We start from the raw sequence: 57,671 nt of genomic DNA, 5'->3' as shown, positions 1-57,671 counted from the left end.
GCCATAACGCCGGCCGCGGGCCGGTCTTCTGGCGCCTCCCGTGGGCCTTCGCCTGTCCCACCCACCACACACTGCTGCTGGACTTCTGTCCCGACTGCCACCAGCCCCCGCACCCTTGGAAAGCAAGGCGGCTCGGTCCCCGCGGAACGGGCACCTGCACGCGGGCTCACAGCAGTCTCGGCCTCCGGGCAGCCTGCGGAGCCGACCTCACACAGGCCCGGGCCACCCCTCTGCCCGCCCCAGGACTCGTGCTGGCCGCCCAGCGGCACATCATCACCCTGCTGAACGGCGAACCGGCCGCAAGGCCGGCCGCGCTGGCCGAGGTCAAGCAGCTCTACGCCCTGGCCTGGCGCATTCTGCGTGGTCTGCACACCATCGCGGACCGGGCACCGGAGGTCGTACACACCGTGGTGACCGAGTGCGGCGGAGGTCTACCACAGCTGACCAGCGAGGACGTCGGGCACGACGCCCACAATGCCGCCGTCGGCACCGCTCTGGCCCGCATCGCCCTTCACCCCGGCCATGCCGACCACGAGGCACTCTTCGAGTGGATCCTCGAAGCCGACCGTTCGCTGCTGAAGACCTCGAAGAACAACATCGGCGCGATGGCCGACCGATGGACCTGGAGCGGTCCCGAGCTGGTCGGCCGCGTGCTGGCCAAGCTCGACCCCCAGGCCACCTTGCACGCCCGACTTCGTTACGCCAGCGCCAGCCCCCGACCACGCTGGCCGGACCTCCCCGCCGACGCCATCACCCGCCGGGCGACAATGATCCCTGCCATGCTCTGGCCCGGATGGACGATGCGCCTGCTCCCGCGCCCCACGAACAACAAAGACCCCCGCGCTGGCACGTTCCGCCGCGGCTGCAGCAGCTTCCTCCTGCTTCCCGGCGGGCCGCCCCAGCTGAACTTCGAACGTGTCGGCCCGCTCCTGGGCAACCAGGAGATCAACACCGATCGCGACAGCATCGAACGACGCCTCTATCTCGATCATGATCTGACCCCACTGGCATCCACGCTGGCCCAGCTCGCCCGCGCCTTGGACGAGCATGGCTCTCCCATCGACTACGCCAGACGGCGAGCCACCTTCACCCGCACCACGGTCACCCTCGATCTCGACGCCTATGCACGGTTATGCGTCCAGCAGGGCTGGAACCCCGGCCAGCAGCATCGCGTGCTCCTGATGCGTGCGTATCTGCTGATGCTGCTGACCGGCGAGGTTCATCCCCCGCCCGAAGGAGCGTCCTACCGATTCGCATGGCACTGCTCGGAGTTCCGGTTCCATGCGCCCCGCGCCCTCCGCTCGTTCCTCCGCCAGCAAGCCGAAGACAACCTCGCCCACCGCAAGATCACCGAACCCGTTACGTGGGAACCACCCGAGACATGGGTGACCGGCGTCCGATGGCCCGGCCTCTCCCCCACGGACATCGTCACGGACGAGTTCCGTGATCTGCTGGCAACGGCCGGCACCGTCCATGAGGCTGCTGACGCTCTCGGCCTGGCCGCAGAACACGTCCGCCTCTACTGCGATCTCACGAAGACCGGCGCAGCCACCCCCAGCGACGTGATCGGCAAGCACCTCAGCACACGAACCGCGCGAAAGGCCAAGATCCGCGAAGGCGTTCTTGCCCCGGAGTACCTCCGTGATCTCTACGTGAACCAGAAGCTGGAGCTCACGCACATCGCTAACCTGGCGTCCTGCGGACCCGACACGGTCCGCCGACTCCTGCGGCAGGAAGGAATCCCACTCCGCCCCCGGCCACGACGAATCCCGGACCGCCCCGACATCACCCGTGAATGGCTCCACCACGAGTACATCGAACGCCAACGCGACATCGCCAACCTCGCCCGCGAACGCGGCGTCACCCACTACCACCTCACCAAGATGGCCAGAACCTGGGGCATCCCGATCCGTCCCTCCGGAGGCGGCTGCTACAGCGCTGTCGGGCATCTGGACCTTCGCCGTCCCCTGTCGGAGCACATGCGTAAAGTGGTTACGACCCCGCAAGCCATCGACCGGCTACGGGCCATCAGTTCGGTCCCCGGCCACCCCAGCTTCGCCGCCGCAGCCCGGAGGAACTCCACGGGAAGCGACAGCGCCCTCCGCCAGCGAGTGATCTTGATCGAAAAGACAGTCGGGTTCCAGATCATCGACCGTTCCGCCAAGCCCCTCGCACCCACCGAACGTGGACGCGAGTTCCTACGCGAAGCCCGCGAGATCCTCGACACCGCGGACGGGAGGCTGTGAGTGCGATGAAGGCGACCTCCCGCGGAGCAACGGGATGCACGGGTGGGATACGAATCCGATCAGCTGATCTCTCGACCCTGCGGCCACCTCTTTGGCTTGAGACAAGGGCCACCAGATGCGACGCAGTCGTTTCTACCTGGTCCACGACTCTCCATATCTGATGGATATATTCGATAGCCTTCCCGTTTCAACCAGAAGGGAAATGGTGTGAGCAAGTTTCACGTCAGCCAGATTGAGACTCACGTTCGCGCTCTTTATGAGCCGGAAAACTGGAACGCCGACCTGGGTGACGTAAATAACCTGTCACGCCTTTTGGCGCTCCATTCTGTCCATCTCGTCCTGGGTTCCTCGGAAGGGTCCCAGCCGTTGATTGAGATCACGGACGGTGCTAAAGACCGGGGAATTGATGCCATCGGAGTTGACTCGACGGCAAAGCTGGTTGTCTTTGTTCAATCGAAGTGGCGCCAGGATGGGTCGGGCTCCATGGCGCTGGGTGACGTTCTGAAGTTCTTGCAGGGCGTCAAGTCTCTGCTCGGAATGCGTGCTGACGATGATCTCGCCCACGCTTCCGAAGGCACGAAGACGGCAGTTCGTGATCTACTGAAGACGCCAGGGGCTCGTATCCGATTGGTCACGGTTACGACAGCCGGCGATGCGCTTGCATCGGAAGTCCAGGATCCAATTATTGAGTTGCTGAATCAACTCAATGACTTGGAAGGGATTGAGCCTCTCGCCACCCACGTCCACTTCGCTCAGGCCGACCTCTTTAATTCGATCTCGGAGCAGGCACGACCCGCTGTTGACATCGAGTTGCAGATGCTTGACTGGGGACGGGCATCTGAGCCCCAAAGGATGTACTACGGACGGGTCAGTGCGGCCGAGATTGCGGGTTGGTTCAGGGACTACGGTGTCGATCTATTCGCCGAGAACATTCGTGTCGTGATTCCCAGGTCAGATATTAATGACGGGATCTTGCAAACGATCCGCGACGACCCGGAACGGTTTGCCTACTACAACAACGGCATCACTGTGCTCGCAGAAGCGATTGAGATTGGTCCCGGCGGAGCCCTGAATCGAGACGTCGGATTCTTCAAACTTTCCGGCGCGAGCATCGTCAATGGGGCGCAGACCGTTTCAACCTTGGGCGCAGTACTCAGGACGGAGCACGAGAAGAATCTAGGAAGTGCTTTCGTTCTCGTGCGATGCATCGAGGTACCTAAAGCTGAGGATGAACTGGGGCGCCGCATCACAAGGTTTGCCAATACCCAGAATGAAGTTTCCAGTCAGGACTTTGCATTTTTGGACCAGGAGCAGCACCGCCTCGTGCGTGAACTCCAAGTGCTCGGATATGAGTACCTTCTGCGTTCAGCGGAACAAGCAAAGTCGAAGGATTCTGAAAAGGTAATCGAGGTGAGGCAGGCCGCGGTGGCCCTTGCGTGTGCATCAAGGAACGTAAACCACTCAGTGATCGCCAAGCGGGAAGTGTCCCGACTGTTTTCCGAGGCGTCCGTTTACCGCTCCCTCTTCAATCCGAATACGGACCCCCTGAGGCTTACGCGAGCCGTGAGGATCACCGTCTCTGTCGACAATTTGCTCGACAAGATCGAGCGAGAGCGCGACGGCGCGGAGGCTGGTATCGCGGTGCATGGCAGAAGAGTCATCGCGCATCTGGTGATGAGGAAGCTGGGGGATAATTTCCTGAGAGCCCCTGAGAGTGATTTGACTCCTGTTCTGGACGGATTGGAGTCGGAGGTCAATGGGTATGTTGCTGCCATGGTCCTGGCATTTCCGGCCAACGCATACCCGGGTAACGTGTTCAAAAATCAGGCGAGGGTTGCGGCCCTGATTCGAGACGCCGGACTGACGTGACGCAGAACGGCTTCGTAGGTCATCTGTGGCAGCGCAGTCTTACGGTCGGTTGCCGATGCCTTGTGGTCTCTTCGGGAGGTCACGGCCAGTGGGCGAGGTTCTGAAGCCCTATCGGGACCTTCGTGGCAGACTCCAGGGATGCTGATATCTCGCGGGCGCCTTCGTGCGGAGGAGATCGACGACCGGGAACTGGCCGCCTCTCTCGCCAACGAGGCCCTCCTGGAGATTCGCCTCCTGGTCACACGTACCAAGACACGGCCAGAGGAGTTCCCGCCTGACGAGGCCATCGACCGCATCAACGACCTGGTCGGCTTCAGCCGCGAAATGCTGGCGGTCTCTAGGCCGCACCGTTGGCGGCCTTCGCGAGGCACTCCCAGCAGGCGAGAACAAGCGTTGTCAGAGCGTCCGATGAGCTACCGATGGAACACCAGCGGCCCGGAGCGACGCGCCTGGATCCTTCGACACGTCGACCGGGCCGGGCTCCGCTGGACGCCGCCCCCTCCACTGCCGACGCCACGCAAGGGGGTGCCGGCCTTGAGCCTGCGGCAGCGGCTCGGCCTTCTGGCGAGCTGGCCAGTGAAGACCCCACCTAACCGTCAGCCGCTCCCTCATCACGCCCGCGTCCTCAAAGCCCTGGACAGCGAAGCGCTGATCTCTCTCTACGAGACGCGAGGTCAGGAACGGCACGGTGCCTGGCTCCGGATGCACCTGGACTCCGACGCCACCCATTTCCTCTTTCCGGATCCCGCTGACTACTCCTGGCCGGACCCGGATGCAGGACGCGATTGGTGGGAATGTCGGGTGCTCCTTCGGATGGCCGACGGGGAACAGGTGAACGGCCTGCTGGCCGTGGCTCCCGAGACCTTCGCCGCTCTACCTTCCACCGTGCCGCGCCTTCGCCAACACCAACTCGCTTACACTGCCCGCGCCACCGAGCGAGACAGCTACCTCTGGGGCCGGGACCACAAGTCGGACTGCAGCCCGGAGACCTGCGGATACGTAGCGATCGAGGACACTCCTGCCTCATAGACCCGATTGCCCACGCCTACACAGGGTGACCACGTTGCCGGGTTCAGCGCCCCCCGATTGCTCATGGAACACCGACACGAGTAGTGCGCATTAAGGTGCGGATTCGCGAGTTTCCGCAGGACCCAGTGCTCATCGAATCACGGACCCTACACGGTCCGCACCACGAACCACGCTTATGAAAGCGACGGTCACCAGGATGCGGTCGTCGCACGCACGCCCGGCGAGGGCAAGCGCGTCCACGTCGCGATGACGCAGCCGCCGCGCTCGGGGCGACGCCGAACCCCCGTTGGCCACCGAGTGGGAGGCGGGCGCGAGGGCCGTGCGTTGAGGGCGCTCACCGAGCGCGAGCTGCGCCCGGCCCGCCCCCGTATGCAGCCCGTCTTCCAGGATCCGTACGGCTCGCTCAGCCCTCGCCGCCGCATCCGCGACACGGTGGCGGAACCGCTCAAGGTCCACGGCCGCTGGACGGCCGACGGCTCCACGAGAGTCGCCGAACACCTCGACCGGGTCGGCCTGGACCCCTGAGGGCGCGATCCAGGGCCGACACCGGTTCGCCGAACGGCCGGCGTGCTGAAGCTGTTCAGCGATCTTCAGGACGACCTCGGCCTCGGGCGGATCACTTCCGAGCGGCGGCCTCAAGAACCTGACGCAGTCCCTCGGTGAGTTGCTCCGCGCCGGGCGCGGTCTTCGGGTCGAAGGTCCACTGCGCGATGAGGCCCGTCATGAGGGTCACGTAGAACATGCCGAGTGTGTCGGCGGTCTCGTCCGGGACATCCTCCTCGCGCCCGCCCATGAGCAGCGCAATCAGACCGCGCCCGGCCTCCCGCTGAGCCACCGCCAGGTGGTCACGGACCTCGGGCAGTTGGTCGCCCATGACGACGATCTCCATACTGAGCCGCCACGGCGAACCTGGTTCACGCACGGTGGCGACGACGTTCGCCCACACCTCCTGGAACCGCTCGAACGAGCCCGGCTCGGTGGTGAGCCCGGCGCTCCCGTCACCCTCGAAGGCGTCCCCCACCCCCTCGACCAGCGACACGTACGCCTGCGCCAGCAGCGCGTCCTTCGAGCCGTAGTGGTAGCCGATCGACGCCAGGTTGGTCCCCGACTCCTTGACGATGTCGCGCGCCGTCGTGCGCACGAACCCCTTCGCCAGCAGGCAGCGCTTGGCGCCTTCGAGCAGATCCTCGCGGTGTCCCATGGCGCCCAGACTACCCCGGATCCATACGGCCGTCCTATTCAGCTGTCCTATACAAGCGTTTAAGACGGGTGCACATTCCCCGGCATGACAACGAACCCGATGGGCACCGCCCGTGCCGGCCGCCGTTGGGGGAGTCGAAGAACCCCGAGCCCGGCCGCTTCGACCTGTTGAGCGTCCCGCTGTCGATGGCGGCCGTGCTCCCTGTGATCTACGGCCTCAAGGAGATCCCCTCCGAGGGCTGGAACGTCCGCTACGTCGTCTCGATCACCGTCGGCCTGCTCTTCGCGGCCCTCTTCGTCCACCGCCGGCGCACGGCCGCCTCCCCGATGATCTCCCCGGCCCTGTTCCGCGGCCGTGGCTTCGCCCCCTCGGTCGGCCTGAACCTCGTCTCGGCGTTCGGCATCACGGGCTCGGCGTACTTCACCACGCAGTACCTGCAGTCGGTGCTCGACAAGAGCGCGCTGGAGGCGGCCCTGTGGGCGCTCTGCCGTCCGTGCCGATCGGGGCGGCGGCACCGGTCGCGACGCAGCTGATGCAGAAGGGCGTCGCCCGCGGCTCTGTCGTCACCGGGGGCTTCGTCGTCGCCGCCTCGGGCTTCGGGCTGCTGTCCTTCGCCGGTACGGACTCACTGTGGCTGGTGCTGGCCACGTGCGCGGTGCTCGCCGTCGGCGGGGTCGTGGTGATGTCCCAGATCATGGACCTCGCCATGGGCACCGCCCCGGTGGAACGGGCGGGCTCCGCGTCCTCCCTGATGGAGACCGGCGCCGAGTTCGGCGGCGACCTGGGCATGGCGGTGCTCGGCTCGATCGGTACGGCGGTCTACCGCCACGAGATCCCCGCCTCGGCCCCGGACGCGGCCCACGAGACGCTGGGCGGAGCACTTGCGGTCGCCGACCAGGTGCCGGGCCTTGCCACGGCCGCGGGGGAGGCGTTCACCAGCGGGATGCAGGGGGCGGCGATCGCGGGAGCGGTGGTGCTGGTGGGGGCCGCGGTGCTGGCGGCGGTGACGCTGAGGCGGGTGGAGGTCCGGGAGCGGACATGCGAAACGCCGGACGAGCCGAGCAAGCTCAGCGCGTCCGGCGTCTGACGCAATGGCCTCAGGCCAGGTTCACCGCGCGAGCGGACGTCGCGCCGATCTCCTCGGCCACCTCGGTCAGCACCCCGGCGGGCACCGTGTCGTCCACCGTCAGCACGGCCAGCGCCTCGCCGCCGGCGACCGCGCGGGACACCTGCATACCGGCGATGTTGATGCCCGCCTCGCCGAAGACCCGGCCCACGGTGCCGACGACACCCGGACGGTCCTCGTAGCGCAGGACGACCATGTGGTCGGCGAGGGCGAGGTCGACGTCGTAGTCGCCGACCGCGACGATCTTCTGGAGGTGCTTGGGGCCGGCCAGCGTGCCGGAGACCGCGACCTCCTCGCCGCTGCCGAGCGTGCCGCGCACGGTGACGACATTGCGGTGGTCGGCCGACTCCGAGCTGGTGGTCAGCCGCACCTCGACACCGCGCTCCTGGGCGAACAGCGGGGCGTTGACGTAGGACACCGTCTCGTCGACGACGTCCTCGAAGACACCCTTGAGCGCGGAGAGTTCGAGCACCTTGACGTCGTGCTGGGTGATCTCGCCGTACACCTCGACGTCGAGACGGACCGCGACCTCACCGGCGAGCGCGGTGAAGATCCGGCCGAGGCGCTCGGCGAGCGGCAGGCCCGGCTTGACGTCCTCGGCGATGACGCCGCCCTGGACGTTCACCGCGTCCGGGACCAGCTCACCGGCGAGCGCGAGGCGCACCGAGCGGGCGACGGCGATACCGGCCTTCTCCTGCGCCTCGTCGGTGGAGGCACCGAGGTGCGGGGTGGCGACGACCTGGTCGAACTCGAAGAGCGGGGAGTCCGTGCAGGGCTCCTTCGCGTACACGTCGAGGCCGGCGCCGGCGACCCGGCCCTCCTTCAGCGCGGAGTACAGCGCCTCCTCGTCAACGATCCCGCCCCGCGCGGCGTTGACGATACGGACGCTCGGCTTGACCTTGCGCAGCGCCTCGTCGCCGATGAGACCGAGGGTCTCGGGGGTCTTCGGCAGGTGCACGGTGATGAAGTCGGAGACCTCAAGGAGCTCGTCCAGGGAGAGCACCTTGACGCCCATCTGCGCGGCCCGGGCAGGCTGGACGTAGGGGTCGTAGGCGACGACCTTCATACCGAAGGCGGACATGCGCTGCGCGACGAGCGCGCCGATGCGCCCGAGGCCCACGACACCGAGGGTCTTCTCGGCCAGCTCGACGCCCGTGTACTTGCTCCGCTTCCACTCGCCGTTCTTCAGCGCGGCGTTGGCCTGCGGGATGTTGCGGGCGGTGGCGAGGAGCAGACCGCAGGCCAGTTCGGCGGCGGTCACGATGTTGGAGGTCGGGGCGTTGACGACCATCACGCCGGCCTTGGTGGCGGCGGAGACGTCGACGTTGTCCAGGCCGACGCCGGCTCGTGCGACGACCTTCAGCTTGTTCGCGGCGGCGATCGCCTCGGCGTCGACCTTGGTGGCCGAGCGGATCAGGATCGCGTCCACGTCGGCGATGGCCGGGAGCAGCTCCGCCCGGTCGGCGCCGTTGCAGTGGCGGATCTCGAAGTCCGGGCCAAGCGCGTCCACGGTCGCGGGCGACAGCTCTTCAGCGATGAGTACGACGGGTTTCGAGCTCACGTGAGTCCTCACAAGTCCAATGCGGACGGCCGTCCCGACGGCCGCAGGCGGTGGAGGGTTGCTAGCCGCGTGGAAGACGCACGACGCTGTGGGCCTGACGCGTATGTTGTGCAGCAGTGTAGTGCTGCGGCTGACGGCGTCTTACGCCTCTGCGGAAGGATCACCCGTCCGTGAATGGACGGGGTGGACAACGGGGCCGGAGCACCACGCTCCGGCCCCGCGCCTGAGGCTTACGCCTCCTCGTTCACCCAGCTCATGAGCTTGCGCAGCTCCTTGCCGGTGGTCTCCAGCAGGTGCTCGGAGTCCTGCTGCTTGTACTCGTTGTACTTCTTCAGACCACCGTGGTACTCGTCCATCCAGGCCTGCGCGAAGGTGCCGTCCTGGATCTCCGCGAGGACCTTCTTCATCTCGGCCTTGGTGGCGTCGGTGATGATCCGCGGGCCGGTGACGTAGTCGCCCCACTCGGCGGTCTCGGAGATCGACCAGCGCATCTTCTCCAGGCCGCCCTCGTACATGAGGTCCACGATCAGCTTCAGCTCGTGCAGGCACTCGAAGTACGCGATCTCCGGCTGGTAGCCGGCCTCGGTCAGCGTCTCGAAACCGGCCTTGACCAGGGCGGCGGCGCCACCGCAGAGGACGGCCTGCTCACCGAACAGGTCGGTCTCGGTCTCCTCGGTGAAGGTCGTCTTGATGACGCCGGCGCGGGTGCCGCCGATGCCCTTGGCGTACGACAGGGCGAGCGCGAAGGCGTTGCCGGAGGCGTCCTGCTCGACGGCCGCGATGCAGGGAACGCCGCGGCCCTCCTCGTACTGGCGGCGCACGAGGTGGCCCGGGCCCTTCGGGGCGACCATGCAGACGTCCACGCCGGCCGGGGGCTTGATGAAGCCGAAGCGGATGTTGAAGCCGTGGCCGAAGAACAGGGCGTCGCCGTCGTTCAGGTTCGGGGCGATGTGCTCCTCGTAGACCTGGGCCTGGATCGGGTCCGGGACCAGGATCATGATGACGTCGGCCTCGGCGGCGGCCTCGGACGGCGTCACCACGCGCAGGCCCTGCTCCTCGGCCTTGGCCTTGGACTTGGAGCCCTCGTGCAGACCGACACGCACGTCGACACCCGAGTCACGGAGCGACAGCGCGTGGGCGTGGCCCTGACTGCCGTAACCGATGACCGCGACCTTGCGGCCCTGGATGATGGACAGGTCGGCGTCGGCGTCGTAGAACAGCTCGGCCACTTTGGGTTCTCTCCTTGTGTGCAGGTGTTGCGTCCCACCGTATGACGGCGGGCGGAAGGGAAGTTCGGGGGTCTCGGTATACGGGCGGCCGGTGTTCCCCGGCCGCCCGGATCCGTCGTTATGCCGACCGGTCGAGGGCGCGCAGCGACCGGTCCGTGATCGAACGTGCTCCGCGTCCGATCGCGATCGTGCCGGACTGGACGAGCTCCTTGATGCCGAACGGCTCCAGCATCTTCAGCATCGCCTCCAGCTTGTCGCTGGAGCCGGTGGCCTCGATCGTGACGGCCTCCGGGGAGACGTCGACGGTCTTGGCGCGGAACAGCTGGACGATCTCGACGATCTGGGAGCGCGTCTCGTTGTCGGCGCGCACCTTCACCAGAACGAGTTCGCGCTGAACGGCCGAACCGGGCTCCAGCTCGACGATCTTCAGCACGTTGACGAGCTTGTTGAGCTGCTTGGTCACCTGCTCCAGCGGCAGATCGGCCACGCTCACCACGATGGTGATACGGGAGATGTCGGGGTGCTCGGTGACGCCGACCGCGAGCGAGTCGATGTTGAAGCCGCGGCGGGAGAACAGGGCGGCGATCCGGGCCAGGATGCCGGGCGTGTTCTCCACCAGGACCGAGAGCGTGTGCTTGGACATTTTTCTCTACGTCTCTCTCGCTCAGTCGTCTTCGTTGTCGCCGAAGTCGGGGCGGACGTCCCGGGCGGCCATGATCTCGTCGTTGGAGGTGCCGGCGGCGACCATCGGCCACACCATCGCGTCCTCGTGGACGATGAAGTCGATGACGACCGGGCGGTCGTTGATCGAGTTCGCCTCCTCGATCACCTTGTCGAGGTCGGCCGGGTCCTCGCAGCGGATCGCGTAACAGCCCATGGCCTCCGACAGCTTGACGAAGTCGGGGACGCGGGTGCCGGCGCTGGGCTGCTTGCCGTCCGCCTCCGGGCCGCTGTGCAGCACGGTGTTGGAGTAGCGCTGGTTGTAGAAGAGGGTCTGCCACTGGCGGACCATCCCGAGGGCACCGTTGTTGATGATGGCGACCTTGATCGGGATGTTGTTCAGGGCGCAGGTGGTGAGCTCCTGATTGGTCATCTGGAAGCAGCCGTCGCCGTCGATCGCCCAGACGGTCTGGTCCGGGGCTCCGGCCTTGGCGCCCATCGCGGCCGGGACCGCGTAGCCCATCGTCCCGGCGCCGCCGGAGTTGAGCCAGGTGGCGGGCTTGTCGTACTCGATGAAGTGCGCGGCCCACATCTGGTGCTGGCCGACGCCCGCCGCGAAGATCGTGCCCTCGGGGGCGAGTTGGCCGATGCGCTGGATGACCTGCTGCGGGGACAGGGAGCCGTCCTCGGGCTGGTCGTAGCCGAGCGGGTAGCTGTCGCGCCAGCGGCTGAGGTCCTTCCACCAGGCCTCGTAGTCCCCCCGGTGGCCCTCGCTGTGCTCCTTCTGCACCGCCTGGATCAGATCGGCGATGACCTCACGGGCGTCGCCGACGATCGGCACGTCCGCGGCCCGGTTCTTGCCGATCTCGGCCGGGTCGATGTCGGCGTGCACGATCTTGGCGAACGGCGCGAAGCTGTCCAGCTTGCCGGTGACGCGGTCGTCGAAGCGGGCGCCGAGGGCGACGATCAGGTCGGCCTTCTGCAGTCCGGTCACGGCGGCCACCGAGCCGTGCATACCGGGCATGCCCAGGTGCAGCGGGTGGCTGTCGGGGAACGCCCCGAGCGCCATCAGGGTGGTGGTGACGGGCGCGCCGGTCAGCTCCGCGAGCACCTTCAGCTCGGCGGTGGCGCCGGCCTTGAGGACGCCGCCGCCGACGTAGAGGATCGGCCGCTTGGCGGCGGTGATCAGCTTGGCGGCCTCGCGGATCTGCTTGGCGTGCGGCTTGGTCACCGGGCGGTAGCCGGGCAGGTCCATGGTGGGCGGCCAGGAGAAGGTGGTCCGCGCCTGGAGCGCGTCCTTGGCGATGTCGACCAGGACCGGGCCCGGGCGACCGGTGGCGGCGATGTGGAACGCCTGCGCGATCACGCGCGGGATGTCCTCGGCCTTGGTCACCAGGAAGTTGTGCTTGGTGATCGGCATGGTGATGCCGACGATGTCCGCCTCCTGGAAGGCGTCGGTGCCGATCGCCTTGGAGGCGACCTGCCCGGTGATCGCGACCATCGGCACGGAGTCCATGTGCGCGTCGGCGATCGGGGTCACCAGGTTGGTGGCGCCGGGGCCCGAGGTCGCCATGCAGACACCGACCTTGCCGGTGGCCTGCGCGTAGCCGGTGGCGGCGTGGCCCGCGCCCTGCTCGTGCCGGACCAGGACGTGACGCACCTTCGTGGAGTCCATCAGCGGGTCGTACGCCGGGAGGATCGCACCGCCGGGAATGCCGAATACCGTGTCGGCGCCGACCTCCTCAAGAGAGCGGATGAGGGACTGCGCTCCCGTGACGTGCTCGGGCGCGGACTGCTGTCCTCCGGAACGGGGCCGCGGCTGCGGATGATGGGCCCCGGTGGCCTGCTCGGTCATCGGCATTCTCTTCTCGATGCTGAGGGTTTTTGCGAAGTTTGTGCGGTGTACGACTGCTGCTCGGCAGGTGCCTGTGCAACAAAAAACCCCTCGTGCCGTAAGGCAAGCGAGGGGAGCGCGCCGGGAGTGGGTCGCTGAGCGGTCAAGGGCTCAGCGTCAGCCGACGCGCTTTCCAAGTACGAGAATTCGGGTGCGCATGGCACTGACCCTCCCCCCGGCACGCACCGCATGTCAAGGTGGTGGGACGGGCGTCTCATTATGTGAGCGAAGGGCACTGCCGCCTCCGAGAACAGCGGGCACACCTCCGGTGTACACCCCCGAACCACCCCTTTCCATGGTCGTTCACCTCCGGGGCGCCACTGTCGGTGTCGAGGCCGCGACCGTGCTCAGCCCTTCGGGCCTGCGCGCGCTCGCACCCTCGACTCCGACGCGCCCCTGCGGCTCTCTCACGCCCGCGAACGCGGGCTCCACCGGTCCGTGCGGCACCGGATAGTGGCCGGATCCGAGCGCTCTGCGCAGCCGGAACTCGTCCAGCGGACCGGAGAACGCCATGCCCTGGCCATGGGTGCAGCCCATCGCGCGCAGCGCCACGACCTGCTCGGGCAGATCGACGCCGTCGGCCACGGACTGGAGCCCGAGGTCGGTGGCGATCCTCAGCAGCCCGCCGGTGATCTTGTGCAGCCGCGCGGACTCCACGACCCCCTCGACCAGACCGCGGTCCAGCTTGAGGATGTCCACGGGAAGTCTGCGCAGTGCGGTGATCGCCGCGCAACCGCTGCCGAAGCCGTCCAGCGCGATCCGGACACCCAGCCTGCGCAGCGCGCCGAGGCGACGCTCCAGCTCGTCCAACGAGACCCGTACGTCGGTGTCGGACAGCTCTATCACCAGCGCGCCCGAGGGCAGGCCGTGCCGGGTGAGCAGGGCCTCGATCGAGTCGAGCGGCATCGAGCGGTCCAGCAGCCGGCGCGCGCTCATCCGGACGCTGACCGGCACCGAGAGCCCGGTGGCGGTGCGCTCGGCGGCCTGCTCCACGGCCTCCTGAAGCATCCAGCGGCCCAGCTCGGCGGTCTTGTCGCTGTCCTCGGAGACCCGCAGGAACTCGGCGGGGGTGAACAGCACCCCTTGCGAGGACCGCCAGCGCGCCTGGGCGGCGACCGAGGTGATCCGGCCGTCCTCCAGACACACCACCGGCTGGTGCAGCAGCGCGAACTCGCCGTCGTGCAGCGCGGCCCGCAGTCGCGTGGCCAGCTCGGCCTTGCGTACGACGTCCTGCTGCATCTGCGGCTTGTACAGCTCCACCCGGCCCTTGCCGGACGCCTTGGCCCGGTACATCGCGAGGTCGGCGTTGCGCAGCAGCTCGCCCGCGCCGAGGCCCGGCTCGGCGAACGCGACGCCGATGGAGGCGGCGACCCGGACATCGTTGCCGTCGATGACGTACGGCTGCGACAACGTGACCCTGAGGCGGTCGGCGAGCTCCAGGATGTGCCGTTCGCGGGCGGACCGGTCGCGGGTGCCGTCTCCGACGATCAGTGCGGCGAACTCGTCGCCGCCGAGCCGGGACGCGGTGTCCCCGTGCCGGACCGCCTCCTGGAGTCTGCGGGCGGCCTGGACGAGCAGTTCGTCCCCGGCCTGGTGCCCGATCGTGTCGTTGACGGCCTTGAAGCCGTCCAGGTCGATGAAGAGGACGGCCGTGCCGCGCAGGGCGGCGCCGCGGTCGGAGGCGCGGCGGCCGGACAGGGCCTGCTGCACGCGCTTGGTGAACAGGGCGCGGTTGGGCAGGTCGGTGAGCGGGTCGTGTTCGGCGTTGTGCTGGAGCTGCGCCTGCAGGCGCACTCTTTCGGTCACGTCCCGGCTGTTGAAGATGAGGCCTCCGTGGTGGCGGTTGACGGTGGACTCGACGTTCAGCCAGCCGCCGTCACCGGAGCGGAAACGGCACTCGATGCGCGTCGTGGGTTCCTCAAGTGGGCTGGCGGCGAGGAATCGGCGCACCTCGTGCACCACGCAGCCCAGGTCCTCCGGGTGGATGAGACTGGCCAGTTCGGTCCCTACCAGCTCCTCCGCGGAGCGGCCGTAGACCCCGGCCGCGGCCGGGGAGACGTAGCGGAGGATGCCGCTCGGCGCGGCGATCATGATGACGTCGCTGGAGCCCTGCACCAGGGAGCGGAAGTGGTTCTCCTTCTGCGCCAGTTCCTGGGTGAGGGTGATGTTGTCGAGCAGCATGATGCCCTGGCGCACCACGAGGGCGAGTACCACGGTGCCGCCGGTGATGAGCACGACGCGGTCGACGCTGCGGCCGTTGAGGACGTTGTAGAGGATCCCCAGCGTGCAGACCGCGGCCGCGAGATAGGGAGTGAGGGCGGCCAGGGAGCCGGCGATCGGCCGGGCCGCCGGGAACCGGCTGTGATCACCCCCCTGCGCGGGCAGGTGGTGGCTGCCGCCGCGCTGTCCCGGCAGGTGCTCGTGCACCACGCGCGTGTACCCCTCGCTTTCCTGCCGCTCGGCGTCGCCGCCGCGCGGGGCGGCCCAGGGGGCGTAGGCGAGCAGCAGCGAGCCGGCGAACCAGCCCGCGTCGAGGAGTTGGCCGGAACGGTAGTTGTTGTGCATCAGCGGCGAGGTGAACAGGGCGTCGCACATCACGGTCAGGGCGAGTGCCCCGATCGCGGTGTTGACCGCGGTGCGGTTCACCGACGAGCGCCGGAAGTGCAGCGCGAGCACCATGCTGATCAGAGCGATGTCCAGCAGCGGGTAGGCCAGCGACAGCGCGGTGTGCGCCACGCTGGTCGCCTCGGACGCCGCCGCGGTCTGGGCGAGGGCGAGGCTCCATGCCAGGGTGAGCAGGGAGCCGCCGATCAGCCAGGCGTCCAGACCCAGGCAGACCCAGCCGGCCTTGGTCACCGGGCGCTTGGCGAGCACCAGCAGCCCCACGATGGCGGGCGGGGCGAAGCAGAGGAAGAACCCGTCCGCGTAGCTGGGGCTGGGCACGGGACGCCCGAGTACGACCTCGTACCACCCCCAGACGAGATTGCCGAGGGCGGCCATCACCGAGGAGAGGGCGAACAGCAGCCAGGCCGGCCGAAAGCGGATGCGGCGCCTTCGGGCGTAGAGGAAGCACGACACGGCGGCGGCGCCCGCGGCGGCGCTCAGTCCGAAGTCGCCCATGATCAGTGCGAGTTCGTCCGAACCCCAGCCGAGCGCGGAACCGACGGCGTATCCCGCGCAGACCAGGGCCAGGACGAGTTGGGGGACCATGCCGGACCCGCCGCCGGAGGACGGCGGCCGGGGCAGCGCCCCCGACGAGGGATGGGCCCGCAACGCTGCGTTGAGGGTGGTCGTGGGAGGCGGCGGCGAGCTCACCGGTCCCTCCCGGTCCGCGCCGCTCCCGGGTCCCGCGGGTCCCGGTGCGCTGGGTGCGCATGCCTCCTGCGGCTGCTGTGCCTGCGCTGGTGGCTGTGGTGTCCGCCGTGGTTGCCGTGGTGGCCGCGTCTGCGCGCGGTCGTGCGCCAGGGTCGCCGCCGGCGGCTCCGCCGCGTCGGATCGTTGGTCCATAGGCCGTGCATCGCCCGTCGCCCCCCTCACAGTCTGAAATGTCCATCCCCGGCGCCGAACGGTGCGCGGCGCAGCCCCTGTCGGGACGATACACCAGTCTCGTCACTCAGGGACATAGGTTCTCTACGCTCCGTGACGACAGCGGGGATGCGGGCACGGACCGCGTCCGGAAGATTGCGGAGGGTACCCGAACCGGATTACGTGGCTGTTGCGTTGGTCGACGGGCCACTGGAGGCGCCCGTCGTAAGGATCACGTTGCGCAGCGGCTCCCGGTTCACGAAACGGCTCAACTGGTCCACCAGCAGCCGTTTGGCGCGGGGCAGGAAGGCGGAGGTCGGGCCTCCCACATGCGGGCTGATGAGCACGCCGGGCGCCTGCCACAAGGGGTGGCCCGGGGGCAGCGGTTCGGGGTCGGTGACGTCGAGGGCTGCGGTGATGCGTCCGGCCTCCAGTTCGGCGAGCAGGGCCTTGGTGTCGACGACGCCACCGCGGGCGACGTTCACCAGCAGCGCGCCGTCCTTCATCCGGGCCAGGAAGCCGGCGTCGACCAGGTGGCGGGTGGTTTCGGTGAGCGGTGTGGACAGGATGACGACGTCCGCCTCGGGGAGCAGCCCGGGAAGTTGGGTGAGTGGATGCACCGGCCCGCGCGCCGTGGTGCGCTCGGAGCGCGCGACGCGCGCCACCCGCGCGAGCTCAAAGGGCGCGAGCCGGTCCTCGATGGCGGCGCCGATCGAGCCGTATCCCACGATGAGGACGCTCTTGTCGGCGAGCGCGGGCCGGAACCCGCCGAGCCACTCCCCCTTGTCCTGGGCGCGCACGAAGTCGGGGATGCCGCGCAGCGAGGCCAGGATCAGCGTGAGCGTGAGCTCGGCGGTGCTCGCCTCGTGCACCCCGCGCGCGTTGCAGAGCTGGACGCCGGGGCGCAGATGCTTCAGGCCGGGCTCGACGTGATCGGTGCCGGCGGACAGCGTCTGGACGGTCTGGACGGAGCTCATCAGGGGCAGCGGGCGCTGACCGACCGCCGGCGGCTTCATGTAGGGGACGACGTAGAAGGCGCACGCGGCGGGGTCGGCGGGATAGTCCTCGGCGCCGTCCCAGAAGCGGTAGTCCGGCCCCTCGGGGAGCCCCTCGATCTCTTCCGGCGGGATGGGAAGCCACACGTCAGGAGTCATGCTCAGGAGGCTATGTCAGGGCTCCGCGACGGCAGAGGTTAGGTTGGGGTGCCGGAAGAGGGAGGGTCACGAGCAGGTGGAGCGCAGGACGATCGGCGCGGCGGCGCTCGCGGTGGGGGCTGTCGGACTCGGGTGCATGCCGATGAGCTGGGCCTACAGCGGATCGCGGCAGCGCGGTGACGAGTCGCTGAGGGCCGTGCACCGGGCGCTCGATCTGGGCTCGACGCTGCTGGACACGGCCGACATGTACGGCCCGTTCACCAACGAGCTGTTGCTGGGGCGGGTGTTGAAGGAGCGTCGGCAGGACGCCTTCGTGTCGACCAAGGTCGGGCTGCTGGTCGGCGAGCAGCACATCGTGGCCAACGGCCGCCCCGGGTATGTGAAGCGGGCCTGCGACGCGTCGCTGCGGCGGCTGCAGACGGACGTGATCGACCTGTACCAGCTGCATCGCGCGGACCCCGAGGTTCCGGTGGAGGAGACCTGGGGGGCGATGGCGGAGCTCGTCCAGGCGGGCAAGGTACGGGCGTTGGGCATGTGCGCGGTGGGGGCGCGCGGTGGCCGTCGGTCCGGGACCCGCCTCCATGACACGACCCTGCGGCAGTTGCGGCGGATGCAGCAGGTCTTCCCGGTGAGCGCGGTGCAGGCGGAGCTGTCGCTCTGGTCGCCGGAGGCGCTGGAGTCGCTGCTGCCGTGGTGCGAGGCGCGCGGCATCGGCTTTCTGGCGGCGATGCCGCTCGGCAACGGCTTCCTCACCGGCACGCTGACCCCCGGCGAGGGCTTCGAACCGGACGACGTCCGCGCCCGCCACCCCCGCTTCACGGCGGAGATGATGGCGGCCAACCAGCCCATCGTGGCCGGCCTGCGCCGCATCGCCCGCCGTCACGGCGAGGACGTCACCCCGGCGCAGGTGTCACTGGCGTGGGTGCTGGCGCAGGGGCGGCATGTGGTGCCGGTGCCCGGGGCGAAGCGGGCGCGCTGGGTCACCGAGAACGCGGGGGCGGCGGGGCTGCGGCTGACGGCGGAGGATCTGGCGGAGGTGGGGGATCTGCCGGGGGCGCGGGGGTCCTGGGACTGAGGGGTCTGGGGACCGAGGGGTCTGGGGACCGAGGGGTCTGGGGACCGAGGGAGCCCCTCACTATGGCCCGGCGGGGTTCGGGTTCGGATGATCGGGAACCTGTGAGGCGCGAGCGGTGTAAGACAAGTAGAACCCGCGCTGGAAACCGCCGCGTCGAAGGGACCTTGATCGTGCAACGTCGAGCTGTGACGGCCGTGCTGGCCGCGGCCGCACTCCTACTGACGGCCGGCTGTTCCTCCGACGAGGGAGGAGGAGACGCTTCGGGCGGCGAGAGCACCACACCGGGGCGTACGGCGACGGGAGCGGCCCCTTCGCCGGGCACGTCCGAAGAGGCCGCGCCCGCGAAGGGCTCGGTGAAAGTGCTGCGCACGGTCGCCGAGGATCTGAAGACCCCTTGGGGCCTGGCCCCCCTCCCCGACGGCGACCTGCTCGTCTCCTCCCGCGACGAGGGCACGATCACCCGGGTCGACCCGGAGACCGGCAAGAAGACCGAGCTGGGCGAGGTGCCCGGGGTGTCACCGGCCGGAGAGGGCGGGCTGATGGGCCTCGCGCTCTCCCCGGACTACGCCTCGGACCACATGATCTACGCGTACTTCACCTCGGCCTCGGACAACCGCATCGTCCGTATGCTCCACGACGAGGGCAAGCCGTCCGGTGAGCAACTGGGCGCCCCCGACACGATCCTCAGGGGCATCCCCAAGGGCTTCGTCCACAACGGCGGCCGGATCGCCTTCGGCCCCGACAAGATGCTGTACGCGGGCACGGGCGAGAGTGGCGAGGAGAGCCTCTCCCAGGACAAGAAGTCCCTGGGCGGAAAGATCCTGCGCCTCACCCCGGAGGGCGAGCCGGCCCCGGGCAACCCCTTCCCCGACTCCCCCGTGTACTCGTACGGCCACCGCAATGTGCAGGGCCTGGCCTGGGACACCAAGCAGCGGCTGTTCGCCGCGGAGTTCGGCCAGGACACCTGGGACGAGCTGAACGCGATCAAGCCGGGCGACAACTACGGCTGGCCGGAGGCCGAGGGCAAGTCGGACGACCCGGCGTTCCACAATCCGATAGCCCAGTGGACGACGGACGAGGCCTCGCCCAGCGGTATCGCCTACGCCGAGGGCTCGATCTGGATGGCGGGCCTGAGGGGCGAGCGCCTGTGGCGCATCCCCTTGAAGGGCACGGAGGCCTCGGCCGAACCGCAGGCCTTCCTGGAAGGCGACCACGGCCGACTGCGCACGGTGGTGTCGGCGGGCGGCGACAAGCTGTGGCTGGTGACGAGCGAGACGGACGGCCGAGGCTCGCCGGAGGGCGGCGACGACAAGATCCTTGAGGTGCAGGTGAGGTAAGGGCTACTCGTCCTCCATCAGCGACCGGTCAAGGATCGCCACCGAGACGAGGATCAGGAAGGCCCGGTGCACCATGTAGTCGACGGTCAGCCCGGGGGCGACGGACACGATCCGAATATCCTCGCCGCTCACAGCCTGTGACACCGGCGTGAACGGGTCCTCGGCGAGCTTCAGGAGCCCACGCTCCAAAAGCTTGCGCCGGTCTTCGGGAAGCGCGTCCCGCTGTGCCGCAGCGCGCTCGGTGTACTCGATCTGGTACAACACGGCTCCTCCCTGGTGGCCTGCCGCCATTATCCAGCGCCCGCCCGCTCCCCGTCCCCCACCGGAAACATCCCCATCCGATGGGCCACCGCGGCCGCCTCCCCGCGCCCCGCGACCCCCAGCTTGGCGAGGATGTTGGACACATGCACGCTGGCCGTCTTCGGGGAGATGAAGAGTTCCTCGGCTATCTGGCGGTTGGTGCGGCCCGCTGAGACCAGGCGGAGGACGTCGTGTTCTCGGCTGGTGAGGCCCAGGGTGTCGGCGGCGGGGCGGGGTGCTTCGGGAGTCAGGGGCAGGCGGGCTCGCTGGGCCAGCGACGTGACCTCCTCCGCCAGGGGGCGGGCGCCCAGGTGGCAGGCGACCGCGTGGGCGAGGCGGAGCAGTTCCGCCGCGGAGGCTCGGTCGTTCTCGTCGCCCGCGGTCAGGAGGGCCTCGGCCAGGCGGTGGCGGACACGGGCGAGGTCGTAGGGGCGTTGGAGCTGTTCGAACGCGGTGACCACCGTGGACCAGAGGTCGACGGGCGCCTGGCCCTCGGCGCGGTGGAGTTCCGCGCGGACCCACTGCTCGTAGGCGTACCAGACGGGGGCGTGGGTGGTGAGGGTCTTCACCGCGCCGAAGAGGCGTTCCAGGGTCTCGGGCCGGTCCTCGCCGACCGCGGGCAGGTCCCGGGCGTCGGCCTCCGCGGTGGCGGCGGTCAGCAGCAGGGGCCAGGCGTAGCGCTGGGTGCCGGGCGGGAAGCCGGTGTCGAGGGTGCTCGCGAGTTCGGCTCGGGCGTCGAGGATGCGGCCCTCGGCGGCGGATATGGCTATCGCCAGCCTGGACAGCGGCAGGTTGTTCTGCGGCATGGGGTCGTGGGCGCCGTAGGAGGCGCGGCCGTCGGCCAGGTACCGGGCGGCCTCGTCCAGTTGCCCGCGGGCCAGCGCGAGGTAGGCCAGGCAGTGGGCGGCGCAGCCGCGCGGCTTGGCCACCTGTCCCGTGCGCTGGGCGGTGACCGCGGCTTCGGCGCCCTCCTCCCAGTGCCCCAGGGAGATCAGCGCCTCCCCGAGGTTGGCCCAGAGCCAGGCCTCGGAGTCCCTCAGGCCCCGGTCCTGGGCGAGCCGCAGGCCCTCGCGCAGGACGCCCACCGCTTCCTCGGAGCGGCCGATGCCTTCGAGGCTGGACGCCAGGTTGATGTGGCTGCGGCCCAGCACGGACGGCAGTCCGAGTGCCAGCGCCTGCTCCCGGACCTCGTACATCAGGGCGAGCCCGGTCTCGATGTCCCCGGCGCCGACGAGGAGCACGCCGAGGGTGAGGCGGGCGTTCAGCTCGATGTCGGTGGCGCCCACCATGCGCGCGTACTCGACGGCGCGCTCGGCGGCGGTCATGGCCTCGGGGCCCGGGGCCCGGACCATGGCCCAGGCGGCCGCGGTGGCCAGTACCTCGGCGTGCACCTCGGACGGTGGCAGTCCGCGGACCAGTTCCTGGGCGGTGGCGATCTCCTGCCAGCCGTCGCCGCGGGCCTGCGCCTGGACGAGCCGGGAGCGCTGGATCCAGAACCACGCGGCCCGCAGCGGATCGCCCTCGTCGTCCAGCAGGTGCAGCGCCCGCTTGGTGATCTTCAGCGCGCGTTCCCGCTCCCCGCACAGCCGTCCGGCGACGGCCGCCTCGGCCATCAGGTCGAGATAGCGCAGGGGCGCGGTGGCGGGGTCGCAGCCGCAGGGAGGGTAGACCTCGGTGTAGTCGACGGGGCGCAGGGTGGCCCGTACGTCCTCGGGGGCGGTGTCCCACAGCTCCATCGCGCGTTCCAGGAGCCGCAGTTGTTCGGAGTAGGCGTGCCGGCAGCGGGCGGTGACGGAGGCGTCCAGGACGGCGGGCAGGGCCTTGGCGGGGTCGTGGGCGTGGTACCAGTAGCTGGCCAGGCGCATGACGCGTTCATCGGCGGGGACGAGGCTCGGATCGGCCTCCAGGGCCTCGGCGTAGGCGCGGTTGAGGCGGGAGCGCTCGCCGGGCAGCAGATCGTCGCTCACGGCCTCGCGGACCAGGGAGTGGCGGAAGCGGTAGCCGTCACCGCCGGGCGCGGCGCTGAGGATGCTGGCGCCCACGGCGGCCCGCAGCGCCTCGATGAGATCGTCCTCGGGGAGCCGGGCGACGGCGGCGAGCAGCCGGTACTCCACGGTGGAGCCGCCCTCGGCGACGATCCGGGCGACGCGCTGGGCGGTCTCGGGCAGCGCCTCCACGCGCACCAGGAGCAGATCGCGCAGGGAGTCGGTGAGCCCCGTGCAGCAGCCCTCGTGGGCGGCGACGGCGAGTTCCTCGACGAAGAAGGCGTTGCCGTCGGAGCGTTCGAAGATCTCGTCGGCCTGGACCGGGTCGGGTTCGGTGGCGAGGATCCCGGCGATCTGGCGGCCGACCTCGGCGCGGTTGAAGCGGGCGAGCTCGATCCGGCGGACCGTGCGCAGCCTGTCGAGTTCGGCGAGCAGGGGGCGCAGCGGATGGCGGCGGTGGATGTCGTCGGAGCGGTAGGTGGCGAGGACGACCAGGCGGCCGGTGCGCAGGGTGCGGACGAGGTAGGCGAGGAGGTGGCGGGTGGAGGCGTCGGCCCAGTGCAGGTCCTCCAGGGCGAGGACGACCGTGCGGTCGGCGGCGACGCGTTCCAGCAGCCGGGCGGTGAGTTCGAAGAGGCGGGCCATGCCGTTCTCGTCGTAGCGCCTGGAGCCGGTCTCGCCGAGTTCGGGCAGCAGTCGGGCGAGCTCCTCCTCCTGGCCGGCGGCCGCGGCGGCGAGTTCGCGGGGGAGTTCGTGGCGCAGGGCGCGCAGGGCGGTGGAGAAGGGGGCGAAGGGCAGTCCGTCGGCGCCGATCTCGACGCAGCCGCCGAGCGCGATCACGGCCCCCGCGCGGGAGGCACGGGCCGCGAACTCCTCGACGAGGCGGGTCTTGCCGACCCCGGCCTCGCCGCCGAGCAGCAGCGCCTGGGGCTCGCCCGCGTCAGCGCGGGCGAGCGCGTCGTCCAGGCTCTGCACCTCGTCGGCGCGACCGACGAACACCGGGCTGACGGACTGGTTTTCCACAGGCCAGAGCATCGCACGCGGGTCTGACAGCGGGGCACCGGTTTTCGGGAGGAGGGCAAGCACGTCCCCCCATCCCTGGGCGCTCACGCGGTGCGGGCGGAGCGAGGCCGGCCGAGGCGGGAGGTATGCACCTCGCTCTCGGTGTCCTGGCGGCCCGCTTCCCGGCGCGCGGCGCGGCGGCCGCGGACGATCTCGCGGACGAGCCGGTCGTTCTGGGCCTCGCGGATGAGGTCGGCGGAACGGAGGCGGTGGAGCTCGTACTCGAACATGGTGTCCCCTGATGAGAGTTGGTTTTCGCGGCTTCGTTCGCTGCGATGCCTCAACTCTCGTCTCCCAGGGGGGTCCGCCACATCGGGAGAGTTCCGCATCTTCGGCGGTGGGCGGGGCCTTAGACGCGCATGAGGGGCCTCAGGGGCTCCGTAAGGTGCTTACGGATGCCCTGAGACCCCTCAGGACCTGCGGTGTTTCAGCTGGTGGAGGGCAGGCCGAGCAGGACGTCGGTGTACTTCAGTACGGCCATCAGCAGGCCGATCACACCGAGCGCGACGCCGCCCCAGGCGACCGACTTGATCCACACGGGCTGCGGCTTGCCGGGGACACCGAAGGCGGGCCGGGCCAGCACGACGACGCCGGCGATCAGGGCGATGAGCGCGAACAGGCCCGCCCACAGTGCGGTGGTCTGCCACGCGTCGCCGTAGACCTCCTTGACCTGCTGGGCCACGCTCGCGCTGGAGGAGGTCTGCAGCTGGCCGACGAGCGTCTCGCGGGCGGCGGCGACCGTACCGATCCAGCCACCCGTCAGCGACACCAGGCCGAGCGCCGCGGAGACGACCGCGGCGGCGCCCTGGCCGACGAAGGAGGTTCCCTCGTCCGTGCTGGTCTCGGGGGCGTCGGCCTCGGTCTCCGTCACCTCATCCGTCACCTCATCCGTCAGTTCGTCGTCGGGCTCGGTGGCCTCGACGGCCTCCGGCTCCTCGGCTGTCTTCGTCACGTCCACTGTCTTCGTTCCCATGTCTCGCACCGTAGGGGGGCTGTCTGAGAGGTTTCTTAATGATCCCTGTGAGCGGTACGCGCGCGTGCGTCGTGCCACTCGGGGGCGAGGGCCGCCCACACCTCGGTGTCGTGGCGTACGCCCCGATGAGGGTAGCTCTCCCGCAGCACCGCCTCGCGGGTCATGCCGAGCCGCCGCGCCACATTGATGCTGGGTTCGTTGGCCGCCGCCGCGTGCCACTCCACGCGGTGCATGCCGCGTTCACCGAACGCGAAGTCGAGGAGCACCCGCATCGCGCGCGTGACGAGCCCCCGTCCGGTCCCGGCAGGCTCCAGCCAGCACCCGACCTCGCAGTTGCGGCTCTCCGCGTCGAAGTTCAGGAAGAGCACCCCGCCGACGAGCTTCCCGTCCAGCCACAGGCCGTGCAGGGACCCGGTGTCGGCGGCCCGCATGTCGGCGTACCGCTGGAGGACCTCGCGGGCACCGGCGGTGTCCTTGGCCTTCGAGCCGAACGGGACGTACTGGTTGATGAACTCCCGGCCCCGCTCCAGGTGCGCGAGGAACTCCTCGGCGTGCCAGGGCTCCAGGGGCCGCAGCTCGGCGCCGTCGTCACCCAGCGATATCGCGTACATCCTGCCGCTGCTCCTTCGCCAGTACGTCCGCCACCTCGGCGTCCGTCGCGGCGGCCAGCCTCTCATGGGCGGCGCGGGCCTCAGGCGCCTCGATGCTGATCCGCGGCAGCCGGGCATCCAGCCAGCGTGGCAGCCACCAGTTGGCGCCGCCGAGCAGATGCATCAGCGCGGGCACCAGGAGCGTACGCAGGACGAACGCGTCCAGGGCGACGGCGGCGGCGAGCGCGATGCCGAACATGGCGATCACCCGGTCGCCGCTGAGCACGAAGGCGAGGAAGACCGAGATCATGATGACCGCGGCGGAGTTGATCACCCGGCTGGTCTCGGCGAGGCCGATCCGCACGGCCCGCCGGTTGTCGCCGGTCTCCAGCCATTCCTCGTACATCCGGCTGACCAGGAACACCTGGTAGTCCATGGACAGCCCGAAGAGCACCGACACCATGATCACCGGGAGGAAGGGCTCGATCGGCCCGGCGCGGCCGAGCCCCAGCAGTTCGCTCCCCCAGCCCCACTGGAAGACGGCGACGACGATGCCGAAGGAGGCGGCGACGGCGGCGATGTTCATCGCGGCCGCCTTCAGCGGGATGCCGATGGACCGGAAGGCCAGCAGGAGCAGCAGACAGCCGAGGCCGACGACGACGCCCACGAACAGCGGCAGCTTGCCGACGATGACGTCGGCGAAGTCGTCGTAGCCCGCCGTCACCCCGCCGACCTGCACATCGAGCGAGGTGCCGGTCTCCGCGCGGGGCAGCACCTCGGAGCGCAGCCGCTCGACGAGGTCGCTGGTCCGTTGGGACTGCGGGGAGGACTCGGGCACGAGCGTGAGGTACGCGGTGTCGCCCGTCGAGTTGAAGGTCACCGGGGTCACGGAGGCGACGCCCTCGGTGGAGCGGAGGGTCGCGTCGAGGTTGTCCAGGGCGAGCTTGTCGTCGCCGCCGTCGACGTGCGTCACCAGGGTCAGCGGGCCGTTGACTCCGGGGCCGAAGCCGTCGGCGAGGAGGTCGTAGGCCTGCCGGGTGGTGGCGGTCTGCGGGTTGTTGCCCTGGTCGGAGGTGCCCAGGCGCAGGGAGAGCGTGGGCAGCGCGAGGATCGTGATGACGACGAGGGCGAGGGCGCCGAGCAGCTTGGGGTGGCGCTCGACGAACGCCGACCAGCGGGCGGCGAGCCCGGTCGGCAGCTCGGGTTCGGGACCGTGCTCGACCAGCCTGCGCCGCTCACGGCGGCTCAGAGCGCGCATGCCGATGAAGGAGAGCAGGGCGGGCAGCAGGGTCACGGAGGCCGCGACGGTGAGCACCACGGTCAGCGAGGCCGCGATGGCGACGCCGTTGAGGAAGTTCAGCCGCAGGATCAGCATGCCGAGCAGCGCGATGCAAACGGTGGCACCCGCGAACACGACCGCGCGTCCGGTGGTCGCGACGGCGTTGGTGATGGACTCGGTGACGGGCAGTCCGCGCTTCAGACCACGCCGGTGCCGGGTCACTATGAACAGCGCGTAGTCGATGCCGACGCCGAGCCCGATCAGCATGCCGAGCATGGGCGCGAAGTCGGCGACGGTCATGGCGTGCCCGAGCAGCACGGTCCCGGCGTAGGCGGTGCCGACGCTGACCAGGGCGGTGGCGATGGGCAGCAGGGAGGCGGCGAGCGAGCCGAACGCGAGGAAGAGGACGACCGCGGCGACGGCCACGCCGACCACCTCGGCGAGAGGCCCGCCGGAGGACTCGGTGAGCCCGACCGCGGTGCCGCCGAGCTCCACCTGGAGCCCGTCGGCCTCGGCCTCGGCAGCGGCGTCGACGACCGCCTGGGCCTGGCCGCGGTCGATGTTCTCGGCCCGGTCCTCGAAGGTGACCGTGGCGTAGGCGGTACGGCCGTCCTCGCTGATCTGTGTCGCGCCATGGCCGTCGTACGGGCCCGCCACGGACGCCACCCCGGGCAGCTCGGCGATCTCGTCCAGGGTGCGGTTCATCGTCTGCTGGACGTCGGCGGCGCGGACGGTGCCGGAGTCGGTGCGCCAGACGACGGTGTCGCTGTCGCCGCCGAGGCCCGGGAAGCCGTCCTGGAGGAGCTGGGTGGCGCGGCCGGACTCGGTGCCGGCGACCTCGTAGTCGTTGGAGTACGCGGTGCCCGTGGCGACGGCCGCCGCGGTCACCCCGCCGAAGGCGAGGAGCCACAGCAGTACGGCGACGAGGCGGCGCTGGACACACCAGCGTGCGAGGGCTGCCACGAACCTTGCTCCCAGGGGTGCGATTTATGGATCTTTGACCGGGAACAGTCGTTCATGTGGTGAACAGCCCGCAAAGAACGCATGAGCAATGCGAAGACCACTCTTGCAGGTGAAAGTGATCCTTTAATGCGTTCGTGGGCTTATTCACAGGAGTGGGAGGCAGATCACAGGACAGTAACGGCCGCATTGTCACCTCAGTCGAACTGGTCTCCGAACGCCATCACCGTCACCCCGGCGACCAGCAGCCACAGCGCCCGCCGGGTACGGCCCCGGGAACCGAGGAAGGCCGCCAGACCGCAGACGACGGCACCGAGGGCGTAGGCGGCCGGGACGAGGGCCGGGGCGGAACCGGTGGCGCGGAGTGTCGAGGCGGCGAGGCCGGCCAGGGTCAGCAGCGCGCCGGCCGCGGCAGCCGTCCAGCGGGCCCGTCGCGCGTCGTGCACCTCGTGCGCCTCGGCTATGTCCGCGGGGTGCTCGGCATCGGGGCATCCACTCATGGCGGGCGAGCGTAGCGGGTCCCGCTGAGAAATCGGGTGCGGGACGGGGGCGCCAGGTAGTTGGCTCGGGGGTCCGGCCGACCATGGAGGTGCATTGTCTGAAGGTGCGACCGAGCTCCTGCGTACCCCTGTCCGTCACGAAGGATTCAAGGAGCCCGTTCACCCATGTCAGACACCGCACCGAGCACCCCGCACAGCAGTCTCACCGAGCGCCTGACCCCCGACGCGCGAAGCCGGTCGTACTCCGCCCGCCCCGGATGCCCACTGGTCCCCGGCTTCCCACGACCACGGACACCGGCCTTCCGCGCCCACGCGGCCGCCGTGTGACGGTTCACCCCGACCGCCCGAGCAGCACCCGAGACACCGCCGTCCTCCCGATCCAGCGCCTCGAAGAACCTCGCCTTCAAGCCCTCAAAACCCACGATCCCCGCAACTCCCTGAATCCAGGGTGTTGCGGGGATCGCTAGAACCCGCCACTTGCCTCCGGGGGCCGTTCCCTGTCCGGTTCTCAGCCCTCGCTGACGCCCAGCTTCTCCAGGATCAGCTCCTTGACGCGGGCCGCGTCGGCCTGACCGCGGGTGGCCTTCATGACCGCGCCGACCAGGGCGCCGGCCGCGGCCACCTTGCCGCCGCGGATCTTGTCCGCGATGCCCGGGTTGCCGGCGATGGCCTCCTCGACGGCGGTGGTCAGGGCGCCCTCGTCGGAGACGACCTTCAGACCGCGCTTGTCGACCACCTCGTCCGGGGTGCCCTCGCCCGCGAGGACGCCCTCGATGACCTGCCGGGCCAGCTTGTCGTTCAGGTCACCCTTCGCGACCAGCTCGGTGACCCGGGCGACCTGCGCCGGGGTGATCGCCAGCTCGTCGAGCGACTTGCCCGACTCGTTGGCGCTACGGGCCAGTTCGCCCATCCACCACTTACGGGCCGAGGCGGCGTCGGCACCGGCGTCGATGGTGGCGAGGATCGGGTCCAGCGCGCCGGCGTTGAGGATCGACTGCATGTCGGTCGCGGAGATCCCCCACTCCTCACGCAGCCGGTTGCGGCGCACCAGCGGCAGCTCGGGCAGCCCCGCGCGGATCTCCTCGACCCACTCGCGGGTCGGGGCGACCGGCACCAGGTCGGGCTCCGGGAAGTACCGGTAGTCCTCGGCCTCCTCCTTCACCCGGCCGGAGGTCGTCGACCCCGTGTCCTCGTGGAAGTGGCGGGTCTCCTGGATGATCGTGCCACCGCTGCTGAGGACAGCCGCGTGCCGCTGGATCTCGAAACGGGCCGCACGCTCCACGGACCGCAGCGAGTTGACGTTCTTCGTCTCGGAACGCGTCCCGAACTTCTCGGTGCCGTTGGGGCGCAGCGAGAGGTTCACGTCGCAGCGCATCTGGCCCATCTCCATCCGGGCCTCGGAGACGCCGAGCGCCCTGATGAGCTCGCGCAGCTCACGGACGTACGCCCGCGCGACCTCGGGAGCACGCTCGCCGGCGCCCTCGATCGGCTTGGTGACGATCTCGATGAGCGGGATGCCGGCGCGGTTGTAGTCCAGCAGCGAGTGCGAGGCGCCATGGATACGGCCCGTGGCACCGCCGACATGCGTCGACTTGCCGGTGTCCTCCTCCATGTGGGCGCGCTCGATCTCCACGCGGAAGGTCTCGCCGTCCTCCAGCTGTACGTCGAGGTAGCCGTTGAAGGCGATCGGCTCGTCGTACTGGGAGGTCTGGAAGTTCTTCGGCATGTCCGGATAGAAGTAGTTCTTCCGGGCGAAGCGGCACCACTCGGCGATCTCGCAGTTCAGCGCGAGACCGATCTTGATCGCGGACTCGACGCCGGTCGCGTTGACGACCGGGAGCGCGCCGGGCATGCCGAGGCAGACCGGGCAGGTCTGGGTGTTCGGGTCGGCACCGAGCGCGGTCGAACAGCCGCAGAACATCTTGGTCTTGGTGCCGAGTTCGACATGGACCTCAAGGCCCATGACGGGGTCGTACGACGCCAGCGCGTCCTCGTACGACACCAGGTCGGTCGTGGTGGTCACGGTGAAAGTTCCCTCTCAGCCCAGCAGGACGTCGTCGTCGCCCAGCCGCTTCAGCTCGCGGTAGAGGATGGCGAGGCCGGTGACGATGGCGACGGCGGACACGGTGGCGTCGATCAGGACGAGCGTGTCCTTCTCGGCGCGGGCCTTCTTCAGCCGCTTGGCGACGCCGATCGCGCCGAACGCGGTCCCGGCGATGGACAGGTACGTACCGGACTTGGACTTCTTGAAGCCCTTGGCCTTGGTCAGTGCGCTCACAGCGACGGAGCCTCCTCGATCAGCGGGTGCCCCCACCTTTCCACGAAGGCGGCCTCGACCGCGGCGCCCACCTTGTAAAGACGGTCGTCCTTCAGCGCCGGGGCGATGATCTGGAGGCCGACCGGGAGGTTGTCCTCCGGGGCGAGACCGCAGGGCAGCGACATGGCCGCGTTGCCCGCCAGGTTGGTCGGGATGGTGCAGAGGTCGGCGAGGTACATCGCCATCGGGTCGTCGGCGCGCTCACCGATCGCGAAGGCGGTGGTCGGCGTCGTCGGGGAGACGATCACGTCGACCTGCTCGAACGCCTTCTCGAAGTCGCGCGTGATGAGCGTACGGACCTTCTGGGCGCTGCCGTAGTACGCGTCGTAGTAGCCGGAGCTCAGGGCGTAGGTGCCGAGCATGATGCGGCGCTTGACCTCGGGGCCGAAGCCCGCCTCACGGGTGAGGGAGGTGACCTCCTCCGCGGAGTGCGTGCCGTCGTCTCCACTGCGCAGGCCGTAGCGCAGGCCGTCGAAGCGGGCGAGGTTGGAGGAGCACTCGGAGGGCGCGATCAGGTAGTACGCGGAGAGCGCGAGGTCGAAGGACGGGCAGTCCAGCTCGACGATCTCGGCGCCCAGCTCCTTGAGCAGGGCGACGGACTCGTCGAAGCGCTGGATGACACCGGCCTGGTAGCCCTCGCCGCGGAACTGCTTGACGACACCGACGCGCATGCCCTCGACGCTGCCGTTGCGGGCGGCCTCGACGACCGGCGGGACCGGGGCGTCGATCGAGGTGGAGTCCATCGGGTCGTGCCCGGCGATGACCTCGTGCAGCAGGGCCGCGTCCAGGACCGTACGGGCGCAGGGCCCGCCCTGGTCGAGGGAGGAGGAGAAGGCGACCATGCCGTAGCGGGAGACCGCGCCGTACGTCGGCTTCACACCGACCGTGCCGGTGACGGCGGCCGGCTGGCGGATGGAGCCGCCGGTGTCGGTGCCGATGGCGAGCGGGGCCATGTGCGCGGCCAGCGCGGCGGAGGAGCCGCCACCGGAGCCGCCGGGGATCTTGGTGAGGTCCCAGGGGTTGCCGGTCGGGCCGTAGGCGCTGTTCTCGGTCGACGACCCCATGGCGAACTCGTCCATGTTGGTCTTGCCGAGGATGACGACGTCGGCGGCCTTCAGACGCTTGGTGAGGGTGGCGTCGTACGGCGGGATCCAGCCCTCAAGGATCTTCGAGCCGACGGTCGTCGGGATCCCCTCGGTGGTGAAGATGTCCTTGAGCGCGAGCGGCACACCGGCCAGCGGGCCGAGCTTCTCGCCCCTGTCCCGCTTCTCGTCGACGGCACGGGCCTGGGCGAGGGCGCCCTCGCGGTCGACGTACAGGAAGGCGTGCACCTTCTCGTCGACGGCCTCGATGCGCGCGAGGTGGGCCTCGGTGACCTGGACCGCGGTGAGCTCGCCGGAGGCGATCTTCGCGGCGGTCTCGGCGGCCGTGAGCTTGATGATGTCCGTCATGGCGATTAGTCCTCCCCCAGGATCTGCGGCACCTTGAAACGCTGCTGCTCCTGGGCCGGGGCGCCGGAGAGCGCCTGCTCGGGGGTGAGCGACGGACGGACCTCGTCCGCCCGCATGACGTTCGTCAGCGGGAGCGGGTGCGAGGTCGGCGGTACGTCTTGGTCGGCGACCTCACTGACGCGTGCGACCGCGCCGATGATGTCGTCCAGCTGTCCCGCGAAGTGCTCAAGCTCTTCGGGCTTCAGCTCCAGACGCGCCAGCCGGGCGAGGTGGGCGACCTCCTCGCGCGTGATGCCAGGCATGCAGCGATCCTCTGGGGTGAGTGTGTGTGGTTTGGGCCCAATCCTATGGGGCGGGGGCCCATGCCGGTGAAACGGTTTCGAGAGCGTCCCGACAGAGGCGCGGGGAACGGCGCGACGAGCCACGACGAACCCGCAGCCGCCAACGGCGAGAACACCCCGCGGCGAGTCGGCGACGAAGAAGCCTAGGAGACCACTGAGAATCTTGAAAACGCGCCCGCCTTGCACCGGATTGCCCCGATCGACTTTTGCGGGCGAACCTGGGCGATCGGGGCGGCCCAAGCGAGATCTTCAGGACACTTCTAGTCGGCCGCCGGCAGAGCCGCCCGTGGCCGCTGCCACCCCCGCGACCCCCGCGCCCGCAACCACGCGGTCGTCTCCTCGGGCGGCATCGCCGCCGCGACCAGCCACCCCTGTACGGCGTCGCAGCCCAGGTCGCGCAGCCGCTCCCAGGTCTCGTCGTCCTCCACTCCCTCGGCGACCACGAGCAGCCCGAGGGAGTGGGCCAGATCCACCGTGCAGCGGACGATCTCGGCGTCCTCGGTGTCCACAGCGAGCCGGGCCACGAACGAACGGTCGATCTTCAGCTCGCTCACCGGGAGCCGCCTGAGGTGCACGAGAGACGAATAGCCCGTGCCGAAGTCGTCCAGGGACATCTTCACGCCGTGCCCGGTCAGGCCCGCGAGGGTGTCGGCGGCGCGCTGCGGGTCCTCCAGGAGGACGTGTTCGGTTATCTCCAGCTGGAGCGAGCCCGCCGGGACGCCGTGGCGGGCGAGCCGGGCGGCGACCGATCCGGCGAAGCCCGGGGTATGGACATCGCGCGGGGAGACATTGACGGCGACCGGTACATGCAGGCCCTGGGCCCGCCACTTGGCGACCTGGGCGAGGGCCGTGTCCAGCACGTACTCGGTGAGATAGGGCATCAGCCCGGAGGACTCGGCGATGGCTATGAACTCGTCAGGCGGCACCTTCCCGCGCTCCGGGTGCACCCAGCGGACCAGCGCCTCCAGGCCTGCCACCTGTCCGTCGAAGCGGACCTTGGGCTGGTAGTGCAGTTGCACGTCGTGCGCGTCGAGCGCCCGGCGCAGATCGCCGAGGAGACCGAGGCGGTCCGGGGTGTTGGAGTCCCGCTTGGACTCGTACACCTCCACGCCCGTGCGGTCCCGCTTGGCCTGGTACATCGCCACGTCCGCGCGGCGCAGCAGGCCCTCGGCGTCCAGGGCGTGGTCGGGGAAGACGGCGACTCCGGCGCTGGCCTCCAGGACCAGGGTGAGGCCGTCGAGGTCGAGGGGGGAGCTGAGGTCGGCGACCAGACTGCGGGCGACCCGGGTCGCGGACGTCGTGGAGTCGGCGACCGGCAGTAAGACGGCGAACTCGTCACCGCCCAGGCGCGCGGCCTCGGCCCCGCGGGGCAGCGCCAGCCGGAGCCGGTCGGCTATCTGGAGCAGCAGCCGGTCACCGGCGAGATGACCCAGCGTGTCATTGACCGATCGGAACCGGTCCAGGTCGATCAGCATCAGTGCGGACCGGGCGCCGATCCGCTCGGCGTCGTCGAGCGCGGTCCAGATGCGCTCCAGCAGCCACACCCGGTTGGGCAGCCCGGTCAGCGGGTCGCGGAGCTGCTCCTCGGCGCGGGCCCGGGCTATCCACAGGGTGGAGTCGAGGGCGATCAGCGGAATGGCGAACAGCGGCAGCAGCACCGGCTTGGCCATGGCGACGACGCAGACCAGCGGGGCGATACCGAGCAGCGCGACCGCGACCAGGCCCTGTCTGAGCAGGGCGGTGCGGGCGACGGTGGGCAGTCCTCCGGTGCGCGGGGCGTGCAGATACCACAGCAGGGTGCGGCTGACCAGGAGGTAGGCGGCGGCGACCAGCACCACTTCGGGGGCGGTGTAGAAGGTCCAGGTGTCGGGGTCCCACGGGGTCTCGACGGACGGCACCCGGCCGAACGCGGCGAGCACCAGGGCGCCGGCGGCGATCCCGAGCATGTCCACCGAGCCGTGCAGAACGCCCTGCCGCCAGCGGTGGCGGCGGGCTATGCCGACCAGCACGACGACGGTGAGGCTGACCATGCCGGCGGGTACCCAGCCATAGAGCATCAGGACGGCGAGGGTGAGGGCGGCGCCTGAGCCGGTGCCGCCCCACCAGCGGGCGCGGCCGAGGGCGACGAGATGGCCGACGATGATGCCGGTGAGCACGGCGAGCGACCAGCCGACGGTGCCGGATGGGAAGAGGGCGTGGCCGCCGGTGAAGGTGTGGTAGAAGCCGGCGCCGAGGACGAAGCCGGCCGCGGCGACGACGGCGGCGGGCAGGGCGGGCCAGGACAGGTGCCGTTCGGTCTCGTTCTCCGGCAGACCGGGAGCGCGCTCGACGGTGAGCTGCGCGGCGCCACGGCCGTCCGCGCCGGGCGGTCCGGCGGCGCCCGGACGCCCGGCGGCCCACCCGGACCAACGGCTCGCCCGCCAGGCGCCGGTGAACCGGCGCAGGCGCAGCCGTGAGTCCGGGGCGGCGCTCTCGGTCGGTTCCATTCCCGTCCCTCTCACAGCCGGCGGTGCCCACGCCACGCGGCCCCGATGCCCGACAACCCTGGGCGGCACCGCGTTGGAAAACCCTTCCCCCGGCTCATCAAGAGCAAGGGAATGCCCCAACCGCAGCTGGGCACGGCAGGCGCACATCTCAACAGTAGGCCGCAGAAGGCTTCCACGGGCAGCGGTCGTCGACGGTTGCCCGAATGCGCCCCGGCCACCCGTATGCATCTGGTATGCGCCGATCGGGTGGCCTTCAACCGCTACTTCTCACTACTCCTCGGTCGGAAGCGCGACTTCGGCCGCCGCCTCGGGGCCCTGTTCCAGCAGGACGTTGAAGCCGTCCTCGTTCAGAACAGGCACCTTGAGCTGCATCGCCTTGTCGTACTTCGAACCAGGATTGTCACCCACAACCACAAAGGACGTCTTCTTCGAAACCGAACCGGTCACCTTCGCTCCACGGGTCTGCAGCGCCTCCTTGGCGCCGTCCCGGGTGAAGTGCTCCAGAGTGCCGGTCACGACCACGGTCAGCCCTTCGAGCGGGCGTGGGCCCTGGTCCTCGCCGGAGCCCTCCTCCTCCATACGGACACCGGCCGCCCGCCACTTGCGGAGGATCTCCTGGTGCCACTCCTCCGCGAACCACTCCTTGAGCGAGGCGGCGATGATCGCGCCGACACCGTCGGTGGCCGCCAGCTCCTCCTCACTCGCCTGCTCGATCCGCTCGATCGAGCGGAATTCACGGGCCAGCGCCTCGGCGGCGACCGGGCCCACATGACGGATCGACAGGCCCGTGAGGACGCGCGCGAGCGGGCGCTCCTTGGCCGCCTGGATGTTCTCCAGCATGGCAAGCGCGTTCTTCTTCGGCTCGCCCTGCTGGTTGGCGAAGACCGTCGCGATCTTCTCCTCGCCGGTCTTCGGGTCACGCTTGGGCAGGCCGCTGTCCTGGTCGAGGACGTACGCCTTGATGGGCAGCAGCCGCTCGATGGTGAGGTCGAACAGATCGCCCTCGTCGGTCAGCGGCGGGTCCTCGGGCTCCAGCGGCTTGGTGAGCGCGGCCGCGGCGACGTATCCGAAGTGCTCGATGTCCAGCGACTTGCGGCCGGCGAGGTAGAACAGGCGCTCGCGCAACTGGGCCGGGCAGGTCCGGGCGTTCGGGCAGCGCAGGTCGACGTCGCCCTCCTTCATGGGCCGCAGCGCCGTACCGCACTCGGGGCACTCGCTCGGCATCACGAACTCGCGCTCGCTGCCGTCGCGCAGGTCGGCGACCGGGCCGAGGATCTCCGGGATGACGTCACCGGCCTTGCGCAGCACCACGGTGTCGCCGATGAGCACGCCCTTGGCCTTGACCACGTCCTGGTTGTGCAGGGTCGCGAACTCGACCTCCGAACCGGCCACCGTCACCGGCTCGACCTGGGCGTACGGCGTCACCCGGCCCGTACGGCCCACGCCCACGCGGATGTTGACCAGCTTGGTGTTGACCTCCTCCGGCGCGTACTTGTACGCGATGGCCCAGCGTGGGGCGCGGGAGGTGGAGCCGAGGCGGCCCTGGAGGGGGATCTCGTCGAGCTTGACGACGACTCCGTCGATCTCGTGCTCCACGGAGTGGCGGTTCTCGCCGTAGTAGGCGATGAACTCCCGGACGCCGTCGAGCTCGCCGACCACCTTGTTGTGCCGGGCCGTGGGCAGACCCCAGGTCTTGAGCAGGTCGTACGCCTGGGAGAGGCGGGTGAGGCCGTCGAAGCCCTCCAGGGCGCCGATGCCGTGGACGACCATGTGCAGCGGGCGGGTGGCGGTGACGCGCGGGTCCTTCTGGCGCAGCGAACCGGCGGCGGCGTTGCGGGGGTTGGCGAAGGGCTTGTCGCCGGCCTCGACCAGCCGGGCGTTGAGCTCCTCGAACTTCTCCATCGGGAAGTAGACCTCGCCGCGGATCTCGACGAGGTCCGGGATGCTGTCGCCAATCAGCCGGTCCGGAATCTCCGCGATCGTACGGACATTGGGCGTGATGTCCTCACCGGTGCGGCCGTCGCCGCGGGTCGCCGCGCGGGTGAGCCGTCCGTGCTCGTACGTCAGGTTCACGGCGAGGCCGTCGACCTTCAGCTCGCACAGGAAGTGGTACGCGGAGGTGCCGACGTCCTTGTGGACGCGCTCGGCCCAGGCGGCGAGCTCCAGGTCGTCGAAGGCGTTGTCCAGGGAGAGCATGCGCCGGCGGTGCTGGACGGCCGTGAACTCCGTCTCGTACGCCCCCGCGACCTTCTGGGTCGGTGAGTCGGGCGTGCGCAGCTCGGGGTACTCGTCCTCCAGCGCTTCGAGCGAGCGCAGGAGCTTGTCGAACTCCGCGTCGCTGATGACCGGAGCGTCCTTCACGTAGTAACGGAAGCGGTGCTCCTCGATCTGCTCAGCGAGCTTGGCGTGCTTTTCCCGCGCCTCGGCGGGCACCGTCGTCTCCGCTTGCTTGTCGCCGGCCACCGTGTTGTCCTCCCGTTACTCTGGGTTGTCCGCGAGGGATCTCGCCGCCCGGACGCAGTGGGCGAGGGCCTTGCGGGCGTACTCCGGGGAAGCGCCCGCGAGTCCGCACGCCGGGGCGACCGTGACGGACTCTGCGAGAAGCCCCGGTCGCAGCCCCAGCCTGCGCCACAGCGTCCTGACACCCATGACGCTACCGGCAGGGTCTGACAATGGGCCGTCCGTGCCCGGGACGACACCTGCGAACAGCCGGGTGCCCGCCTCCACCGCCTCGCCGATCATGTCGTCGTCACGCTCGGTGAGGAGCGAGAAGTCGAAGGAGACCGCCGTGGCGCCTGCCCGGCGCAGGAGGGCGAAGGGGACGTCCGGTGCGCACGAGTGGACCACGACGGGACCGCCGGCGTGAACCCCGACGACCTCGCGCAGCGCGGCCTCCACGATCTGACGGTCCACGGCCCGGTGTGTCCGATACCCGCTGGCGGTCTTCACCTGGCCGCGGAGCACTGCCGTGAGGGAGGGTTCGTCGAGTTGCAGGACGAGTTGGGCGCCGGGGATGCGGCGCTGGACCTCGGCGAGGTGGAGTCTGATGCCTTCGCCGAGGGAGGCGGTGAGGTCGCGGCAGGCACCGGGGTCGGAGAGCGCGGACTCGCCGTTCCTCAGCTCCAGGGCGGAGGCGAGGGTCCAGGGGCCGACGGCCTGGACCTTGAGCTGCCCCTCGTATCCCCGGGTGAACTCCTCCAGCGCGTCGAGGTCCTCGCCGAGCCAGGACCTGGCCCGCTTGGTGTCCCGTCCCGGCCGGTCCCCGAGCCGCCATCCGCTGGGCTCCACGCGTGCGTACAGCTCGACGAGCATTCCGGCGGTACGGCCGATCATGTCCGCGCCGGGGCCGCGGGCGGGGAGCTCGGCGAGGAACGGGAAGTCCTCGATGGATCCGGTGACCGTCTTGGCGGCCTCACGGGCGTCGCCGCCGGGCAGGGAGCCGATGCCGGTGGCGGGGGCGAAGCTGAGCGGCGTCACCGGCCCGGCCTCACCGTCAGGTCGTTGACCTCCGCGTCCCTGGGCAGGTCGATCGCCATCAGAATCGTGGTCGCCACGGACTCCGGGTCGATCCACTGCGACTCGTCGTACTCCTTGCCCTCCTGCTGGTGGACCTTCGCCTGCATGGGACTGGCCGTACGGCCGGGGTAGACCGAGGTCACCCGGACGCCATTGCCGTGTTCCTCGTGGCGGAGGGAGTCCGCCAGGGCCTTCAGGCCGTGCTTCGAGGCCGCGTACGCCGACCAGTCCGCGTGCGCGTTCAGACCCGCGCCCGAGTTCACGAACACCACGTGGCCGCGCGTGGCCCGGAGTTGGGGCAGGAAGTGGCGGGTCAGCTCCGCCGGGGCGATGAGGTTGACGTTCAGCTGGTGGCGCCAGGTCTTGGGGGTCAGGTCGCCCACCCTCCCCAGGTCCACCACACCCGCGATGTGGAGCAGCGAGTCCACCCGGTCCGGAAGCGACTGGTGCGAGAACGCCCACGACAGCTTGTCGGGGTCCGACAGGTCACCCACCAGCGTCCTCGCCCCGGGAAACTCCGCCGCCAGTTCCTTCGCCCGCCCCGCGTCACGCGCGTGCAGCACAAGTTCGTCCCCGCGCGCGTGCAGCCGACGCGCCACGGCCGCGCCGATGCCGGAACCGGCCCCGGTGATCACATGAGTAGCCATACCGGCCATCGTCGCACCACAGCGCCGTCACTCCACGCCCTGGCTCTCCTCCAGGTACGCCAGCGCCCCCACCGGCTCCTCCGCGAAGAACACCAGGTCGGTCAGCGGCCGGGGCAGGAACCCCTCGTCCTCCATACGGCGGAACTGCTCCTTCAGGCCGTCGTAGAAGCCCCCCGTGTTCAGCAGCACCACCGGCTTGTCCGTGTGCCCGTGCTTCTTCAGCTCCAGGATCTCCGTGGCCTCGTCGAGGGTCCCCGTACCGCCGACCATGATGACCACCGCGTCGGCGTTCTCCAGCAGCAGCTTCTTCCGCTCGGCGAGGTCCCGGGCGACGAGCATCTCGTCGACGCCCGGACGGGCCTTCGCGGCGAGGAAGTCCACGGACACCCCGAGCAGCCGCCCGCCCGCCTGCTCCACCCCGTCGGCGACCACCTTCATCAGCCCCACGTCGGAGCCGCCCCACACGAGCGTGTGTCCGCCCTTGCCCAGCAGGTTCGCGAACTCCCGCGCGGGGCGGGTGTAACGCTCGTCGAGATCGGCCGCGGAGAGGAAGACGCAGATTCGCATGCGACAACCGTATGTGGGAAGAACCGGCGCCCCACGCGCGCTGCACCAACCATGGCTGATGGACACACGATCACGATCGAGCAGGGCACGCGGCGCGTGCGGGTCGTCCACGACGGCAAGGTCCTCGCGGAGAGCGACCGCCCGCTCGTCCTGCGGGAGACCGGCTGTCCCGTGCGCTACTACCTCCCGGCCGAGGACGTACGGCTCGACCTGCTGACACCCTCCGACACCCGCACGTACTGCCCCTTCAAGGGCACGGCCTCCTACTGGTCGCTGCCGGACGCCGCGGACCTGGTGTGGGCGTACCCCGGCCCCAAGCCGGACGTCGCCCGGATCAAGGACCACCTGTGCTTCTACGAAGTAGAGGTGTTGTGACCGATTAGTCCGGTGCCCGATGGCAGTCTGTCGGGCATGGGACACAAGACCTTTTCGCGCGACGGCACCTCCCTCGCGTACGAGAGCACCGGTGACGGCCCGGCGGTCGTCCTCGTCAGCGGCGCGATGTCCACGGGCGCCACCCTGGCCCCCCTGGCCGAGTCCCTGGCGGGGCACGGGTTCACTGTCGTGACGTACGACCGCCGGGGCCGTGGCGGGAGCGGCGAGAAGGCGCCGTACGACGTGGCCCGCGAGGTCGAGGATCTCGGGGTGCTGATCGAGGCGGCGGGCGGCGAGGCGGCGCTGTGCGGGGTCTCCTCGGGCGGCGCGCTGGCGCTGGAGGCGGCGGCGAGCGGGCTGCCGGTGCGTCAGGTGGCCGTGTACGAGACACCGTTCGCCGTGTACGAGGGCGGGAAGGCGGAGTGGGCCACGTACACCGAGCGGCTGACCGAGGCGCTCGGTGAGGGGCGGCGAGGGGACGCCGTCGAGCTGTTCCTCCGGCTCACCGGGCTCGCCGAGACGATGATCCAGGGCGCCCGCCAGTCCCCCATGTGGCCCGGCATGGAGTCCCTCGCACCGAGCCTCGCGTACGACGCCGCGGTGCTCGGGGACGGAGGGGTGCCGCGCGAGCGGCTGGCGTCCATCGAGGTACCGCTGCTGGCGGTCGCGGGCGGCGCGAGCCCCGCGTGGATGCGGGAGGCCGCGCAGGCGATCGCGGAGGCGGCACCGCGGGGCACCTACCGCTCCCTGCCCGGCCAGACGCACATGGTGGAACCGCAGGTCCTCGGCCCGGTGCTGGCCGGGTTCTTCGGGGCCTAGCCGTACGTACGACCACTCAGGCCACGCCGGCCGTCGCGCGCGTGGTCGTCGAGATCGTCGCCGAGCCCACCACGCGCGTGCCGTCGTACAGGACGATCGCCTGGCCGGGGGCCACGCCGCGGACCGGCTCGGCGAAGGTGACCTCCAGGGTGCCGTCGACCAGTTCGGCGGCGACCTCGGTCTCGCCGCCGTGGGCGCGGAGCTGGGCCGTGTAGGTGCCGGGGCCGGTGGGGGCGGTGCCGCACCAGCGGGGCTTGATCGCGCGCAGGGCGGTGACGTCCAGGGCGGCCGCCGGGCCGACCGTGACCGTGTTGTCGACCGGGGAGATGTCGAGGACCAACACCGCCCCACCCCCGGCCGCAACGACCCGCCTCCACTGTCGCGGCCATGGCCCGGCCCTCACCAGCTTTCCCCAGAGGACAACCCAGAGGCAGGCCAGGACTTCTTCAGGGGCGAGTAGTGCCGTGGCGAGGAGACAGCTCCGCGCCACAGTCGCGGCTCCTCCTGCGCGAACTGCCGTTCGCGCACGTCTGCGTCGGGTAGCGCGAGCCGGACGGCCCGTCGGAAAGCCGCTCCGTGGCCGGGGTGCTTGAGGTGGCAGAGCTCATGGATCAGGACGAGGTCCACCAGGACGACCGGCAGCTGTATCACCGCCCAGTGCACGGTGATCGCACCCTCAGGGGAACAGGCACCCCAGCGACGGCCGAGGTCCCGAACCTCGATGCCTGCCGGATCACGCACTCCGGCCAGTGACACCAGCGGCTGAAGCCGGGCAGCGAGCCAGCGTTCCCCGCGGCTGCTGTACCACTCCACAAGGGGCCCCGCATCAGCGGCGGCCGACCGCGATCGGGGCAGCTCCAGCCATCCCTGTCGCAGTCGTACGTGACTGCTGCCGTCGTCGGGAGTGAGCTTGAGCCGGTACCGGCGGCCCAGGTAGGCGAAGCCCTCGCCCCCGATCAGGTCTTTGACCGGTTCGGCCGCCCGCAGGTCCTGACGGCGGCGGACCTCGGCGGCGAGACGCGGCATGCGGCCACGCACCGCGTCGGCGATCTCTTTGGGATCTGCGCCCGCGGGAATCGCGAAGAGCACCCGGCCGTCCTCGGCGATCTCGATGCCGAGGGTGCGGCGCCGTGGCCGCACGACGACATCCCACCGCCACCCCCTGGGCACGGGCAGATCAGCGATGGCCTGTTCGACGACGGTGCTCACCCGCTCTTCCTACCATCCGGCAACGACATCACCCTGCCTGGCAGTCATCAGCGGTCACCGCGTCAGGTGTCCCCGCGGTCCGCCTCGTCGCGCGGCTGGTATCCGAGGAAGTACTCATACCTCTCCACGGCCAGCTCTGCCAGATGGCTTGCGAGGTCGCCGATGTCGTCCCAGTCCATCTCGAGCCAGATCTCCAGGTGCTCGCAGAGTTCGCTGCGCATGCGGTTACGGGCAGCGACCTGTGTGTGTATCTGCGGACGCCGGACGAGCGCGGACATCTCCCTGGTAAGACCGCGGGCCGCCCGGATCAGGTCGGTGCCCGGCGGCCAAGGTTCCCGCCCGGCTTCTTCGGCGTGCTGCTGGAGCAGTCCGAGGACCAGCCGTTCCGTCCGGGAGTCGAGAGCGTCGTCGTTCTCCGGCTCCCGCTCCGCCGCGACCACGTCCCCGACCAGGCGCTTCAGGTCGGCAGCGGCCTGCTCGAAGTCGTCCCGCATCCGCGCGATGATCTCTTCGAGCCGGAGACTGAACCGCTGGTAGCCCGCCCGGTCGCCGCCGAGCTTCGCGGTGATGCGCAGCTTCAGCGAGCCCGTCATGTACGAGCACCGCGCCCGGGGGTCGGCATTCGCGTCGACCCGTTCCATGAACTCCGGATCGGTGAGTTCGACGGGTGGGATCCGCTGCCGGATCCCAGTGGTCTCGATGTGCTGCGAGATGAGCTGCCGGACCTTGGCCCCGTAGCGGCGCGGGCTGAACTGTTCACGGCCGTCGAGGTAGCGGCGTCTGGCCATGTACTGCAACGTGCCCAACTGGCCCGCCAGATCACGGTACTTCAGTGCCTCCGGGTCCGGCAGGACCGCGTTGAGCGCGGTCAGGAAGTCGCGGACGCGTTCGTCGAACTCGCCGCGCCGCAGCGGGTCGTCGAGGCGTTCGCCGAGGAAGTCCTCCCACTGCGACTCGTCGCCGGGGTCGGTGACGTTCTGCCCGGCCAGGAAGCGGGTGACCTTCGCCCCGAGGTCTTCCAGGAGGGCCTTGGCGGCGGCGTCGGACCGCAGCAGCAGTCCGTCCCGGTCCGGGCTGCGGCCGTCGGGCTGCGGCCCCTGGTAGTCCGGCTGGAGGTGGTCCACGGATACGTTCCGGTAGCCGAGCACGTGCCGCAGGTGCTCCTGGTCGTATGAGGCGAGCGAGCGGGCCAGTTCGGGACCGATGCCGACGTAGTCGACGACCTGGCCCCACTTCTTGGCCGGGTAGGGCCGGTTGGTGCGTGCCACGGCCTGCAGCAGTCCCGCGCCGGACAGCTTGCAGTCCAGGTAGAGGACCTGCTCGACGGGTGCGTCGAAGCCGGTGAGCAGCATCGACTGGACCACCAGGAAGGCCATGGTCTCCGGTGGCGCGCTGCCCTCCGTGTCCGGCGGCGCGGGCGGTCCGCTGTCCGCGGGCAGGTCGAGATCGACGTTCCACACCTGGCCGCCGCTCGCCGGGGTGCCGACGCCTGACGGCTGCAGCCCGTGCGTCCTGACGTTCCATGCCGGGTCGGCCGTGATGTCGCGCGGAGGCAGTCCCTTCTTGAAGCGTTCGATGTGCGCGTCCTGGTGGCTCTTGGTGATCCACGGCCGCCATGCCTCCGGGTCGCTGCCGCCCTGCCCGGCCGGGGAGACGACGACGGCCGCGTCGAGCGTTCTCAGTACCTCGCGATCCGGCAGGAGCATGAGGAGCGCCCGCTCCTCGTCGTCGGCTTCGAGCGCGGCCATGGGGTCGGCGATCAGGGCCGGGTCGAGCGCGTCCAGGCGGGCGACCAGCCGGTCGCGGGCGGCGAGCAGCGCGGTGCGGTAGCGGACCGCGGCCAGCCGCGAGACGGTGGCGATCTGCGCCCCGAAGCGGTCGGGCAACGCGGTGCGGGCCCAGTGGCCGAGCATGTGCTCGGCCTTGGCCTCGATCACCGAAGGGGCTTCCAGGATCTCCTTGCGGCGGCCGAACCTGCGCAGCACCTTGGCCCGCAGCTCTGGATCGGACGGCACCTTCTCGTCGAACCGGGCGTCGAGGGCGGCCTGTTCGATGACCTCGAGCGGTACGGCGTAGGCCTCGTAGCGGACGGGTACGACGGACCGGTCGAGTTCGGCGTCGCGCAGGGTGTACGTGTCGGCGTACGGGCCGAAGATCTCCTCGCTGCGTCTGCGGTTGCTGCTGATCACCGGGGTGCCGGTGAAGCCGACGAAGGCGGCGCGCGGCAGCATGGCCCGCCAGCGGGCGTGCTGCCACTTGTCCTGGCCCCGGTGGGCCTCGTCGATGAGGACGACGACGTGGTGGTGGGGATTGGCCACCCGGTTCTGTACGTACCCCTCGCCCTCGGCACTGTCCTCGTCATCGTCGGCGGGGGCGGCGTCGGGCAGTGACTCCTCCCGGCCGTCGTACGCCGTGTCGTCGCGCTGCGCCTTCTGCAAGGTGACAAGGACGACGTCCCCGACGTCCACCTCCAGGTACTTTCTGGCCCGCTTGACGCTCGGCGCGCGGTGCACCTTCTCCTCGGTGGCGGTGAGGCTCGCCCGGATCTGTTTCTCCAGGTCGATGCGGTCGGTGACCACGACCACCTTGTGCGACTTCAGAGCGGGACGGCTGCGCAGGTGCCGGACGAGGAACGCCATGGTCAGGCTCTTGCCGGAGCCCTGGGTGTGCCAGACGACACCGCCCCGGTGGCTGACGGCCACGCCGGCCGCCGCCTTCCTGTCCCGCTCCTCCAGCTTCCGCGTGAGCGCCTTCACCGCCTTGAACTGCTGGTGGCGGCCGACCAGTTTGACCGTACGGTGTCCGCTGCCGAGCCGGGTGGTGAAGTCCCTTACCAGGTCGAGGAGATGGGCAGGGCGCAGCATCCCGGCGACGAGGATCTCCTGGTCGGTGAGGGCTGCCGACGCGGGCTTGCCCACCTCCCCGCGTACACGGTCCTCACTCACGGGCGCGACCGTGCGCCAGGGGGCGAAGTGCCGGGGTTCGGCGGTGACCGTGCCGGTCTCGGCGTGGTCGCGGTCGGTGGCGACCAGGACCTGAGCGAAGCGGACGAATTCGGGTACCGCGGTCGGGGAGTTGACGCCCGCGCACCGGAGAACCTGGTCGACGGCGTCGTCCAGGGCGGCCCGCACGTCTCCCTGAGGGCCGGACACCACAGGCGCCTTGCACTCGATCACCACCCAGGGCAGCCCGTTCACGAACAGCACGAGGTCGGGCGTGACGGGAGTAGCATCCTTCCGCTCGACCCGGAACTGGGAGACGACGAGCAGGTCATTGCCACCACCGGGAGTGTCCGGCTGCTCCCCGAACTCGCCGTCCCAGTCCACGAGTCGTACGTGTTCGGGGTCGCCCTTCGTCCAGCCCGGCAGGGTGCGGGCGTTGCGGCCCTTGCGCAGGAGGTCGGTCACCTCCAGGTTCCCGGCGACACCGCGTTCCTTCGGGCCCTGCCCCGGCGCGGTGCCCTGGACCAGGGCGAGGAGGTGGTCGAGCTGTGCGTCGCTCAGCCAGGAATTCCCGTCCGACGGCCTCGGGTTGATCCTGGCCACGGCGGCCTTGAACCGGTCCGCGTACACGACGGTCTCGAAGCTCGTACGGTCCGAGGCGCCCGGCGCGGTGGCGGGTCCGGCGGTGGGGCCGCCCCGGAGATGGGTCCAGCCCATCGCCGTGAGCTGCTCGATCAGCGGCCGTTCGGTCCTGACGTACTCCGGCTGCTCCGCCACGCGCCTGCCCTCCCCGGCCACCGGCCTCGATCCCGCCCTCCGGTACAGGACAGGTGATCGAAACTCTATCGGCGGCCGGAGAGCGTGGCGCGGGGTGCGCGCGGATCAGGCGGCGAGCACGGGTGAGGGTGGCCGGAAACCATCGCCGAGGGCGAGCTCGAACCAGATGGTCTTGCCGCCCGGCCCGCCGTCCCGCCCGTCGACGGACCCGCAGCCGCCCCACCGGTCGGCGAGACTCTCGATGATCGGCAGCCCGCGACCGCAGGGAGCGGCGGGATCGGGCATCGCCACGTCCGGCGCGAACGGAGGCAGATCCGGACTCGCGTCCCACACGCTCACCCGCAGCGCGGGGCACAGCCACTGCATCCGGACGATGACCGGCCCCTTGGTGTGCCGCACCGAGTTGGTGGCGAGTTCGCAGGTCAACAGCTCTGCCCGATCGGCGAGTTCACCGATTCCGTGCGCCTGGAGTACGGCACGGAGGGTGCCCCGGACGATCCGGGGGCCGCGTGGGTCGCAGGGGAGGTGGAGTTCGTACACCCAGGGGGCGGCGAACGGGAGCGGGGCGGGGTGGTCGCCGTAGCCGACGTCGTCACGGACGTCGTAACTGACGGGGTGAGACGGTTCGTTGCCGGGTTCAGTGCTCTGTTCGTTGCTGCTCACGAGGGTGTACCTCCGTGGTGCGGAACGGGTTCTTTGGGGCGCCTGTTTGCGAACTGCCGGATGGCGGTGGCAGTGCCGGGACCCTGCCTTCCGGAGGGCAGGGGGCCGGTGCGCTTCCGCAGGGCGGCGGGTACCGGGGCGGCGCGATTAACAAGGTACTGCGAGATCACATAACGTTGCTATGCGGTTACACAGAAGAGTTAACATTTAGATTCTGGTAGACCGTGAGTAATCGACTCGGCACACTGTGCGCGAGCACTAGGAGAGGCCTCATGTCACCCCGGCAGACCCCGACCATCCTTCAACGCAGGTTCGGCACCGAGCTGCGACGGCTCCGCGAAGCGGCAGGCATGTCCGCGCCAACAGCCGCCGGACTGCTCGGCACGGACCGCACGGTCATCTCGAACGTCGAGGCCGGCCGCTTCGGCATCAGCGAAGAACGTCTGCGCCGCCTCGCCAGCATCTACGAGTGCGACGACGCCGACCTCATCAACGCCTTGGCAAACCTGACCGGCGGTCGCAAGACCGGCTGGTGGGAGGAGTACCGAGGCAAGATCCCGCCTGGCTTCCTGGACGTGTCCGCGCTGGAGGATTACGCCGTCGGCTTGCGAACGGTGCAGATCGCGCACCTGCCCGGCCTGTTCCATACCGAGGAACACGCCCGCGCCATCTTCGAGTTGTTCTTCCCTCCACTCGCCCGCCTGGAGATCGAGCTGCGCGTGGCACACCGCCTGGCGCGCCAAACCGTGGTGACCGGTGACTCACCCATCTCCTACTCGGGTGTCATCCACGAAGCGGCCCTGCGCATGCAGCTCGGCGGTCGCAATGTGGCCAGAGCCCAGCTCCAGCATCTGCTGGAGTCCAGCGAACGCCCCAATGTCACCCTGCGCGTGGTTCCCTTCGAAGCAGGCGGCTTCCCCCTGCTCGGAGACTCCTCCGTGCTGTACGCCGAAGCGCCCAATCCTCATCTGGACACGGTCCATATGGACTCCCCCGCAGAGCCCGTGTTCATCGACTCACCAACCCAACTGGCCAACTTCCGGACCCGGCTGGACATGGCGGAGAAGGTGGCGTTGACTCCCACCAAGTCCAGGGACTTCGTCCGCAAGATCGCAAGAGAGCTGTAAGAGGTGTCTCACGTGCCCGGCCCGCAGTGGTTGAAGTCTTCATACTCCGACTCCGGTGGCAACAACTGCGTCGAGGTCGCCTGGGTGCGGACGGGCGTTGCCCTGCGGGACAGCAAACGCCCGGCGACCGTGTTCGTCACGGGCCGGGCGTCATTCGGTGCGCTGATCGAGAGCCTCAGGTCCGGTTCACTCGGGACCGACCGCTGAGCAGGTCTTCGATCACCCCTTGCTGGATCGTGCGGAGCTTCGCGACCTGACCACGCAGCGAATCGACCGCCCGGATTCCCGTGCGCCAGGTCTCCACGACCTGCCGCTGCTCGTCGATAGGCACCACCGGGAACGGAACATCCGCCAATAGCTTTGAGTTGATCGTGTACAGCCCGGAACTTGTTGCGCATCGGCTGATCCAGTAGGAACGAACGGCTTTCGAGTTCAGCCACAGCATCGCGAATTCCGGTAGAACTTCGTCACGGTCGAACCTGAGCCGAAAGAGATGGTTCTGGTAGAGCAATCCTTCTTCGGCAGGACCGACCACCGCAGCCCGGCCGATTTCCTCCGGATTCGCATGCCCTTCCACGACCAGTACGTCACCGACCTCCAGCTCATACCTGGGACGGTCGCTCCTTTGCGACTCCAGGAAAGCGACGTCCGAGGTGTCGATCCATCCCATGCGCACGTTGGCCACACGTAGGTAGCCACTAGCCCTCTTCTGCGGTGCGCGATGCGCCCCCAGGGTGATGCCCGGATTGCAGGACATCACCTTCGTCTCCAGCGCCTCGTAGCTGTCCTGCCGCCGAAGCAACCCGGGGCCCAACGCCCCCAGCCACTCCGTGAACCCCTTCGCTGCGTCCCCACTCTCGCACTCCAGGTCCGTCAGCGACACCTCGTACTTCTCGGCCCAGCTTCGGAAGGAAGCGACGATCTCGCGGCGGCCCGCTGCCAACGCCGCGTTCAGGCGGTCGGACAGGTCACGGCGCAGGACGGCGAGGACGACACCCTCAGGGCCGCCCGCCTCGGACAGCTTCCACTTGGCCGCCTGCTTCAACTCCGCCAGGAAGCTGTCGTCCAACGCCTTGCGCTTCTTGCGCGCCGCCGTCAGGGCCTTCTTGGCCGCCGTCAACGCCTTTTCCAGGGCGGCGAGTTCCTCCGGGGCGACCGGCTCCGCCGGTTCACCGGACGCGGACTCGGACTCGTCGTCCGTGTCCGTACCTGCGTCCACCACCGCCGCCCTCGCCTCAGCCGCCGTCTTCGCCGCGGCCTCCGCCTCCGCGACCGCCACGTCCGCCGCCTTGACCGCCTCCAGGAACTCCGGGATCAGCTCCCGTACCACCGGCTGGTCAAGGGCCCTGCGACGCTCGGCCGGGGAGACCGACGTGCGCTTCGCGTCATCCGCGCCGCCACCCGGGACCGCCGGGTCGACGATCGCCTCGACGGAGTCGGCCCAGCCCTCCAGGACCCGCTCGAAGCCGCCCGCCGCGAGGGCCTTCATGTCGTAGCGGTTCTCCGTCCACCACGCGGCGATGATGCCGGCGGTCGTGAACTCGTCGACGACCCCCGCTCCGCCGACCGCGGCCGTGAACCCGTCGAGAAGCCCGCTGCGCAAATCCATCAGCTTCCGGTCCGCCGCGAGCTGTGCGAAGAGACCGGAGCTCTTCGACCACCACTCGTCGAACGTCTCGCGCAGCTCCGACTCCCGCGCGTACGTCAGTCGCGGAATACGGGCGGCCGTGGCCTCCGCTCCCTCCGGCAGGAAGTCGTAGTACTCGCCCGAGCCCTCCCGACGCGCGAACAGCGAACCCGCATCGACCCCGTACGCCTTGAACAGCCCCTCCTTGGCCGCGACTTCGGCGACCGGCACGCCCCCGTACAGATGCGCCCGTACGTCCTGCGGCTCCGCGGGCGGTGAATTGTCCACCCAGCGGCGGATGTTGAAGTTCGCCTCGGGGACGCCCTTCGCGTCGGGGGCGAGGAGTTCGTCGCGGTGGACCTCGCGTGAGTAGCCGTCGATGAGGCGCCATTCGCGGAAGACCGTCACGATCTTCTCGATGTGTTCGGGGCCGAGTTCGTTCTGGTTGCGGCCGGCAGTGAAGTCCCGGTCGGCGTTGATGAAGAGGACCTTCTCCAGGCGCTTCGGGTCGGTCTTCCCGTGCGGGGGCCGCAGGATCAGGATGCAGGCCGGGACGCCCGCGCCGTAGAACAGGTTCGGGCCGAGGCCGATGACGGCTTCGACGCAGTCCGCGCGGAGCATCCCGATGCGGATCTCGCGTTCCTTGCCGCCCCGGAAGAGCACCCCGTACGGCATGACGACGGCCGCTCGTCCGCCGTCCTCCTCCAGAACGGACACCATGTGCTGGACGAACATCAGGTCGGCCTTCTTGCCGCTCCCGGGCGTCCAGCCCCAGTGCATCCGCTTGCCGTGGTCCTCGTCGGCCTTGGCGACGGCGTCCTCGTCGTACGGGAGCGAGAACGGAGGGTTGGACAAGATCGCCGAGAACTTGCGCAGCCGCCCGTTCTCGTCGAGGTGGAGCGGCTCGGCGAGGGTGTCGCCGTGCTGGAGGTCGAAGGTGTGGATGCCGTGCAGGACCATGTTCATGCTGGCCATGGACCAGGACGGGCCGTTCTTGTCCTGCCCGTTGACCGACAGTTCCTCGGGGTCGCCGCCGTGTTCCTCGACGTGCTCGCGGGCCGCGATCAGCATGCCGCCGGAGCCCGCGCACGGGTCGTACACCGACTCCCCGGGCTGCGGGTCGACCAGGCGCACCATCATCCGCACCACCGAACGCGGCGTGTAGAACTCGCCGCCGCGCTGGCCGGCCGAGTCCGCGAACCGGCCGAGAAGGTACTCGTAGGCCGCACCCAGCATGTCGGGGAACTCGAAGTCCTCGTTGCGCAGCCGGTAGAGGCTGAAGTGCCGGATCAGTGAACGGAGTTCGGGATCGGTGAAGCGCGGCTTGGTGCCGACCACCTCGTTGAAGCTGATGTGCGAAGCGATGCCCGCGAGCAGGTCGTTGCCCTCCTGGAGCGCCACCAAAGCCTCGTCGAGGCCTTGGCCGACCTTCTCGGTCAGGGCCATGATGCCGGGCGCCGGGCTCTGCGGCGTCTCCGGGTCGTGGTGCGGTCCACGCCACCAGCGGGCCCGCGGCGGCACGTAGAAGACGCGGGGGTAGGCGGCCGGGTTGTCCGCCTTGGCCAGCGCCCTCGCCTCGTCGCCGCCGGTCTGCGCGAGCCGCTGCTCGTACACCCGCTTCCACTCCGGCTCGAACTCGTCCGAGGCCCGCTTCAGGAAGAGCATCCCGAAGATGAAGTCGCGGTACTCGGAGGCATCCATCCGGCCGCGCAGGATGTCGGCGGCCGAGAAGAGATGGCGTTCGAGCTCGGGCAGGGTGATTCTGGCCACACGCGGATCCTTCGTACGGAAATGGAGGTGCTACGGAAGGTTAGACGGCCCGCCGGTGCGGGAGGTAACCCGCGCGGAACCGGACATCCGCCGCTGTACACCGGGGGCGCGGCCGTCGCTCAGACCTCGACGATGCCCAGGCTGACCAGGAGTCGCCACACGTCCGTGGACGGGTCGCGGCTCAGGACCTCGCAGTTCTTGGCGTGCCCCGAGCGGGCGGCCCGTTCCTTGGCCGAGCGACCGTACTCCGGAGCCTCGAACGTGGCGTTGGCGGGCTTGCACGAATCGTGCTCGCACTGACCGACCAAGGCCCGCGCGTTGTGCACCGCCGGCTTCTCCTTGCCCTTCAGCGCCTTGGTACGGGCATCGTTCAGACCCTTGTCGGGCTTGTCGAACCGCTTGTACGCGGGGTCGGCCTTGCGCAGCTTCTCCAGGACGTGCGTGTTCTTCGCCGCGCCCTGGGCTCCACCGAACGGCTGGAAGTGCAGCAGCAACCAAAGTTCGAAGGAGGGGTGGGAGAAGCAGACCTCGGTGTCCGAGGCCGCTGCGGCCTCGAACGCCTCGGAGATGTCGTGGTGGCTGTCCCGGTCGAAGAGCACCCAGGTCTCGTCCTCCCCCTGAGCGGCCTCGACCACCGCCTTGACGGTACGGGACGGGATCAGGCCGTCGGCCTTGCGGACCGGCTTGATGGTGAAGGGCGGTCGGCCGGTCTCGTTGTCCCCGCTCCCGAACTCCTTGTTGAGGTACCGCAGATAGTCGTACTCGGTCACCTCGCCCTCGCACCCCACGTAAAGCACCCGCTCGCGACGTGAGTACTGCGACGGAGGCGCCTGCGGCGGCATCACCGTGCTCGCCGCGTCCTTCTTCGACCTGCGCCTGCTGCTCATGCTCCGTGCCCACCCCGTTCGCTCACGCCGTCGCAGCCGCCTTCTCCTCCAGCCAGGACACCTCGCGGGCGATCTCGCCCGGCACCACCCGGGGCACCCCTCCGTACCGGCCACGCAGATAGCCCCGCTCCAGGTCCTCGCCCTCCTCCGGATGGGCGGCGGCCAGCGGATACAGCTCACTCGCGCCGGACTTCGTCTTGGCGGTGAGCCATACCTGATCGCGGCGGAGCGGACGGTCGAGTACGGCGTTGCCGAGCAGCGTGGCGTCATGGGTAGTGAAGATCAGCTGGGCGCCCTTGGTGTTGGCCTTGCGGTCCTGGAAGAGACGGACGACCTCGGCGGCCAGCGTGGGATGGAGGCTGGAGTCGAGCTCGTCGACCAGCAGCGTCGTCCCGTTGTCGAGGACGGTGAGCATCGGGCCGAGGAAAGCGAACCACGCGTGCGTGCCGAAGCTTTCCTCGGTGAGGAAGTCGAGGGGAACCGCTTCCGCCCCCTCCGTCCGGTGCCGAAGAGCGACGGCGCCGGTGTCCGGATCGAGATCGAAGCCGGTGACGCCCAGGTCCGCGGCGGCCAGGAGCTGGACGAGTCGTTCGCGGTAGCCGGTGTCGTCGTGGAGTTCGGTGAGGCGGCGCCTGGTCCAGTCGGCACGGTGCGTGATGTCCTCACCCGGGGTCATCAGCCACAGGTTGTTCAGGAACCAGCGGTGCAGGGCGGACAGTTGCGGGTCGTTGAGGGTGGCCGCGGTGGAGAGGAAGAGGGCGTTCGGCCGGGTGAGCGCGACAAGGTCGTCGCGGCGGCCGGTGAAGGCCGGGCTCTCGAAGAGGTACTCGTCGCCGTCCTCCGCCGGGCGGTCCGCCTCCCTGTCGAACCAGACCTGCCGGATGCCTTCCGGATAGGCGTGCAGCCATTCGGCCTCCACCCGGTCGTCAGAGAGTTCGAAGCCGTACGTGTAACGGACGGGGGTGCGGGCGCCAAGGACCAGGTCGACCTCGAAGAGGGTGGTCTCCTCGGCGCTGGCGGCGTCCAACTTGAAGGGCTGCCGGTGAGGCACCCCGGGATACTTGGCCCAGTCCGCGAAGGAGGTGCGTACCGCCTCCCGCATGGCGTGGAACGCGCTGAGCAGGTTGCTCTTGCCGGAAGCGTTCGCACCGAAGATCCCGGCCACGGGCAGCACCGGCACGTGCCCGCCACCGTCCTGAGCGATCCCGCTGTCCCGCGCGATGCTATCGGAACTGTCAGCACTGCCCGCAGCGACAAGTGTCAGCTCGGCCTCGTCCCGGATCGAGCGGTGATTCGCCACTCGAAAGCGCAGAAGCACCGTCCACCTCCCGAAGGGGCGGGGAGGTCCCGCCGCCGGCTCACACTGTGCGGACCTTCCGCGACGGCCAGCCTATGCCGGGGTGGTCGGACCGTGCCAGCTCCTGCGAGCCCTCGAGGATCAGGCTGTGGCAGCTTCCCGGCGAGCCGTGGTCGTCGAGATCGTCGCCGAGCCCACCACGCGCGTGCCGTCGTACAGGACGATCGCCTGGCCGGGGGCCACGCCGCGGACCGGCTCGGCGAAGGTGACCTCCAGGGTGCCGTCGACCAGTTCGGCGGCGACCTCGGTCTCGCCGCCGTGGGCGCGGAGCTGGGCCGTGTAGGTGCCGGGGCCGGTGGGGGCGGTGCCGCACCAGCGGGGCTTGATCGCGCGCAGGGCGGTGACGTCCAGGGCGGCCGCCGGGCCGACCGTGACCGTGTTGTCGACCGGGGAGATGTCGAGGACGTAGCGCGGCTTGCCGTCGGCGGCCGGGGTGCCGATGCGCAGCCCCTTGCGCTGGCCGATGGTGAAGCCGTACGCGCCCTCGTGCGTGCCCAGCTTGGCGCCGGACTCGTCGACGATGTCGCCCTCGGCCTTGCCGAGCCGCTTCGCCAGGAAGCCCTGGGTGTCGCCGTCGGCGATGAAGCAGATGTCGTGCGAGTCGGGCTTCTTCGCGACCGCGAGACCGCGGCGCTCGGCCTCCGCGCGGATCTCGTCCTTCGTCGTCACCGTGTCGCCGAGCGGGAAGAGCGCGTGGGCGAGCTGCTTGTCGTCCAGGACACCGAGGACGTACGACTGGTCCTTGGCCATGTCGGAGGCGCGGTGCAGCTCGCGCGTGCCGTCCGGGTTCACGATCACCTTGGCGTAGTGGCCGGTGCAGACCGCGTCGAAGCCGAGGGCCAGCGCCTTGTCCAGCAGCGCGGCGAACTTGATCTTCTCGTTGCAGCGCAGGCAGGGGTTCGGGGTGCGGCCCGCCTCGTACTCGGCGACGAAGTCCTCGACCACGTCCTCGCGGAAGCGGTCGGCGAGGTCCCAGACGTAGAACGGGATGCCGATGACGTCCGCGGCGCGCCTCGCGTCGCGCGAGTCCTCGATGGTGCAACAGCCACGCGCGCCCGTGCGGAACGACTGGGGGTTCGCGGAGAGCGCGAGGTGGACTCCGGTCACGTCGTGGCCGGCCTCCGCGGCGCGGGCGGCGGCTACGGCGGAGTCCACGCCTCCGGACATGGCGGCGAGTACGCGAAGGGGGCGCTGCGGGATGGTGTCAGTCATAACTCTTCAAGAGTACGGGTCCACGGGAACCGGAGCCCACGAGTATCCGTTGACGATCGCATGGGGGCGAGGAAGGCGTCCAAGGACCCGGACCGGCGCATCGGCCGGCGGGCACTGCTCATCGGCGGCGCCGCGGCCGCGGTGGGCACCGGTGTGCTGGCGCGCGACGAGCTGGGGCGGCTGTGGTGGCGGATGCCCGGCGTGGAGAAGCCGCGCAAGGAGGGTGAGGTCGACTTCGCGGGCGCGCGGTGGGTGGCGGCGTCGGACGCGAACTGGCGGCGGGCGGACCGGCCCGACGACTACGGCATCGACATGGTGGTCATCCATGTCACGCAGGGCAGTTTCGACAGCGCGGTGCAGGTGTTCCAGGACCCGGAACACGGCGCGGCCTCGCACTACATCGTCCGCAAGGACGGCCGCATCACCCAGATGATCCGGGAGCTGGACGTGGCGTACCACGCGGGCAACCGGGACTACAACGAACGCAGTGTCGGCATCGAGCACGAGGGGTTCGTGGACCGGCCCGAGGGCTTCACGGACAAGATGTACGAGGCCTCGGCGCGGCTCACGGCCCGCATATGCGCCCGCTACGACATCCCCGTCGACCGCGAGCACATCGTCGGCCATGTGGAGGTGCCGGGCACGGACCACACGGATCCGGGCGAGCACTGGGACTGGGAGCGCTATCTGAAGCTCGTACGGCAGGCGCGCGCGACGGTGGCGTGAGCTAGGGGGTGTTTTGAAAGTCCCGCACAGCACCCACGGCGCCCGGCACGCACCCTCGCCGCACCGGCCAAAGACCCAAGTACGTCCAGTACGAGGGCCTTCGTCCGGCACGCCGAGGGCACGCACCGAACACCGCGGGCACCGCACAGGACTTTCAAAACACCCCCTAGTGCCGCGGCAGGCAACGTTCGCCACCTCGCGACGCCCGGCACTCACTCTCGCCGCACCGGCCGAAAGCCCAGGTACATCCAGTACGAGGGCTTCCGGCCGGCACGCCGAGAGCACGCGCCGGACGCCGCTCCTTGACGGGCAAACGTCGCCTGCCGCGGCACTAGGCGATCGGCAGGCGGAGCTCGAACAGGGCTCCGCCTGCCGGCGCTTCGTGGACGGTGAGGGTGCCGCCGTGGCGCTCGGCGACATCGCGGGCGATGGCCAGGCCGAGGCCGGCGCCGCCGTCGTCGCGGCTGCGGGCCTCGTCCAGCCGTACGAACCGCTCGAAGATCCGCTCCCGGTCGGCCACGGCCACGCCGTCCCCGTCGTCGGCGACCTGGACGACGGCCCGGTCCCCTTCCCTGCGCACCGTCACGGTGATCGCGGAACGGGCGTGCCGAGCGGCGTTGTTCAGCAGATTGGCGAGCACTCGTCCCAATTGCCCCCGGGATCCGGCCACTTCCATCGGCCCGTCCGCCGTCACTGTCACCCCGGCCCGCCCCTCGGCCTCCTCCTCGGCCAGCGCGGCGAGCTCCACCCGGGCGTCGGTGGGCCGCTCCCCCGCGTCGAGGCGGGCGAGCAGCAGCAGGTCGGCGGCGAGGTGTTGCAGCCGTACGGTGTCCTCGACGGCCCCGTCCAGGTCCAGGAACTCCGGGTGGGCGGCGGCCACTTCGAGCTGGGTGCGCAGGGAGGCGATCGGGCTGCGCAGCTCGTGGGAGGCGTCGGCGACGAAGCGCCGCTGGCGTTCGACGGAGGTCTCCAGGGCGGCGAGCGTCTCGTTGGTGGTCCGGGCCAGCCGGGCGACCTCGTCGTGCGTGCCGGGCTCGGGGACCCGCCGCGACAGATCCTCGGACGCGGTGATCTCCGCCATCTCGCGCCGGATGCCCTCCACCGGGCGCAGGGCACGCCGGGTGACCAGCCAGGTCACGGCCGCGACGACGCCCAGCAGCAGCGGGAAGCCGATGAGCATGACGGTGAGCGCGGTGTTCACGGCGCTCTGCTCGGCGTCCAGCGAACCGCCGGCGTAGACGGTGAGCAGCCCCCTGTCGCCGGCCACCACCGGGACCGCGGCGAAGCGGTAGTCGGCGGTCTCACCGTCGATGGTGGCGGAGCCGTCGCTGAACGTGGTTCCCTCGCCGATCTCTCCGGCGCCCGGGGCCGTGTCGTCGTCCTCGTCGTCGTCCTCGCCGTCCGTGCCGGGCACCGCACCCGGTCGCGGCTTCACCGCGTCGGTGGCCGTGCCGCTGATCCGCTCCAGACCGTCGCTCGCCGCGACCAGCGCCTGGTCCGCGTCGACGACCTGGACCGGGCTCTCGTCGTCCAGGTCCAGCTGGTCGTACGCCTTCCCGGCGGCGAGCTGGGCGACGACGTTCTGCGCCGTGCGCTGCGCGCCGTTGCCGGCCTGGTCGATCAGGTTGGACCGCAACGACAGCAGCACCGCCGCTCCCGCCGCGACCAGCGCCACCGCGACGACGAGGGTGGCACCGAGCGTGGCCCGCGACCGGACCGAGCCGAAGAGCCGTCTCATCGTTGTTCCTTCTCCAGCCGGTAGCCGGCGCCCCGGACCGTCCGGATGAGCCCGGCGCGCAGCTTGCGCCGCAGGGTGCTGACGTACACCTCGACGATGTTGGGGTCGCCCTCGTACGCGAAGTCCCAGACGTGCTCCAGGATCCGGGCCTTGGACACCACCTCGCCGGCCCGCACCACGAGCTGCTCCAGGACCGCGAACTCCTTGGTGGTGAGGGCCACTTCGTCGTCGCCGAGGAAGACGCGGCGGGCGGCGGTGTCGACCTTGAGGTCGCCGTGGACGTGCACGGGCGAGGCCCCGGCGCCCTGGCCGCCGCGCCGCAGCAGCGCCTTGACGCGGGCGACGAGGACGACGTACGAGAACGGCTTGGTGAGGTAGTCGTCCGCGCCGGTGTCCAGCCCCTCGGCCTCGTCGTACTCGCCGTCCTTGGCGGTGAGCATCAGGATCGGCACGTCGTGGCCTGCGGCGCGCAGGGCGGCGCAGACGCGGTAGCCGTTCATGCCGGGCAGCATGATGTCGAGGATCACGAGGTCGTACGACCCCTCGCTCGCCCGGTACAACCCCTCGCGCCCGTCATGGACGACGTCCACGGCGTACCCCTCGGCCGTCAGGCCCTTGGCGAGCGACAGGGCGAGCCGCTTCTCGTCCTCCACGATCAACAGACGCATGCGTACAGCCTGGCAAAGCGAAGCTGAAGATCTCTTCAGGGGACTTCAGGTTCCTCTCAGCGTCGGTTCGGCAGCGTGTGTCCCGTCGAACCGAAACGACTCGGGAGGAACCGGAATGAAGCGCAACATCGTCATCGCCACCGTCGCCGCCGCGGCCCTGATCGGAGGCGGCACCGTCGCGGCGTACGCGTCCGGGGACGACGACAGCGCGCCCAAGGAGCGGCAGTCGAGCGCCCAGAGCGCCGACGTCACCGCCGTCGACGCCGTAGCGGCCGCGCTGGGGCACACGCCGGGTACGGCCGTCGCGGTCGACCGGGAGGACGACGGCGAGGACGCCTGGGACGTGGACGTCGTGAAGTCGAACGGCACCGAGTACACCGTGAAGGTCTCCCCGGACACCGGGAAGGTCCTCGGCGCCCAGCGCGACGACGACGATGACGACGCCCGCGACGACCTCGCCGCCCTGAAGGGCACGGACGTGGACGCCCGCGAGGCGGCCCGAACCGCCGCGGCCCAGGGCACGGTCACCGAGGTCGACCTGGACGACGACGGCCCCGCGGCCTGGAACGTGCAGACCACGAAGGGCGAGTGGAAGGTCGACGTCAAGACGGGCAAGCTCACCCAGGACCACGACGACGACCGGAACGGCCAGGACGACCGCGACGACCGCGACGACCGCCACGGCGACGACGACTGACATCAGGTGGGGCAGGGGTCCAGGGGGCAGTGCCCCTTGGACCGGGTCAGCCCTGCGTCAGGCCCGCCACCAGTTCGTCCGCCGCCCGATACGGATCCAGCTCCCCCGCCACGATCCGTTCCCTTGGACCGGGTCAGCCCTGCGTCAGGCCCGCCACCAGTTCGTCCGCCGCCCGATACGGATCCAGCTCCCCCGCC

Annotated in this window: 45 protein-coding genes and 2 pseudogenes (1 of these 47 running past the window's edge); 14 read left to right on the top strand and 33 right to left on the bottom strand. The window is 69.9% G+C overall.

Annotated features, from left to right (window positions below; genetic code table 11):
- The 4 genes from RMT89_RS15870 to RMT89_RS15855 form a co-directional block, all read left to right on the top strand.
- A protein-coding gene (locus RMT89_RS15870) for a TniQ family protein (RefSeq protein WP_315884409.1) crosses the window boundary here: on the top strand, positions 1–2,246 show its 3' portion. The gene continues 355 nt to the left of window position 1, outside the view; 2,246 of the gene's 2,601 nt are visible here — the last part of the coding sequence; its start codon lies beyond the left edge, outside the window; the stop codon is at positions 2,244–2,246.
- Between the two features lie 207 nt (positions 2,247–2,453).
- The gene (locus RMT89_RS15865) at positions 2,454–4,115 is read left to right on the top strand and encodes an AIPR family protein (protein ID WP_315884408.1); all 1,662 of its coding nucleotides are present in this window, start codon (positions 2,454–2,456) and stop codon (positions 4,113–4,115) included.
- Positions 4,116–4,253: 138 nt separating this feature from the next.
- Positions 4,254–5,144, top strand: a complete 891-nt coding sequence (locus tag RMT89_RS15860) for a hypothetical protein (protein ID WP_315884407.1) — start codon at positions 4,254–4,256, stop codon at positions 5,142–5,144.
- Between the two features lie 324 nt (positions 5,145–5,468).
- Complete coding sequence (locus tag RMT89_RS15855) at positions 5,469–5,669, top strand: hypothetical protein (RefSeq protein ID WP_315884406.1); 201 nt, start codon at positions 5,469–5,471, stop codon at positions 5,667–5,669.
- 91 nt (positions 5,670–5,760) lie between these two features.
- On the opposite strand, the gene RMT89_RS15850 is transcribed toward RMT89_RS15855, so the two are convergent.
- Positions 5,761–6,345, bottom strand: a complete 585-nt coding sequence (locus tag RMT89_RS15850) for a TetR/AcrR family transcriptional regulator (protein WP_315884405.1) — start codon at positions 6,343–6,345, stop codon at positions 5,761–5,763.
- Positions 6,346–6,470: 125 nt separating this feature from the next.
- On the opposite strand from RMT89_RS15850, the pseudogene RMT89_RS15845 reads away from it, so the two are divergent.
- Positions 6,471–7,432, top strand: a pseudogene (locus RMT89_RS15845) (MFS transporter); the annotation flags it as partial.
- A gap of 10 nt (positions 7,433–7,442) precedes the next feature.
- Here RMT89_RS15845 and serA read toward each other — a convergent pair.
- From serA to RMT89_RS15815, 6 genes are all read right to left on the bottom strand, one after another.
- Positions 7,443–9,032: a phosphoglycerate dehydrogenase gene (serA, locus tag RMT89_RS15840; RefSeq protein ID WP_315884404.1), complete on the bottom strand. Its 1,590-nt coding sequence runs from the start codon at positions 9,030–9,032 to the stop codon at positions 7,443–7,445.
- Between the two features lie 230 nt (positions 9,033–9,262).
- The gene (gene ilvC, locus RMT89_RS15835; protein WP_062708929.1) at positions 9,263–10,261 is read right to left on the bottom strand and encodes a ketol-acid reductoisomerase; all 999 of its coding nucleotides are present in this window, start codon (positions 10,259–10,261) and stop codon (positions 9,263–9,265) included.
- A gap of 118 nt (positions 10,262–10,379) precedes the next feature.
- Positions 10,380–10,904 (bottom strand): acetolactate synthase small subunit, encoded by a 525-nt coding sequence (ilvN, locus tag RMT89_RS15830; RefSeq protein WP_007496172.1) that lies wholly within the window; start codon positions 10,902–10,904, stop codon positions 10,380–10,382.
- 21 nt (positions 10,905–10,925) lie between these two features.
- Positions 10,926–12,782 (bottom strand): acetolactate synthase large subunit, encoded by a 1,857-nt coding sequence (locus tag RMT89_RS15825; RefSeq protein ID WP_315884403.1) that lies wholly within the window; start codon positions 12,780–12,782, stop codon positions 10,926–10,928.
- A gap of 336 nt (positions 12,783–13,118) precedes the next feature.
- Positions 13,119–16,130, bottom strand: a complete 3,012-nt coding sequence (locus RMT89_RS15820; RefSeq protein ID WP_315884402.1) for an EAL domain-containing protein — start codon at positions 16,128–16,130, stop codon at positions 13,119–13,121.
- Positions 16,131–16,519: 389 nt separating this feature from the next.
- Positions 16,520–17,494, bottom strand: coding sequence for a 2-hydroxyacid dehydrogenase (locus RMT89_RS15815; RefSeq protein WP_315884401.1), 975 nt, complete (start codon positions 17,492–17,494; stop codon positions 16,520–16,522).
- Positions 17,495–17,570: 76 nt separating this feature from the next.
- Between RMT89_RS15815 and RMT89_RS15810 the strand changes: the two genes are divergently transcribed.
- Together RMT89_RS15810 and RMT89_RS15805 are read left to right on the top strand one after the other, a co-directional pair.
- Complete coding sequence (locus RMT89_RS15810; RefSeq protein ID WP_315884400.1) at positions 17,571–18,569, top strand: aldo/keto reductase; 999 nt, start codon at positions 17,571–17,573, stop codon at positions 18,567–18,569.
- 170 nt (positions 18,570–18,739) lie between these two features.
- On the top strand, positions 18,740–19,906 hold the full coding sequence (locus tag RMT89_RS15805) for a PQQ-dependent sugar dehydrogenase (protein WP_315884399.1): 1,167 nt from the start codon (positions 18,740–18,742) through the stop codon (positions 19,904–19,906).
- Between the two features lie 3 nt (positions 19,907–19,909).
- On the opposite strand, the gene RMT89_RS15800 is transcribed toward RMT89_RS15805, so the two are convergent.
- The 7 genes from RMT89_RS15800 to RMT89_RS15770 all read right to left on the bottom strand — a co-directional run bounded on the left by RMT89_RS15800 (position 19,910) and on the right by RMT89_RS15770 (position 27,555).
- Positions 19,910–20,170 (bottom strand): hypothetical protein, encoded by a 261-nt coding sequence (locus RMT89_RS15800; protein ID WP_315884398.1) that lies wholly within the window; start codon positions 20,168–20,170, stop codon positions 19,910–19,912.
- Between the two features lie 26 nt (positions 20,171–20,196).
- Positions 20,197–23,226 carry an AAA family ATPase gene (locus RMT89_RS15795; RefSeq protein ID WP_315884397.1) on the bottom strand — a complete coding sequence of 1,010 codons (3,030 nt, stop codon included), beginning with the start codon at positions 23,224–23,226 and terminating at the stop codon, positions 20,197–20,199.
- Between the two features lie 71 nt (positions 23,227–23,297).
- Positions 23,298–23,483 (bottom strand): hypothetical protein, encoded by a 186-nt coding sequence (locus tag RMT89_RS15790; protein ID WP_315884396.1) that lies wholly within the window; start codon positions 23,481–23,483, stop codon positions 23,298–23,300.
- 197 nt (positions 23,484–23,680) lie between these two features.
- The gene (locus RMT89_RS15785) at positions 23,681–24,226 is read right to left on the bottom strand and encodes a hypothetical protein (protein WP_315884395.1); all 546 of its coding nucleotides are present in this window, start codon (positions 24,224–24,226) and stop codon (positions 23,681–23,683) included.
- Between the two features lie 35 nt (positions 24,227–24,261).
- Positions 24,262–24,837, bottom strand: coding sequence for a GNAT family protein (locus tag RMT89_RS15780; protein WP_315884394.1), 576 nt, complete (start codon positions 24,835–24,837; stop codon positions 24,262–24,264).
- Positions 24,815–27,058 carry an MMPL family transporter gene (locus tag RMT89_RS15775; RefSeq protein ID WP_315884393.1) on the bottom strand — a complete coding sequence of 748 codons (2,244 nt, stop codon included), beginning with the start codon at positions 27,056–27,058 and terminating at the stop codon, positions 24,815–24,817. The genes RMT89_RS15780 and RMT89_RS15775 overlap by 23 nt, the downstream gene beginning before the upstream one ends.
- Before the next feature lie 194 nt (positions 27,059–27,252).
- Entirely contained in the window at positions 27,253–27,555 is a 303-nt protein-coding gene (locus tag RMT89_RS15770) for a hypothetical protein (protein WP_315884392.1), read from the bottom strand.
- A gap of 165 nt (positions 27,556–27,720) precedes the next feature.
- Between RMT89_RS15770 and RMT89_RS15765 the strand changes: the two genes are divergently transcribed.
- Positions 27,721–27,882 carry a hypothetical protein gene (locus tag RMT89_RS15765; RefSeq protein ID WP_315884391.1) on the top strand — a complete coding sequence of 54 codons (162 nt, stop codon included), beginning with the start codon at positions 27,721–27,723 and terminating at the stop codon, positions 27,880–27,882.
- A 181-nt stretch (positions 27,883–28,063) separates the two neighbouring features.
- Here RMT89_RS15765 and gatB read toward each other — a convergent pair whose 3' ends face one another.
- From gatB to RMT89_RS15720, 9 genes are all read right to left on the bottom strand, one after another.
- Positions 28,064–29,578 carry an Asp-tRNA(Asn)/Glu-tRNA(Gln) amidotransferase subunit GatB gene (gene gatB / locus RMT89_RS15760; RefSeq protein WP_315884390.1) on the bottom strand — a complete coding sequence of 505 codons (1,515 nt, stop codon included), beginning with the start codon at positions 29,576–29,578 and terminating at the stop codon, positions 28,064–28,066.
- Positions 29,579–29,593: 15 nt separating this feature from the next.
- Complete coding sequence (locus tag RMT89_RS15755) at positions 29,594–29,833, bottom strand: hypothetical protein (RefSeq protein WP_124439028.1); 240 nt, start codon at positions 29,831–29,833, stop codon at positions 29,594–29,596.
- Positions 29,830–31,323 carry an Asp-tRNA(Asn)/Glu-tRNA(Gln) amidotransferase subunit GatA gene (gene gatA / locus RMT89_RS15750; RefSeq protein ID WP_315884389.1) on the bottom strand — a complete coding sequence of 498 codons (1,494 nt, stop codon included), beginning with the start codon at positions 31,321–31,323 and terminating at the stop codon, positions 29,830–29,832. The genes RMT89_RS15755 and gatA overlap by 4 nt, the downstream gene beginning before the upstream one ends.
- Before the next feature lie 5 nt (positions 31,324–31,328).
- The gene (gatC, locus tag RMT89_RS15745) at positions 31,329–31,625 is read right to left on the bottom strand and encodes an Asp-tRNA(Asn)/Glu-tRNA(Gln) amidotransferase subunit GatC (protein WP_007384860.1); all 297 of its coding nucleotides are present in this window, start codon (positions 31,623–31,625) and stop codon (positions 31,329–31,331) included.
- 299 nt (positions 31,626–31,924) lie between these two features.
- Positions 31,925–34,150: an EAL domain-containing protein gene (locus RMT89_RS15740; RefSeq protein ID WP_315884388.1), complete on the bottom strand. Its 2,226-nt coding sequence runs from the start codon at positions 34,148–34,150 to the stop codon at positions 31,925–31,927.
- Between the two features lie 270 nt (positions 34,151–34,420).
- Positions 34,421–36,613 (bottom strand): NAD-dependent DNA ligase LigA, encoded by a 2,193-nt coding sequence (gene ligA / locus RMT89_RS15735; protein ID WP_315884387.1) that lies wholly within the window; start codon positions 36,611–36,613, stop codon positions 34,421–34,423.
- 15 nt (positions 36,614–36,628) lie between these two features.
- Positions 36,629–37,627 carry a methionine synthase gene (locus tag RMT89_RS15730; RefSeq protein WP_315884386.1) on the bottom strand — a complete coding sequence of 333 codons (999 nt, stop codon included), beginning with the start codon at positions 37,625–37,627 and terminating at the stop codon, positions 36,629–36,631.
- On the bottom strand, positions 37,624–38,322 hold the full coding sequence (locus RMT89_RS15725; RefSeq protein ID WP_315884385.1) for an SDR family oxidoreductase: 699 nt from the start codon (positions 38,320–38,322) through the stop codon (positions 37,624–37,626). The genes RMT89_RS15730 and RMT89_RS15725 overlap by 4 nt, the downstream gene beginning before the upstream one ends.
- 18 nt (positions 38,323–38,340) lie before the next feature.
- Positions 38,341–38,880: a TIGR00730 family Rossman fold protein gene (locus tag RMT89_RS15720; RefSeq protein ID WP_315884384.1), complete on the bottom strand. Its 540-nt coding sequence runs from the start codon at positions 38,878–38,880 to the stop codon at positions 38,341–38,343.
- A 51-nt stretch (positions 38,881–38,931) separates the two neighbouring features.
- Between RMT89_RS15720 and RMT89_RS15715 the strand changes: the two genes are divergently transcribed.
- Both RMT89_RS15715 and RMT89_RS15710 read left to right on the top strand, forming a co-directional pair.
- Entirely contained in the window at positions 38,932–39,255 is a 324-nt protein-coding gene (locus RMT89_RS15715; protein ID WP_315884383.1) for a DUF427 domain-containing protein, read from the top strand.
- 36 nt (positions 39,256–39,291) lie between these two features.
- Positions 39,292–40,074, top strand: coding sequence for an alpha/beta fold hydrolase (locus tag RMT89_RS15710; RefSeq protein ID WP_315884382.1), 783 nt, complete (start codon positions 39,292–39,294; stop codon positions 40,072–40,074).
- Positions 40,075–40,090: 16 nt separating this feature from the next.
- Here RMT89_RS15710 and RMT89_RS15705 read toward each other — a convergent pair.
- The 4 genes and pseudogenes from RMT89_RS15705 to RMT89_RS15690 all read right to left on the bottom strand — a co-directional run.
- Positions 40,091–40,417 (bottom strand): annotated as a pseudogene (locus tag RMT89_RS15705) (aminomethyltransferase beta-barrel domain-containing protein); the annotation flags it as partial.
- 56 nt (positions 40,418–40,473) lie between these two features.
- Positions 40,474–41,283: a YgjP-like metallopeptidase domain-containing protein gene (locus RMT89_RS15700; protein ID WP_315884381.1), complete on the bottom strand. Its 810-nt coding sequence runs from the start codon at positions 41,281–41,283 to the stop codon at positions 40,474–40,476.
- Between the two features lie 62 nt (positions 41,284–41,345).
- The gene (locus tag RMT89_RS15695) at positions 41,346–45,002 is read right to left on the bottom strand and encodes a type I restriction endonuclease (protein WP_315884380.1); all 3,657 of its coding nucleotides are present in this window, start codon (positions 45,000–45,002) and stop codon (positions 41,346–41,348) included.
- A gap of 105 nt (positions 45,003–45,107) precedes the next feature.
- Positions 45,108–45,665 carry an ATP-binding protein gene (locus tag RMT89_RS15690; RefSeq protein WP_315884379.1) on the bottom strand — a complete coding sequence of 186 codons (558 nt, stop codon included), beginning with the start codon at positions 45,663–45,665 and terminating at the stop codon, positions 45,108–45,110.
- A 272-nt stretch (positions 45,666–45,937) separates the two neighbouring features.
- Here RMT89_RS15690 and RMT89_RS15685 point away from each other — a divergent pair, with 272 nt between their 5' ends.
- Together RMT89_RS15685 and RMT89_RS15680 are read left to right on the top strand one after the other, a co-directional pair.
- Positions 45,938–46,792: a helix-turn-helix transcriptional regulator gene (locus RMT89_RS15685; RefSeq protein ID WP_315884378.1), complete on the top strand. Its 855-nt coding sequence runs from the start codon at positions 45,938–45,940 to the stop codon at positions 46,790–46,792.
- A gap of 3 nt (positions 46,793–46,795) precedes the next feature.
- Positions 46,796–46,999, top strand: coding sequence for a DUF397 domain-containing protein (locus tag RMT89_RS15680; protein WP_315884377.1), 204 nt, complete (start codon positions 46,796–46,798; stop codon positions 46,997–46,999).
- Here RMT89_RS15680 and RMT89_RS15675 read toward each other — a convergent pair.
- The 4 genes from RMT89_RS15675 to mnmA form a co-directional block, all read right to left on the bottom strand.
- Positions 46,968–50,189, bottom strand: coding sequence for an N-6 DNA methylase (locus RMT89_RS15675; protein WP_315884376.1), 3,222 nt, complete (start codon positions 50,187–50,189; stop codon positions 46,968–46,970). The two genes, RMT89_RS15680 and RMT89_RS15675, sit on opposite strands and share 32 nt — an antisense overlap.
- Before the next feature lie 119 nt (positions 50,190–50,308).
- Positions 50,309–51,076 (bottom strand): RloB family protein, encoded by a 768-nt coding sequence (locus tag RMT89_RS15670; RefSeq protein ID WP_315884375.1) that lies wholly within the window; start codon positions 51,074–51,076, stop codon positions 50,309–50,311.
- A 22-nt stretch (positions 51,077–51,098) separates the two neighbouring features.
- The gene (locus RMT89_RS15665; protein ID WP_315884374.1) at positions 51,099–52,256 is read right to left on the bottom strand and encodes an ATP-binding protein; all 1,158 of its coding nucleotides are present in this window, start codon (positions 52,254–52,256) and stop codon (positions 51,099–51,101) included.
- A 258-nt stretch (positions 52,257–52,514) separates the two neighbouring features.
- A complete protein-coding gene (gene mnmA, locus RMT89_RS15660; RefSeq protein WP_315884373.1) occupies positions 52,515–53,645 on the bottom strand; it encodes a tRNA 2-thiouridine(34) synthase MnmA in 1,131 nt (376 codons plus the stop codon).
- A gap of 60 nt (positions 53,646–53,705) precedes the next feature.
- Between mnmA and RMT89_RS15655 the strand changes: the two genes are divergently transcribed.
- Positions 53,706–54,371: a peptidoglycan recognition family protein gene (locus RMT89_RS15655; protein WP_315884372.1), complete on the top strand. Its 666-nt coding sequence runs from the start codon at positions 53,706–53,708 to the stop codon at positions 54,369–54,371.
- A gap of 331 nt (positions 54,372–54,702) precedes the next feature.
- Here the strand turns inward: RMT89_RS15655 and RMT89_RS15650 are convergent, their stop codons facing one another.
- Positions 54,703–56,109 (bottom strand): HAMP domain-containing sensor histidine kinase, encoded by a 1,407-nt coding sequence (locus RMT89_RS15650; RefSeq protein WP_315884371.1) that lies wholly within the window; start codon positions 56,107–56,109, stop codon positions 54,703–54,705.
- A complete protein-coding gene (locus RMT89_RS15645) occupies positions 56,106–56,777 on the bottom strand; it encodes a response regulator transcription factor (RefSeq protein WP_315884370.1) in 672 nt (223 codons plus the stop codon). Before RMT89_RS15645 ends, RMT89_RS15650 begins: the two co-directional genes overlap by 4 nt.
- 115 nt (positions 56,778–56,892) lie before the next feature.
- Here RMT89_RS15645 and RMT89_RS15640 point away from each other — a divergent pair, with 115 nt between their 5' ends.
- Positions 56,893–57,474: a PepSY domain-containing protein gene (locus RMT89_RS15640; protein WP_315884369.1), complete on the top strand. Its 582-nt coding sequence runs from the start codon at positions 56,893–56,895 to the stop codon at positions 57,472–57,474.
- The last annotated feature ends 197 nt before the right edge of the window (positions 57,475–57,671 follow it).

Origin of the sequence: Streptomyces sp. P17, assembly GCF_032436805.1 — a bacterium.
Lineage (GTDB): Bacteria > Actinomycetota > Actinomycetes > Streptomycetales > Streptomycetaceae > Streptomyces.
This window is presented reverse-complemented; position numbering and strand designations above follow the sequence as displayed.

Coding starts and splice junctions, on each gene's coding strand:
- RMT89_RS15825 (WP_315884403.1), bottom strand. CDS start 12,782: ATGCCGATGACCGAGCAGGCCACCGGGGCCCATCATCCGCAGCCGCGG.
- RMT89_RS15790 (WP_315884396.1), bottom strand. CDS start 23,483: ATGTTCGAGTACGAGCTCCACCGCCTCCGTTCCGCCGACCTCATCCGC.
- RMT89_RS15765 (WP_315884391.1), top strand. CDS start 27,721: ATGTCAGACACCGCACCGAGCACCCCGCACAGCAGTCTCACCGAGCGC.
- RMT89_RS15640 (WP_315884369.1), top strand. CDS start 56,893: ATGAAGCGCAACATCGTCATCGCCACCGTCGCCGCCGCGGCCCTGATC.
- RMT89_RS15650 (WP_315884371.1), bottom strand. CDS start 56,109: ATGAGACGGCTCTTCGGCTCGGTCCGGTCGCGGGCCACGCTCGGTGCC.
- RMT89_RS15715 (WP_315884383.1), top strand. CDS start 38,932: ATGGCTGATGGACACACGATCACGATCGAGCAGGGCACGCGGCGCGTG.
- RMT89_RS15850 (WP_315884405.1), bottom strand. CDS start 6,345: ATGGGACACCGCGAGGATCTGCTCGAAGGCGCCAAGCGCTGCCTGCTG.
- RMT89_RS15685 (WP_315884378.1), top strand. CDS start 45,938: ATGTCACCCCGGCAGACCCCGACCATCCTTCAACGCAGGTTCGGCACC.
- RMT89_RS15655 (WP_315884372.1), top strand. CDS start 53,706: ATGGGGGCGAGGAAGGCGTCCAAGGACCCGGACCGGCGCATCGGCCGG.
- RMT89_RS15795 (WP_315884397.1), bottom strand. CDS start 23,226: ATGCTCTGGCCTGTGGAAAACCAGTCCGTCAGCCCGGTGTTCGTCGGT.
- RMT89_RS15725 (WP_315884385.1), bottom strand. CDS start 38,322: ATGGCCGGTATGGCTACTCATGTGATCACCGGGGCCGGTTCCGGCATC.
- RMT89_RS15740 (WP_315884388.1), bottom strand. CDS start 34,150: ATGGAACCGACCGAGAGCGCCGCCCCGGACTCACGGCTGCGCCTGCGC.
- gatC (WP_007384860.1), bottom strand. CDS start 31,625: ATGCCTGGCATCACGCGCGAGGAGGTCGCCCACCTCGCCCGGCTGGCG.
- RMT89_RS15815 (WP_315884401.1), bottom strand. CDS start 17,494: ATGACTCCTGACGTGTGGCTTCCCATCCCGCCGGAAGAGATCGAGGGG.
- RMT89_RS15710 (WP_315884382.1), top strand. CDS start 39,292: ATGGGACACAAGACCTTTTCGCGCGACGGCACCTCCCTCGCGTACGAG.
- RMT89_RS15720 (WP_315884384.1), bottom strand. CDS start 38,880: ATGCGAATCTGCGTCTTCCTCTCCGCGGCCGATCTCGACGAGCGTTAC.
- RMT89_RS15785 (WP_315884395.1), bottom strand. CDS start 24,226: ATGGGAACGAAGACAGTGGACGTGACGAAGACAGCCGAGGAGCCGGAG.
- mnmA (WP_315884373.1), bottom strand. CDS start 53,645: ATGACTGACACCATCCCGCAGCGCCCCCTTCGCGTACTCGCCGCCATG.
- RMT89_RS15670 (WP_315884375.1), bottom strand. CDS start 51,076: ATGAGCAGCAGGCGCAGGTCGAAGAAGGACGCGGCGAGCACGGTGATG.
- RMT89_RS15780 (WP_315884394.1), bottom strand. CDS start 24,837: ATGTACGCGATATCGCTGGGTGACGACGGCGCCGAGCTGCGGCCCCTG.
- RMT89_RS15860 (WP_315884407.1), top strand. CDS start 4,254: ATGCTGATATCTCGCGGGCGCCTTCGTGCGGAGGAGATCGACGACCGG.
- gatA (WP_315884389.1), bottom strand. CDS start 31,323: ATGACGGACATCATCAAGCTCACGGCCGCCGAGACCGCCGCGAAGATC.
- ilvN (WP_007496172.1), bottom strand. CDS start 10,904: ATGTCCAAGCACACGCTCTCGGTCCTGGTGGAGAACACGCCCGGCATC.
- RMT89_RS15645 (WP_315884370.1), bottom strand. CDS start 56,777: ATGCGTCTGTTGATCGTGGAGGACGAGAAGCGGCTCGCCCTGTCGCTC.
- RMT89_RS15770 (WP_315884392.1), bottom strand. CDS start 27,555: ATGAGTGGATGCCCCGATGCCGAGCACCCCGCGGACATAGCCGAGGCG.